General features: G+C 50.3%; 52 protein-coding genes, 1 tRNA gene and 2 pseudogenes. 21 read left to right on the top strand and 34 right to left on the bottom strand.

From position 1 onward, the window contains the following. Nucleotides 1–315 precede the first annotated feature (315 nt). The 16 genes and pseudogenes from IPH59_17585 to IPH59_17510 form a co-directional block, all read right to left on the bottom strand. Complete coding sequence (locus tag IPH59_17585) at nucleotides 316–996, bottom strand: permease (protein MBK7093498.1); 681 nt, start codon at nucleotides 994–996, stop codon at nucleotides 316–318. Beyond that, nucleotides 987–1,250, bottom strand: a complete 264-nt coding sequence (locus IPH59_17580) for a permease (protein ID MBK7093497.1) — start codon at nucleotides 1,248–1,250, stop codon at nucleotides 987–989. Before IPH59_17580 ends, IPH59_17585 begins: the two co-directional genes overlap by 10 nt. 238 nt (nucleotides 1,251–1,488) lie before the next feature. Then, nucleotides 1,489–2,172, bottom strand: coding sequence for an efflux RND transporter permease subunit (locus IPH59_17575; protein MBK7093496.1), 684 nt, complete (start codon nucleotides 2,170–2,172; stop codon nucleotides 1,489–1,491). Nucleotides 2,173–2,378: 206 nt separating this feature from the next. Continuing rightward, a pseudogene (locus IPH59_17570) lies at nucleotides 2,379–2,552 on the bottom strand (efflux RND transporter permease subunit). Beyond that, nucleotides 2,528–3,103, bottom strand: coding sequence for an efflux RND transporter permease subunit (locus tag IPH59_17565; GenBank protein ID MBK7093495.1), 576 nt, complete (start codon nucleotides 3,101–3,103; stop codon nucleotides 2,528–2,530). Before IPH59_17565 ends, IPH59_17570 begins: the two are co-directional and overlap by 25 nt. Nucleotides 3,104–3,137: 34 nt before the next feature. Continuing rightward, nucleotides 3,138–3,944 (bottom strand): efflux RND transporter permease subunit, encoded by an 807-nt coding sequence (locus IPH59_17560; protein ID MBK7093494.1) that lies wholly within the window; start codon nucleotides 3,942–3,944, stop codon nucleotides 3,138–3,140. A 28-nt stretch (nucleotides 3,945–3,972) separates the two neighbouring features. Then, a complete protein-coding gene (locus tag IPH59_17555; GenBank protein ID MBK7093493.1) occupies nucleotides 3,973–4,314 on the bottom strand; it encodes an efflux RND transporter permease subunit in 342 nt (113 codons plus the stop codon). Nucleotides 4,315–4,338: 24 nt separating this feature from the next. Further along, on the bottom strand, nucleotides 4,339–4,671 hold the full coding sequence (locus IPH59_17550) for an efflux RND transporter permease subunit (protein MBK7093492.1): 333 nt from the start codon (nucleotides 4,669–4,671) through the stop codon (nucleotides 4,339–4,341). Nucleotides 4,672–4,747: 76 nt separating this feature from the next. Next, complete coding sequence (locus IPH59_17545) at nucleotides 4,748–5,023, bottom strand: hypothetical protein (protein MBK7093491.1); 276 nt, start codon at nucleotides 5,021–5,023, stop codon at nucleotides 4,748–4,750. Between the two features lie 9 nt (nucleotides 5,024–5,032). Next, a complete protein-coding gene (locus IPH59_17540; protein ID MBK7093490.1) occupies nucleotides 5,033–5,503 on the bottom strand; it encodes an efflux RND transporter periplasmic adaptor subunit in 471 nt (156 codons plus the stop codon). An 8-nt stretch (nucleotides 5,504–5,511) separates the two neighbouring features. Continuing rightward, nucleotides 5,512–6,099 carry a hypothetical protein gene (locus tag IPH59_17535; protein ID MBK7093489.1) on the bottom strand — a complete coding sequence of 196 codons (588 nt, stop codon included), beginning with the start codon at nucleotides 6,097–6,099 and terminating at the stop codon, nucleotides 5,512–5,514. 2 nt (nucleotides 6,100–6,101) lie between these two features. Next, the gene (locus IPH59_17530) at nucleotides 6,102–7,418 is read right to left on the bottom strand and encodes a TolC family protein (protein MBK7093488.1); all 1,317 of its coding nucleotides are present in this window, start codon (nucleotides 7,416–7,418) and stop codon (nucleotides 6,102–6,104) included. An 860-nt stretch (nucleotides 7,419–8,278) separates the two neighbouring features. Next, nucleotides 8,279–8,473, bottom strand: coding sequence for a hypothetical protein (locus tag IPH59_17525; protein MBK7093487.1), 195 nt, complete (start codon nucleotides 8,471–8,473; stop codon nucleotides 8,279–8,281). A 124-nt stretch (nucleotides 8,474–8,597) separates the two neighbouring features. Then, nucleotides 8,598–11,603, bottom strand: a complete 3,006-nt coding sequence (locus tag IPH59_17520) for an N-6 DNA methylase (protein ID MBK7093486.1) — start codon at nucleotides 11,601–11,603, stop codon at nucleotides 8,598–8,600. A 338-nt stretch (nucleotides 11,604–11,941) separates the two neighbouring features. Continuing rightward, nucleotides 11,942–13,018, bottom strand: coding sequence for a site-specific integrase (locus IPH59_17515; protein MBK7093485.1), 1,077 nt, complete (start codon nucleotides 13,016–13,018; stop codon nucleotides 11,942–11,944). Between the two features lie 708 nt (nucleotides 13,019–13,726). After that, nucleotides 13,727–13,942, bottom strand: a complete 216-nt coding sequence (locus IPH59_17510) for a helix-turn-helix transcriptional regulator (GenBank protein ID MBK7093484.1) — start codon at nucleotides 13,940–13,942, stop codon at nucleotides 13,727–13,729. Between the two features lie 144 nt (nucleotides 13,943–14,086). Between IPH59_17510 and IPH59_17505 the strand changes: the two genes are divergently transcribed. The 4 genes and pseudogenes from IPH59_17505 to IPH59_17490 all read left to right on the top strand — a co-directional run bounded on the left by IPH59_17505 (nucleotide 14,087) and on the right by IPH59_17490 (nucleotide 16,487). Then, entirely contained in the window at nucleotides 14,087–14,479 is a 393-nt protein-coding gene (locus IPH59_17505; GenBank protein MBK7093483.1) for a helix-turn-helix domain-containing protein, read from the top strand. Between the two features lie 2 nt (nucleotides 14,480–14,481). After that, nucleotides 14,482–15,435: a hypothetical protein gene (locus IPH59_17500; protein ID MBK7093482.1), complete on the top strand. Its 954-nt coding sequence runs from the start codon at nucleotides 14,482–14,484 to the stop codon at nucleotides 15,433–15,435. A 9-nt stretch (nucleotides 15,436–15,444) separates the two neighbouring features. Next, nucleotides 15,445–16,323: a recombinase family protein gene (locus tag IPH59_17495; protein MBK7093481.1), complete on the top strand. Its 879-nt coding sequence runs from the start codon at nucleotides 15,445–15,447 to the stop codon at nucleotides 16,321–16,323. Beyond that, nucleotides 16,320–16,487 (top strand): annotated as a pseudogene (locus tag IPH59_17490) (recombinase zinc beta ribbon domain-containing protein). The gene IPH59_17495 and the pseudogene IPH59_17490 overlap by 4 nt, the downstream one beginning before the upstream one ends. A gap of 500 nt (nucleotides 16,488–16,987) precedes the next feature. Here the strand turns inward: IPH59_17490 and IPH59_17485 are convergent. Further along, nucleotides 16,988–17,060: transfer RNA gene (locus IPH59_17485), tRNA-Asn, on the bottom strand. Between the two features lie 190 nt (nucleotides 17,061–17,250). Here IPH59_17485 and IPH59_17480 point away from each other — a divergent pair. Then, entirely contained in the window at nucleotides 17,251–18,129 is an 879-nt protein-coding gene (locus tag IPH59_17480) for a DMT family transporter (protein MBK7093480.1), read from the top strand. 26 nt (nucleotides 18,130–18,155) lie between these two features. Here IPH59_17480 and IPH59_17475 read toward each other — a convergent pair whose 3' ends face one another. Beyond that, entirely contained in the window at nucleotides 18,156–18,773 is a 618-nt protein-coding gene (locus IPH59_17475; GenBank protein ID MBK7093479.1) for a DUF4139 domain-containing protein, read from the bottom strand. Continuing rightward, nucleotides 18,712–19,881, bottom strand: coding sequence for a mucoidy inhibitor MuiA family protein (locus IPH59_17470; GenBank protein ID MBK7093478.1), 1,170 nt, complete (start codon nucleotides 19,879–19,881; stop codon nucleotides 18,712–18,714). Before IPH59_17470 ends, IPH59_17475 begins: the two co-directional genes overlap by 62 nt. Nucleotides 19,882–20,142: 261 nt before the next feature. Here IPH59_17470 and IPH59_17465 point away from each other — a divergent pair, with 261 nt between their 5' ends. Together IPH59_17465 and rsmI are read left to right on the top strand one after the other, a co-directional pair. Then, entirely contained in the window at nucleotides 20,143–22,077 is a 1,935-nt protein-coding gene (locus IPH59_17465; protein ID MBK7093477.1) for a hypothetical protein, read from the top strand. A gap of 95 nt (nucleotides 22,078–22,172) precedes the next feature. Then, entirely contained in the window at nucleotides 22,173–22,892 is a 720-nt protein-coding gene (rsmI, locus tag IPH59_17460; protein ID MBK7093476.1) for a 16S rRNA (cytidine(1402)-2'-O)-methyltransferase, read from the top strand. Nucleotides 22,893–22,921: 29 nt separating this feature from the next. On the opposite strand, the gene IPH59_17455 is transcribed toward rsmI, so the two are convergent. Next, nucleotides 22,922–25,540 carry a BamA/TamA family outer membrane protein gene (locus IPH59_17455; GenBank protein MBK7093475.1) on the bottom strand — a complete coding sequence of 873 codons (2,619 nt, stop codon included), beginning with the start codon at nucleotides 25,538–25,540 and terminating at the stop codon, nucleotides 22,922–22,924. Nucleotides 25,541–25,634: 94 nt separating this feature from the next. Between IPH59_17455 and IPH59_17450 the strand changes: the two genes are divergently transcribed. Genes IPH59_17450 through IPH59_17430 form a run of 5 tightly spaced genes read left to right on the top strand, consistent with a single transcriptional unit; the run spans nucleotide 25,635 to nucleotide 32,793 of the window. Beyond that, a complete protein-coding gene (locus tag IPH59_17450; protein ID MBK7093474.1) occupies nucleotides 25,635–26,426 on the top strand; it encodes an RNA methyltransferase in 792 nt (263 codons plus the stop codon). 35 nt (nucleotides 26,427–26,461) lie between these two features. Then, nucleotides 26,462–27,538 carry a DUF4097 family beta strand repeat protein gene (locus IPH59_17445; GenBank protein ID MBK7093473.1) on the top strand — a complete coding sequence of 359 codons (1,077 nt, stop codon included), beginning with the start codon at nucleotides 26,462–26,464 and terminating at the stop codon, nucleotides 27,536–27,538. A gap of 33 nt (nucleotides 27,539–27,571) precedes the next feature. Continuing rightward, complete coding sequence (sppA, locus tag IPH59_17440; protein ID MBK7093472.1) at nucleotides 27,572–30,001, top strand: signal peptide peptidase SppA; 2,430 nt, start codon at nucleotides 27,572–27,574, stop codon at nucleotides 29,999–30,001. Between the two features lie 59 nt (nucleotides 30,002–30,060). Beyond that, nucleotides 30,061–31,395 carry an insulinase family protein gene (locus IPH59_17435; GenBank protein ID MBK7093471.1) on the top strand — a complete coding sequence of 445 codons (1,335 nt, stop codon included), beginning with the start codon at nucleotides 30,061–30,063 and terminating at the stop codon, nucleotides 31,393–31,395. Nucleotides 31,396–31,407: 12 nt separating this feature from the next. Then, nucleotides 31,408–32,793: an insulinase family protein gene (locus tag IPH59_17430; GenBank protein ID MBK7093470.1), complete on the top strand. Its 1,386-nt coding sequence runs from the start codon at nucleotides 31,408–31,410 to the stop codon at nucleotides 32,791–32,793. A gap of 77 nt (nucleotides 32,794–32,870) precedes the next feature. Here the strand turns inward: IPH59_17430 and IPH59_17425 are convergent, their stop codons facing one another. From IPH59_17425 to IPH59_17380, 10 genes are all read right to left on the bottom strand, one after another. After that, nucleotides 32,871–33,371 carry a hypothetical protein gene (locus tag IPH59_17425; protein MBK7093469.1) on the bottom strand — a complete coding sequence of 167 codons (501 nt, stop codon included), beginning with the start codon at nucleotides 33,369–33,371 and terminating at the stop codon, nucleotides 32,871–32,873. Continuing rightward, a complete protein-coding gene (ybgF, locus tag IPH59_17420; GenBank protein MBK7093468.1) occupies nucleotides 33,362–34,117 on the bottom strand; it encodes a tol-pal system protein YbgF in 756 nt (251 codons plus the stop codon). The genes IPH59_17425 and ybgF overlap by 10 nt, the downstream gene beginning before the upstream one ends. 54 nt (nucleotides 34,118–34,171) lie before the next feature. Then, nucleotides 34,172–34,681 carry a peptidoglycan-associated lipoprotein Pal gene (gene pal, locus IPH59_17415; protein MBK7093467.1) on the bottom strand — a complete coding sequence of 170 codons (510 nt, stop codon included), beginning with the start codon at nucleotides 34,679–34,681 and terminating at the stop codon, nucleotides 34,172–34,174. A 158-nt stretch (nucleotides 34,682–34,839) separates the two neighbouring features. Then, entirely contained in the window at nucleotides 34,840–36,165 is a 1,326-nt protein-coding gene (gene tolB / locus IPH59_17410; protein MBK7093466.1) for a Tol-Pal system beta propeller repeat protein TolB, read from the bottom strand. 18 nt (nucleotides 36,166–36,183) lie between these two features. Continuing rightward, nucleotides 36,184–36,927: a TonB C-terminal domain-containing protein gene (locus tag IPH59_17405; protein MBK7093465.1), complete on the bottom strand. Its 744-nt coding sequence runs from the start codon at nucleotides 36,925–36,927 to the stop codon at nucleotides 36,184–36,186. 23 nt (nucleotides 36,928–36,950) lie between these two features. Then, nucleotides 36,951–37,388 carry a biopolymer transporter ExbD gene (locus tag IPH59_17400; GenBank protein MBK7093464.1) on the bottom strand — a complete coding sequence of 146 codons (438 nt, stop codon included), beginning with the start codon at nucleotides 37,386–37,388 and terminating at the stop codon, nucleotides 36,951–36,953. Further along, on the bottom strand, nucleotides 37,388–38,101 hold the full coding sequence (locus IPH59_17395) for a MotA/TolQ/ExbB proton channel family protein (GenBank protein ID MBK7093463.1): 714 nt from the start codon (nucleotides 38,099–38,101) through the stop codon (nucleotides 37,388–37,390). Before IPH59_17395 ends, IPH59_17400 begins: the two co-directional genes overlap by 1 nt. 182 nt (nucleotides 38,102–38,283) lie before the next feature. Continuing rightward, on the bottom strand, nucleotides 38,284–39,666 hold the full coding sequence (locus IPH59_17390; protein ID MBK7093462.1) for an ATP-binding cassette domain-containing protein: 1,383 nt from the start codon (nucleotides 39,664–39,666) through the stop codon (nucleotides 38,284–38,286). Nucleotides 39,667–39,730: 64 nt separating this feature from the next. Next, complete coding sequence (locus IPH59_17385; protein MBK7093461.1) at nucleotides 39,731–40,102, bottom strand: ankyrin repeat domain-containing protein; 372 nt, start codon at nucleotides 40,100–40,102, stop codon at nucleotides 39,731–39,733. Nucleotides 40,103–40,479: 377 nt separating this feature from the next. Then, nucleotides 40,480–40,869, bottom strand: a complete 390-nt coding sequence (locus IPH59_17380; GenBank protein ID MBK7093460.1) for a response regulator — start codon at nucleotides 40,867–40,869, stop codon at nucleotides 40,480–40,482. Nucleotides 40,870–41,223: 354 nt separating this feature from the next. Between IPH59_17380 and IPH59_17375 the strand changes: the two genes are divergently transcribed. From IPH59_17375 to pepF, 8 genes are all read left to right on the top strand, one after another. Then, on the top strand, nucleotides 41,224–41,658 hold the full coding sequence (locus tag IPH59_17375; GenBank protein MBK7093459.1) for an Rrf2 family transcriptional regulator: 435 nt from the start codon (nucleotides 41,224–41,226) through the stop codon (nucleotides 41,656–41,658). A 194-nt stretch (nucleotides 41,659–41,852) separates the two neighbouring features. Next, nucleotides 41,853–43,145: an NAD(P)/FAD-dependent oxidoreductase gene (locus IPH59_17370; protein MBK7093458.1), complete on the top strand. Its 1,293-nt coding sequence runs from the start codon at nucleotides 41,853–41,855 to the stop codon at nucleotides 43,143–43,145. After that, on the top strand, nucleotides 43,138–43,896 hold the full coding sequence (locus tag IPH59_17365; GenBank protein ID MBK7093457.1) for an inositol-phosphate phosphatase: 759 nt from the start codon (nucleotides 43,138–43,140) through the stop codon (nucleotides 43,894–43,896). Before IPH59_17370 ends, IPH59_17365 begins: the two co-directional genes overlap by 8 nt. A gap of 39 nt (nucleotides 43,897–43,935) precedes the next feature. Further along, nucleotides 43,936–45,072: a sorbosone dehydrogenase family protein gene (locus IPH59_17360; protein ID MBK7093456.1), complete on the top strand. Its 1,137-nt coding sequence runs from the start codon at nucleotides 43,936–43,938 to the stop codon at nucleotides 45,070–45,072. 5 nt (nucleotides 45,073–45,077) lie between these two features. Next, entirely contained in the window at nucleotides 45,078–45,581 is a 504-nt protein-coding gene (locus tag IPH59_17355; GenBank protein MBK7093455.1) for a peptide deformylase, read from the top strand. Between the two features lie 177 nt (nucleotides 45,582–45,758). Next, on the top strand, nucleotides 45,759–47,399 hold the full coding sequence (secD, locus tag IPH59_17350) for a protein translocase subunit SecD (protein MBK7093454.1): 1,641 nt from the start codon (nucleotides 45,759–45,761) through the stop codon (nucleotides 47,397–47,399). Between the two features lie 15 nt (nucleotides 47,400–47,414). Further along, nucleotides 47,415–48,338 carry a protein translocase subunit SecF gene (secF, locus tag IPH59_17345; GenBank protein ID MBK7093453.1) on the top strand — a complete coding sequence of 308 codons (924 nt, stop codon included), beginning with the start codon at nucleotides 47,415–47,417 and terminating at the stop codon, nucleotides 48,336–48,338. Nucleotides 48,339–48,480: 142 nt separating this feature from the next. Then, on the top strand, nucleotides 48,481–50,361 hold the full coding sequence (pepF, locus tag IPH59_17340) for an oligoendopeptidase F (protein MBK7093452.1): 1,881 nt from the start codon (nucleotides 48,481–48,483) through the stop codon (nucleotides 50,359–50,361). A gap of 36 nt (nucleotides 50,362–50,397) precedes the next feature. Here the strand turns inward: pepF and IPH59_17335 are convergent, their stop codons facing one another. From IPH59_17335 to IPH59_17325, 3 genes are all read right to left on the bottom strand, one after another. After that, nucleotides 50,398–50,823: a hypothetical protein gene (locus tag IPH59_17335; GenBank protein ID MBK7093451.1), complete on the bottom strand. Its 426-nt coding sequence runs from the start codon at nucleotides 50,821–50,823 to the stop codon at nucleotides 50,398–50,400. A gap of 65 nt (nucleotides 50,824–50,888) precedes the next feature. Then, a complete protein-coding gene (locus IPH59_17330) occupies nucleotides 50,889–52,577 on the bottom strand; it encodes a glutamine--tRNA ligase/YqeY domain fusion protein (protein MBK7093450.1) in 1,689 nt (562 codons plus the stop codon). 197 nt (nucleotides 52,578–52,774) lie between these two features. After that, nucleotides 52,775–54,967 carry a CotH kinase family protein gene (locus IPH59_17325; protein ID MBK7093449.1) on the bottom strand — a complete coding sequence of 731 codons (2,193 nt, stop codon included), beginning with the start codon at nucleotides 54,965–54,967 and terminating at the stop codon, nucleotides 52,775–52,777. A gap of 246 nt (nucleotides 54,968–55,213) precedes the next feature. On the opposite strand from IPH59_17325, the gene IPH59_17320 reads away from it, so the two are divergent. After that, on the top strand, nucleotides 55,214–56,881 hold the full coding sequence (locus IPH59_17320) for a T9SS type A sorting domain-containing protein (GenBank protein MBK7093448.1): 1,668 nt from the start codon (nucleotides 55,214–55,216) through the stop codon (nucleotides 56,879–56,881). A 91-nt stretch (nucleotides 56,882–56,972) separates the two neighbouring features. On the opposite strand, the gene IPH59_17315 is transcribed toward IPH59_17320, so the two are convergent. Beyond that, a partial coding sequence (locus IPH59_17315; protein MBK7093447.1) for a phage Gp37/Gp68 family protein occupies nucleotides 56,973–57,671 on the bottom strand: 699 nt, incomplete at its 5' end.

Raw genomic sequence — 57,671 nt, 5'->3', positions numbered from 1 at the left:
GAAGGGAAAAGTCTGTTCAAGATGTTTGCAGATTGTCACAGTTTCCAGCGACCTAACCTGTTGACTAACAAGCTAAGTCGCTGGCTTCTATTTGCTCCCCGCATAGGGCGGAACTCAGAACTTTCGTGCTGACATTTGGCTTATAGATTGAAGCTGACGATCTGATAGCCATGATATTTAGGTTCAATTTCCTCCTGGGTTAGGTTCACCCGTGATGTAGTGCTCCCGACATTTAATCAACAAACTGAGTCAAGAATTCGGAGAGCTGATCCTTCGAGTTGGAATTGGCAGTCTGATTTCATTCGAACTTGTTGCCTATTGAGGCACCGTGTTTATTAGATAAGCAACCGCAATCGACATGGTTGTACTTACCAGTAAATAAGCGATGGCGGAGCGCCGTCCGAATTTTCCCCAAACGACAGTAATCTCGGTGAGGTCTGTAGTCACTCCTACCATGAGCATGACAAAGACAACGCCGAGACTTGCTCCCATTGTGTAGAGTTGACCCGCAAATACGCTGAAACCTTCCGAACACAGTTCAATCACGGCACTTACAGGCACGGCGAGTAAGATTGACCATGGCGATTCGGTTGTTCCGAGGTACTGCTGCACTACGTTAGTCGGCACGAAACCGAGCGCTGCTGCGAGCAATAGGCCAACAACAAGATACTTGCCAAGGTCCCGGAAGTTGTCCCAAGCATTCCGCAGCACTCCTGTAAATCGCCCCTGCCAACCAACGTGTTGATGTTCTGTTCGAACATCACAGCCATCAGAGCAAGCGTCGACACAAGTTTCGTTCGCATGGTCGACACCCGACTTTGGTGCTTCTATGAGGCGATGCTTTTCGAGATACGATAATACGAGGCCTGAAAGAAATGCGGCGATCACGGCACAAGACATTAGAAGTGCCGTATTAGGTACTCCAAGAAAGTTGCTCAATACAAGGAACTGCGGCACGCCGGACCAAGGCGTTGCTAATAGAAACGTTAAAGCCACGGCGGTGCTTGCTCCCTTTCGCGCAAAGATACCGCCATTGGGATTGCTCCGCATGAACAAGTCGATGCAACCAACCCAGATATGGCCGCCTTGAAGATGGATAAAGGGTCATTGCGACCGAAATGGCGGGCGATGAATGTGCGAGGAACGAATTCTGCAACTACTCCTGCGGCAAGAAATCCGACCAAGAACCAAACCCAGAGGTCGCCGATGAGCGTGCCCAGTGCCAAGAAGTATTGTTGTATGTAAGTCATCAATTTTAAGTCAGACTCATGTTCGTGACGCAGTCAATCAACTGTTTGCCCAATTCGGTGCGTCTGCTCAATCTCACTTAGGGCCTTGTCCGAAAATGGACCATACCGCCGCCATACATGTCCGCGTCGATGTTCATCAGCATGCCGCTTAGCCCCATATTGCCGTGTTGCTGCAGCGACTTCTTTAGTTCGCGTAAAGTACTCTCCATGTTAGAGAATACTCTACGCGGATTTGGGCTTACGTGCCTGTGGCTTCTGGAGCAGGAGTTGGCCCATGAAATATACGATACAGCGCAGGCAAAACGACGAGCGTTAGAAAGGTCGACGACAATATGCCCCCGATTACAACAGTCGCAAGTGGCCGTTGCACTTCCGCACCTGATCCGGTAGCAATCGCCATCGGTACAAAGCCGAGGGAGGCTACAAGAGCGGTCATAAGTACTGGACGCAACCGCGTAAGGGCACCGCGACTGATCGCATCTTCAAGTGGTAGGCCTTCGTCGCGCAACTTGTTAATGAATGACACCATGACGAGACCGTTCAGCACAGCAATTCCCGAAAGTGCAATGAATCCGACTCCGGCTGAAATGGAGAGTGGAATCCCTCGAAACCAGAGTGTTAAGATGCCGCCAGTGAGTGCAAGTGGAATGCCCGTGAATACAAGTATCGAGTCTTTTATCGAATTGAATGTAGCGAAAAGCAGCGCAAAGATGAGTAGCAAGGCGACCGGCACTACAAACAACAGACGCTCCTTTGCGGCAAGGAGATTTTCGAACTGACCACCCCAGGTCTTCCAATACCCTGCCGGTAGCTTTACCTCCACGTTTATTCGGCGCTGTGCGTCCTCGACAAATGAGCCGATGTCGCGTCCGCGAACGTTGGCCTGCACTACGACACGACGTTTTCCATTTTCACGGCTAATTTGGTTCGGTCCTTGGCGATACTAATGTTAGCGATAGCGCCGAGAGTCACATAGCCGGGATCGACTCGAGGAAAACGCAAAGCTCGTAAGTTTTGCACCGGAACCACTCTCCCATGGCGATCCGGCAAAGGAATTGGCAGGAACTCCGAGCCTCAACGTCTCGGCGAACCTCCTCCGGCAACCGAACGACGAGCTCAAATCGGCGATCACCTTCGATAGACTTCTCCAACCGAAGTGCCACCGACAGCGACCTCTACGACCTCTTGCACATCGGCGATATTGAGCCCATAACGGGCGACTGAATTGCGATCGATGTCGATTGTCAGAATCGGTAGTCCAGAGACTTGGTCTACTTTTACGTCTGCTGCCCTGGGATGTCTTGAAGGATACTCGCAATTTGTTGACCGCTTTTGAGCATCACGTCCAGATCATCGCCGAAGATCTTTACTGCGACGTCGCTTCGAATGCCGGAGATAAGCTCGTTGAAGCGCATCTGAATGGGCTGAGTGAATTCGTAATTATTGCCCGGCAAATCAGCGATAACGCCTTCGACCTCTTTGACAAGAGTTGTCTTCAGTTTGTCCGGGTCGGACCATGCAGAACGGGGTTTCATAATTATAAAGACGTCTGATACAGATGGAGGCATCGGATCAGTAGCTACCTCCTGTGTACCAGTCTGCGCATAAACTCGTTCGACCTCGGGCACAGTCAGGATTGCCTTTTCAAGGTGATTCTGCATTTCAACCGCTTGTGACAGGCTGGTCGATGGTATACGCATTGCTTGAACTGCCATGTCGCCTTCGTCAAGCTGGGGGATAAACTCACTTCCCATACGAGTCGAAACCAGCAAGCAAAACGCAACGAATGCGGTCGCAACCGTGACAACAGCCCACCGATTGTGAATTGCCCCGTGGAGGAGCGGCTCGTACACTCGTTTTGCACCTCGGACGATGATACTTTCCTTTTCAGATTCGGCCAGACAGGAAAATGAGCAATCCCCGCCGGAATGAAAGTAAGGTGAAGATGAGCGCTCCGCCCAAAGCGAGTAGCACGGTTTCTGCCATAGGCAAAAACATCTTTCCTTCGACTCCCTCTAAAGTGAGAATCGGCAAGTATACGATCATGATAATACCAACACCGAAGAGCGTTGGCCTGGCGACCTCGCGTGCGCTCTCGAATGCTTCTTCCAATCGTTCACCACGCGAAAGCACCCTTCCCAAGTGCTGTTGCCGTTCAGCAAATCGCCTTATGATATTTTCTACCATCACAACAGCGCCATCGACAATAATGCCGAAGTCGATTGCTCCGAGACTCATCAAATTGCCGCTAATCTTTGACTGTACCATCCCTGTTACAGCAAAAAGCATTGAGAGTGGAATTGTCAGAGATACCAAGAGTGCGGCTCGGAAGTTTCCCACCAACACAAACAGCACGACGACTACCAGGACTGCGCCTTCGAAGAGGTTGTTACGGACGGTACGTAAAGTGGCATCAACTAACTGAGTCCGGTCCCGCACCGTCCGCGCAATTACGCCTTCGGGTAGACTCTTATTAACTTCCTCCATCTTATCGCCAACACGCTTCGCAACTGTTCGACTGTTTTCACCCAGCAGCATAAAGACTGAACCTAAGACAACTTCTTCACCGTTTTCAGTGGCAGCGCCTGTGCGTAGTTGCTTTCCGAGATTTACGTTCGCAACGTCGCGGATAAAGATGGGGGTTCCGTCATCCTCGCCTACAATGATATTCTGAATATCGCTGATATCACTCACCAACCCAGGCACGCGGATAAGGTACTGCTCACCCTATGCTCGATGTAACCTGCCCGGCGCTTGTGTTGTTCCGTGAAAGTCCCTCCATGACATCGTGAAAGCTTAGCCCGCAAGAGACGAGCTTAGTCGGATCGGGAGTCACGTGGAACTGTTTCTCATAGCCTCCAATAGTATTGACTTCGGTAACACCCGGAACGGTTCGCAATTGAGGTTTGACGACCCAATCTTGAATTTCACGAAGGTCAGTCGAAGTGTAAGGCAAGCCATCCAGCTTGGTCGCTCCCGGCTCCGCTTCAATCGTCCAACTGTAGATTTCGCCCAGGCCAGTGGAGATCGGCCCCATGGTAGGTTCTCCGGCTGTTGGAGGCAGATTTCCTTTAGCCTCCTGTAAGCGTTAGTTGAAGTTGGCGTGCAAAATGATGTTCGTGCCGTCGATAAACACCACGGTAACCTGCGAGAGTCCGTAACGCGATAGCGATCGCGTGTACTGAACACCGGGGATGCCGCCCATGGCTGTTTCAATTGTAAATGTGATTTGTTTTTCGACTTCCAATGGTGACATGGCAGGAGCTTCGGTATTGATCTGCACCTGCACATTGGTAATGTCGGGTACGGCATCGATTGGCAGTTTGTTGAAATTGAAAATGCCGAGCACCGCAATACCCGCCGCTGCAATCATGATCAGCCATCGGTGTTGAATCGAGAAGTTGAGAATCTTGTCAAGCATGAGTCATACTCCTATACCGCGTCCGAACCGGTTTGACCAGTCCGAATTCGCGTGACTACGGCCACTTCGCAGAGACTTATGATACCGTCGCCTGGGTTGCCGGTGTGTGCCTTTGAAGCGATAACGTCGACGATCTCGGAACATTGTTCGTCACTACAGACAATGATAGACACTCTCTGTCATGATACTGAAGTTCGTCTTCTGTCTGTACGAAGCTGCCGCCTTGTCCACGACCACGACCCAATCCACGGCATTTTGTGACGGTCATGCCTGGAAAGTGTGAAAGTTCTTCGAGCCCTTCGCGGACACGCGAGAGCATATGCGGCTGTATTATTGCTCTAATCTCTTTCATGTTGCTCTCCTAATGTTCGTGTGCTGCTTCAGATTTGCCTCGTTCCGCCTTCAGTAAGAAACTGTTGGAGGCGGCGTACTCGCCCAATGCGAGTCCGTGTAATATTTCCACGGTCTGGCCATCGGAGCGGCCAAGCTCGACTGAACGAACAGTAAATCCGCCAGCAGCGCGTACAAAGACGCTCGGTTTTCCCTCGACGGTCTGTATCGCTTCATCAGGTACTGCAAGGGGCACAGAAAATTGGTCGATCGTGATCCGGGCCGTCACGAAAACACCCGGTTGCCACATTCGATTCCTGTTCTGAAGCACTACCCGTGCGCTACCGTGCGAGTCTTCTCTCCCCACAATTGGGCCGACATAGTCTATGCTCCCTTCGGCAACGTCGCCAATTCCGGTAGCGGTTAGTCGTACTTTTAGTCCCTTCTTGACCTGCTGCATATATTTCGCATAAACACTGATCTTCGCCCAGACGGTTGACAGGTCTGCAACTACGTAGACATCAGTATCGTCTCGGACAAATTCCCAAGTGTCAAGTGCTTTTCAATAATGGTTCCACTGACAAGTGATTTCACTTCGTATGGAGCAACGCTTTGATTACTCTGAATGACAGCTAAGGCTTCGCCCTCTTGAACCTCGTCACCCAAGTCCTTGTAAACTTTTTGTGCGATACCTGGGAATCGAGGAACAATATGCGCCACTTTGTCGGCGTTGAGTACAATCTCACCCGGCATTTCGATCTCAAATCGAATCACGCCAGGTCCAGCTTTGGCAAACGTCACATCATTTTCAATAAGGTGCTCATCGCTCAGGCTAATCACCTCATCGGCGTGTTCCCCTTCGGATTCCTCGCCGCCCTCGTGGTCGTGTCCCTCGTGACTCTCTTCGGCGTGTTCGTCTTCGCTGTGTCCGTCAACTTTGCCCTCCTCTTCGTGAGCGGGTTGGTCGCCGGATCCTTCTGCATGCGCTGCGTGATCGTGTTCGTCAGTAGCTGCCGGTGGCTCGCTTCGAAGCACGAGAAATCCGGCGACAGCCAATACTGCGACCGCTACAATGGTTATGAGTACAGATGTCTTCATGGCTATCTCCTCACCGGACTTAATCGGTGACCAATTAGTTGTTCTATTTCGGCAGTCGACCGAGCTCCAGCAACGAGTGCATCAATCACGCTCTGAAGTTCAGACAACGTTCGCTGGGCGTCGAGTACGTTTATGTAAGGTTGCGAGCCAAGCCGATAAGCGAAGTCGATTTCCTCCATCGCCTCTTGGGCGGGCGGGATCACCTGTTCCCTGAGAACACTGACTTGTTTCCGCTGAACCTTCGCAAGCACCAGTAGTTGACTAATCTCGCCCACGATCCTTTGGCGGGTCGCTGCCAGCTCCGCTTCCGACTGGCTCAACCGTGCAACGGCTTCGGCAACACCACCCTGGTTTCGATTGAAGAAAGGCAATGGGATTGCAGCCCAAACCAAAAATGCATTGCTGCCCTCGTCGTGAAGTCGTCGGTAGCCTGCTCCTAAACTTACATCGGGTTTGCCGGTAGCCTTTGCCAAACGGATCTCCGCGTTTCTGGCACGCACTTGTTCGCGAAGGCTTGCCAATTCCGGATTGTCTTCAATTTGGAATTCTCGGGTACTTGTCGATTCGGAAATCAACCAATCGTCAAGTGAGCCTTCAACACGGAATCCGCTCTCTGCCGAGCCCCACAATGACGCGAGCGCCAGGCGGTGCTGTGCGGCAATAGCCTCGGCGGTTGAAAGTTCGATTTCCGCCAGCTTGGTTGTTGATTGTGCTCGGAGTAGTTCTGCCTTGGGCACAGCGCCATCAGCAACTTTGGTTCCAACAGCTTCTTCGATCTTGCGTGAGAGGTCGAGTCTTTGGCGGGTTAGAGAAAAACTTGCGCCAGCTCCAAGTGCCGAGACAAATGTTATTGTAACCGACTGATACAGATCAAGGAGAGGCTGCTGCGCCAAATACCTTTCCGCCGAAAGTTCCGCTTCGGCTACCGCCTGTCTCGCGCCGCGCTTACCGAACAATTCAAATGGCTGCTCGACGCCAATGGTCGTTTGAGCTGGAGAGGACTTTTCACCCCTCCCAAAGTCCTCTACTTCTGCGGAGAACTCCGGATTTGGTCGATAACCGCTTTGCTGAAGTCGCCCTTGGGCTGCAGTGATTCTGGCTCGTGCAATGCCGACAAGCGGATTGCGGGAAATCGCGAGCCCCAAGGCATCAGAGATTGAGATTACGGTGTCTGCTGTGACATTCACACCAAGAGAGACACCCGACTCACCAAAGATACCAGGTAGCTCGAGCGTGTCCGTTAGTTGGGTTTCGGCAGTAGCCAAGGTAGAGCAAGCAAGTACTTCGAAAATCAAAAAGGCAAGTGTCAGTTTCTTCATCAATTATCCTCCAAGCATTGTAACAAGCTATCCCCAAGGGAGAGCAATGAGCCCGCGTAATCGCAGGGCGTGATATCAAGTCAGGAATGCTTAGAGAATCAGCAGCGGATTACGCCGCTAAGGAGGAGCGCAATTGCAGGAGTTGCATGGGCCGAGTCGAAGAAACAATATCGAATAAGGTCGTCGGTTTCAGCTAATGGAGCGGTGGAGCTGCATAGTGAACCAAGTGGTATGCCAACTGGAATCTGTAATAACGAAGCATTTGTGTTTGGAGCGGTCCGAAGTGCAGAATCAATTCGATATGCCACATCGACGCAAGAACCACAATCATTATCGATGCCGCAGAGTTCACTGTTGTATTGGTCGTTTGGCTTTGCGTCTGCGGTGCAACACGCTGACCAGGCCGACTCGAGCTCCATGTGCCCTGATTCGCCTACGCACAGAACATTCAGTCCGCGAATGGGAGCATTGCAAATCAGCAGAAGTATTACCCAGACGTATAGTGGTTTCATGAGACTGTCCAAAAACATAACATTAAGATATCCAGTTCAACCACAAGATCAAAGACTAAAATTATCTATACTCCAACGAATTACATTTCGGATAGAGATCGCGCAATTTGAGTTTCGCCCTCGGTTTAACAATCAAAGCTTGGAGATGTTCCCAGGGTCAAGCCAGCTAAACAGTCGCAATATCTTGTCGCCATTGCCTATAGTTTAATTGATTACCTGGATCATTATAGTAGTGTTTCGCCGTTAAGTCGGAGTTTCTGTAATCCCAATCGACCCGTAAATCCCTGCCGCAATTGCCCTTGTCAGTATAACTCTGCAATGACTGAGAGTCGCTATCTCGCCTCAAGACTACAGTATCTCATTCAACTTCGCTTCCCACTCATCTTCTGAAAGGACTTCGAAGCGCAAGTCCTTGTCCTTCATTTCAAGACCAAGCTCGGTCCAAGTCTTGGACTTGGCCTGTTTGGTGCAGATATCGAAGATCTTTCTAATGTAGTCGGTCTTGAGATTACCGGCAAGGTGAAGCCCCTTTGTTTCGACCACGTACACGCGATCATAGTCGCTGGATTTCGATTTGTCGTTCGCAGTGAAGATGAAGTCGTGGTAAATTCGGTGCTTTCGCCATCACCAATCAACGTTGGGCAATGCTCGAACATGCGGTGGCGAGTCATCGACCGAGAATCTTCTCGACTATGACGTCGATCTCATCCATAGTGCCCTTCAAATGGTTGCGCATAGCGGCCCTTTGACGAGCGAGGGACTTTTGAAGCGTTGCCGTGACGACAAAGGCAGCAGCAGACCGGTGAGCTTCTTTTGAAAGTTCAGCGAGTCGTACATGAAGCTTATCAATCGATTTGTAAAGTGGGATGGGAAGTTCGAGAACCTTCTTGTGTACGTGACGTTCCCCTTGAAGACCCATCGATTGGAATGGCTTTATCAATTCGTTTACTGGATTGGAGTTCAGTATTCCGGTCAGGAAGTCCGCCTCCTCTTCGGATTGAAAGTCAGCCCGATAGAGCGTATGGTCGTTAACAAACTGGGTCGTCATTGTAGAAGTGTCAACCCGAGTAGCGCAGACATCAGTTCCGGCAGCATTATATAACACGATGTAGAGGGCGTTTGGGATTTGAGAAGTCAACCCCCGATTGTAATCGAGTCTCTCATAGATGCTCTGATTCCCGGCTTTGTCACCACGCTTTGTTGCCCAGATTTCTTCGGCTTTCCCCATCCACTTTGCGAATTCGCGAAACCCCTGTTTGCGCATTGTCTCGACGCTTACCAACAGTGGTTTGCCATGAGTGACCGACAACGGGAGTACGACAGGCGCCGGATTCAGCATCACGAACGGTAGGACATGTTTAGAAATCGAGGTCAAAAAAATGAATCGCCCCTCGACTTGACCTTTGAGAACTACATCATCGTACGGCTTCTTTGCCAGCTTCGCCTGTTCCGGGTCAGTTTCCGCCGAATAGAGCTTGTCTGGGTCAATTCGACTCGTCAAACCTTGAATTCGAACAAAATAGAAACTACGCGGGACAATGGTGGCACCCTGATTAAAGCGACTAAGATACTCGCTGGGCAAGCTCGGCTCGGTTGAACCAGATGACGTAGATAGGGCATTGCGTTTCCCGATGTAAATCAGGGACGCATTAGTTTCGCGCTTTTTCAAGTCAGTTTTCGCCTGTGCCCAACCAACATCGCGATGTTGCAAATGACCTGACCATTCTGTCGCTGGAATAGTGTAGCTCATAGTCCCAGCAGGCTGTTCCTTTGTCTTCGTTGCAAAGAGAACACAGGTCGGAACGCTGAACACAGGTGCTACCTCTTTGAGATCCCAATACCCATCAATCAAGAAGGGAGCACGATATTTGCGTCCTCGCAGCGTCTCGTGCTGATCTGCAGAAAGAACACTACGGGGCATAACGAACCCGAGACGCGCACCAAGCTCGCCAAAGGTTGTTAGGGAGTGAGCGAGAAAGACCGTGGCCAATTCCATTTGCGTGAACAGTTTTTGAGACGTGGGTGCGATAGCATACTGATCGACTGCCCGAAATTTGATTTCGGCTTGATAATTTGGGTCGGCAATGTAGCGGTAGGACAGCCACGGCGGATTTCCAACAATATACTTGAATTTCTCCCGCAGCATTGCTGGTCGATAGCCATTGCGTACTATAAATGCCCAAATCGAGTTTTGCTTTTTTGTGATTAGTCGACTAAGTGTCTCCGTAAAATCCCAAAGGGCGGTGATTGCTTCCTCGGAGTCATTTAGCTCCACTAATCCGGGAACTGCCTTTTCCAAGTATCGCGCAAGACTTTTGCGACTCTCCTTTTCGCTTTTTGCATGGTCCAAGGCAACCTTCGCACACGCATTGATTGCGGGGTCAAACAACTCTGCATTGGTAATGAGTTCACTTGGGATAATCACTGATTGCCCGCCAAACTTGACTTCAAACCCAGGCTTGCGGCCCAACTCGTACTGTTTGACATCCCCTGGTAAGAATAGCGAGTCTGCCAAATACACAGGTACTTGTACCGGTCGCTTTGCAGACTTCAAGAGCGGCAGAATTGCAAGTAAGTAAGTTGTCTTGGCAATAGTGACAGCAAGCGGGTGGATGTCGATCCCTACCACGTTGTTGAGTATCGCCTTCAAGCTCTCCGGATTACTACTCGCCGGATTTGATTCGAGTTGATGTGTAATGGCTGCATGAAGAAAACTACCGGAGCCGCACGATGGATCTAAGACACTCGCGAACCCTTTGCTTGGAAGAAGCTCTGCTATGATTCGGTCGCAAAGCCAATCGGGCGTGTAATATTCTCCCAGATCATGTCGATCTTTGGGATCAACCAGCTCCTGGTAAATACCCTTGAGAACGTCCTGTCCAATTCTACTCAAGTCATAAGTACGCATTTGTGCAATTATTCTCTCCCAAATGGGTCCCATAATATCCTGGGATTTGTGATGTCTCACCCATTGGAAGAAGTCATCTTCGACCAGGTTCTCAATTCCCTTTGTGCGAAAGTACTCTCCAGAGAGAATCTCGTTGGCGATGTCACCAAATTTGCCGCTCGACTTGCCAGACGACAATGCAGCCCAAACGAGAAAACGAGCAACACTGGCCAGATAAGTATGCTTCAAGAAGAGAGTCGTAAGTTCCTCCGACTCATTCCCGACGCTACCATAGGTGACTGCCAGATAATTGCGCCAAGTCTCAAAAGCCAATTTTGGCTCCGGCGATTTGCCAATTTCTGTCCAAGCCCGGCGCAACGATTCCAACGCGTCTATGTACGCGGGGCTCATCGCTCCGAAATCAATGCTGAATCGTTCCGCAGTCGGGTTTGTGGCTTCGGTTCTGAACAAGAGGCTGGTCAACCATATCCAAAATTCTCGGAGTTTGTCTGGAGTAAGAGTCACCTCGTAAAATGGCTCAAGTACTATTTCGTCTGGTCTGGGAGCTCGCTTTTGATCCTGCTTATGCCGAGGTAGGAAGGCCTTCCACTCGATACCATCGGTAGCGACACAAAGTAACGCTCGAAAGGGCTGTCCCTCTTTTGACCAGACGCCTGATGCGTATTCTCGTAGCTGCTCTTTGGCGATGGCTTCAGTCGACTTTAGCGAATTCTCGAACTCGATAATGACATTGCCGTAATAAGCATCAATCCTACCCTTTTTCACGCGATCCTGAAGGTTGATCCTTACGATCTTCTCAATACCTCGCGCCACGTCGATTGACGCAGATGTTCCTGTAAAGAGGTCACTGATGAGTCCCATGAAACGATGAGTCTTTGCAGACTCATTGGAGAGTCTCGGGATTTCTCTTAGGTAGGTAGAGAGAATGCCCTCAGTCCTTTTGTCTAAGCCTTCCAGACTCGTTCCCTTCTGTTACTGGCGCAAGTGGATTTTTGCTCAAGTTGATCCAGCTTTACCTCCGACAGTCGATCTGTCAATTTGACTCAAAAAGTAATGCGATTCAGGGAGAGTTTGCAATCTCTTTCTGATTAGTTGCAGGTGCATCATTCATCATTCAGACTTTGAAGGTAGGCTATCATCGAGGCAATCTGCGCCTTATCGACTTTTCCCTTTGGAACCGCACCAAAATCCATCTTTCCTACGATTTCGATGACTTGGTGGGTATCAAGCATACCGTAAGTCATAAGCGTTGTGCCAATGTTATCGTGGCCGAAGTTCTGGCTCAAGGCTCTTATCTGCTCGGCGTTTTTCGCAAAGGGGGTGGCAAGGCGGATTGCAGCACGGCGGAACAAATGCGGTTTGAAATACGGCAAATTCGCTTCTCGTGAGCGATCAAGTATAATCTTCCGAATGGGCGAAGCTGTTTGCCAAAATTCCGGCTTCACCCCACGTGATTCAAAGGAGTACCCGCCTACAGATTGCCGAATGTCGGTTTGGGGAAAAAGGGGATCTGTTGGTTTGAATTGCTTTTCATTCACAAGGTAATCGTACCAATTGAGAACAACTCTTACGAGAGATTCATCGAATTGGAGAAGTTGCGAGTAAATGGTCTTTCTTCGTTTGGTTTTGACGCCCTTTGCAGGGTCCTGCTTGATCAATAGCGTGGTCCGGTCAAAACAAACGATAGGGAATGACGCCACTGCTAAGTCTCGCATTCCGGTCAGCAAGAGGTACGCGATGAGCGCAGCATCGCGCTTTCCGATTTCGCCTGATTGATCGATGGATGCCACAAGCTGCTTCGTATGTTCGAGTGACGGGGATTCGGCATATTTAGGAGCGGTCGCTTCCCGGATCTGATTTTGATCGAGGTTCAGATAGTCAATCGAATCTCTCAAGTTTTGTATCTTGAATCCCGGTTCGCCGGTAAGCCATTTGACGAAGCCTCGGACGTGCCTCAAGGTGTGATAGTTGCTCGTCAGGGAAATTGGTCTGCCTCTGACCTGTTGCTCTGAAAGCCACTTCTTGAACGCCACTGCTTTCGCAGGCGACATCAGCCCATAATCTTCAGAATTGGAATATTGGTCATATTTGAGAAGCGCTCCCGAGATCGAATTGATAGAGTCGTCCGAAAAGCCGCCAGGCTCTTTCAACCGATCAAGTACATTTCTTGATTCTCTCATTTTCCGAGTTGATCATCATAACATTATCCTGCTTTCAAGTCAGTGAATACGAAGACCAATTTCCCACACTCTAATCCTCGCTGCTGCTGCACCGGATTCATTTGTTCTCTTTGTCGTTCCAGGTATTTGTCAGTCGAAATCAAGTTCAGATGGCAGCCGCAGGTCTGACATGATGCACGGATCATGACTTGTAGCGCCGTCTTGCCAACACGTTTGTTTGTAACTTCAAAAGTAACGGAATCAGGTCTTGGTCTTCTGGGTTCGTGACATCTTGGACAGTAGAATTCGCCGGGTCTTAGTTTGTGACGCCCCCGATCTCGACGCTTGGTGTGGAATGCCTTGATGATATCACCCCGAAACAAGAGAGGTCGATTGTTGGAATTGTTTGGTGTGAGGCCCGCCTTATGCCAGGCTTGGACGGTTCGTACGTGGACTTCAAAGTTCAGCAAGCTCTGCCATGGTATAGGACCTCGCAGATTTGATCTTCCTAATCCGGTTGTAAAGTGACCGCTTCAGGGCGTTCCCTCTTTCGGTGGAGAGCCAGCAGCTTCCTGCTGGATGGCGTCGGAGTCGTCTCTTGGCGAATCAACTTGCCCTGTCCACTGATTGGCGGGGAAGTCGATTGAGTTGACTCTTGGGCTATCACTTTGCGGGCAATGATCCTCGCGAGCAATTCCAATCCTCCCTGAATGCCCTCGTTATTGATCGTCACTTCATGATCTCGAACAGATCGTCAAACGTGGTCTCGGGAAAGTGCTCGAGAATTCGGGCACGCAGACTTGGCGATGGAGTTCTCTGTCCGGTCAGTAGTTGCGACATGTAGCCGCTGGATATGTTAAGTCTCTTTGCCAGCCAATTCTGCGAAAGGTTCTTTCGTGTCAGGAGATCAACAATCGTGTCGAGTCGGAGCTTTGTACGGTTCATGATATCTTGCATAGCCTCGTTAACATTTGCTTACAATAGAAAGACTTTGCTAACTTGACAACAAGTCCTAAATCTAAAATTGTAAAAACTGCTTGCATATGTTAGCAGATTCTGTTAGTTTAGATGTACCTAACAGGAGGGTTGGTGAGCAAAATTGGAGCCTATTTGAAGGCGAGGAGAGAGGAGCGTGGAATGACGCTCCGCCAGGTCGAGGAGCTGTCAGGCGTCTCTAATGCCTATCTTTGCTTGATCGAAAGCGGAAAACGGAAAGACCCACATCCACGGATACTTAAGAGCCTTGCAGCGGCATACGGAGAGGATCTGGAAGAGTTGATGAAGATCGCTGGATATCTTGACGCAACCGTGCAGGAGCAAGACAGATTCGATGTCGAAGAGTTATTTCAGCAAGCGATGAAGGACCAGACTGTAAATGTTGGTCACAGATTCAGAGGTGATCTAAGTTTTGAAGCCAAGAGAGTAATAGCGAATCTTTACCGCGAGCTGAAGCAGAAGGGGAAGGGGAAGAGCGGGGGTTAGAAATGCTGGAGCAGGTTCAAGTAGCTGTTGACAAATCGTTGATGAACTTCTGCGATCACTTCTGGAGAACTTCAGGTCGGCGTCGAATCAAGGACCCAGAGTATCTCGCGATGGCGTGCAGGCGTTTCTATGGAATCAAAGGGCATCTTACACTCAAGGGCTTCAAAAGGCTGCTCTTGGGAACTATGGGAGTGACCGCAATAGTGCCCTATCCGCAGACGCTGGACCCGGAGGCATGTTCAACAAAGAAGGTGACGAAATCTTCATCTTTGTTCGCCCTGACGACTGAAGAGGTCCAGCTGTTTACCCTCGCCCATGAATTGCGCGAGATTCTGGGAGCATGCTTCAAAGACATTCACCCAAAGCTGGTCGATGCACGCGAAGAAGACCTTGAAGCTCAGGCTGATGCATTCGCAGCCACAATCATTTATGGAGATGACGCCTTTGGACTGAACGTGTTCGAACACGGTCTCGATCCGATTAGACTTGGGAAAATGTACAATAGGTCATACCGTACGGCCTTAACGCGCATCATCCGCAACTTAGCCAAGTTACCACGTCGCTTCACGTTCTGGGGAGCCATCTACGAGATAAGAAAGGATGTGCCGGAAGGTTTCCTTCGTTCAGGCGGTGCGTTTCGAAATCCTAAATTTGACCATAAGTCGCGAGGCATGATGCCCAACGCCCTCTTTGCTAAGCGGGGACAATTGGTGCCAATCAAGAACCATTTGAAGCGTTGTCTGACGCAGAATCGCTCGCTGTACATTGAGACCTTGACAGGCCTCGACTATTGGGAGAAGTATCCACTTTCTGTTGTGATCCGTCCCCATCTGAGTGCAAAGGGGATCGATAGACTGATCGTGATTGCGATCTTGAAGGAGGATAATTCAGCATTACGACAACAGATTCTCCGTTGTCGGCCAATGACCATCGAAAAATGGGACCAGACCATTTAGGGACAAATCATGAAAGCAGTACTCTACGCACGTGTCTCTTCAGAAAAACAAGCAGAGAAAGATCTTTCGATTCCAGCGCAATTGAAGGCGCTGAGAAAGCACGCTGAGTCGAAGGGATATGATGTGGTTAGGGACTACGTCGACGAAGCTGAGAGCGCTCGTACAGCCCATAGACCGGCATTTCAGGAGATGATCGCAGCCTCGAAGAATAGAGTAAAGCAATTCGATGTGATTTTGGTCTGGAAGCTCTCGCGGTTTGCCCGCAATCGCGAAGATTCTATCATGTACAAATCACTTCTGCGAAAGCATGGAGTCCAACTTGTCTCCATCAACGAGCAAATCGATGATACTCCAACCGGTAAGCTCTTCGAAGGCATGATCGAAGTCATGGACGAATTCTATTCTGCCAATCTTGCACAAGACACAAAACGCGGTATGAGGGAAAGCGCAAGCAGGGGCTATTTCAGCGGAGGGACTCCACCGATTGGATACTTGATTGACCGATCCGAGAAGGGGGCAAACGGCAAGGGTCGATTCGTTCTTGATGAGAATTACTCGGGTGTCATTCGGAGAATCTTTGACATGGCTCTTTCAGGCAAGGGAGCGAAGGAAATCACGAAGAGTCTGAACTCGGAAGGTCTAAAGAACAATCGAGGTAAGGCTTGGAATAAGAATGGTGTCCTGTACATTCTTGGCAATGAGCTGTACACGGGTACGCTGATTTGGGGTCGAAAAGACAAATCTCAACAGCCAATTAGGAGAGAAGACAACCATCCAGCAATAATTTCGATGGACCAGTTCGCAGCCGTTCGCAGACTTGTGGGTAGCAAGAGCCCTCTCCGTGCAGGCCAAGATCGCTTACGTCGGATTACCTACTATCGGCGCTGATTTACTGTGGCAAATGCGGATACTCCCTGCAAGGTATGCCAGCCAAGTCCGGGCGATACCACTACTACGGCTGCCTCAATTCGATTCGGAAGGGCAAGACTGAATGTAGCGCTTGCATGATCAATCGTGACAAGATTGAGTCTCTGGTTATCGAGCAGTTGAAGCTTCGTGTTTTAACTGAAGACAATCTGCGGGATCTCTTGAGGCTTACCAATGAGGCACTCGTCGAAATGCAGACATCAGACTCCGACCAAGTTTCGGAGTTAGAGCGCCACATGGAAAGGGAAAAGCGAAAGCTCGACAATCTCTATAAAGCTGTTGAATCAGGCAAGGTCGACTTGGAAGACCTGGCACCTCGAATCAGGGAATTGAGATTGAGTGTCGATGGGTCAGCACGGAAGCTTGCGGAGCTTGAGTCGTCAAGTCACCAACCGCTGAATATTTTGACCAAGCGGGAATTGCACGAATACGTAAGCGACCTTCGGCAGCTCTTGTCTGAGGGGTCGATCTTTGAGAGAAAGGGGTTCATCAGGTCGTTTGTGAAGCGAATAACTGTCACCGGCAAAGAGGTATCAATAACCTATACTTATCCGGAACCTGAAGTGACAAAAGGCAATGGGAATAATGGCAGCGGAGGAGCAGTTCTGTGTTCTGCAATAAAAAGCTCCCCGGGCCGGGCTCGAACCAGCGACCCGCTGATTAACAGTCAGCTGCTCTACCGACTGAGCTACCGGGGAGTGTATTTGCTTCTAATATCGGGCGCCAATATAAACAATTAACCATCGCTGTCAAGGAATTTGCCCTCAGAATTGGTCGGACTAAATTTACGAAGATTCCGGCAAATATGAGCATGGTCCGGCGAAGCAAACTCGTTGTAGCGTATTGCAGTTCTTGCCAAATCCAGTTTGCTTTGCGATACATTAAGACATGACCCACTTGGCTCCGCGCCGTCACCGTATACTCGCCGAAATAGGCCTTCTTTATGCAGCCGCAATTTGGGGTGCGACTTTCTTCATCGTCAAGGATGTCATTTCTTTCATCGACCCGGTCGTATTGGTCGGGTATCGCTTTGCCTTGGCCGGTGTCCTATTGGCTGGTTATCTCGCGATCAAGCGAGTGCCAATGCTCGTGGGACTCAAAGATGGTCTGATTCTCGGCGTTATTCTCTGGGCTTTGTACATTCCGCAAACCATCGGATTGGGATTCACTTCCGCCGCAAACTCCGGATTCATAACCGGGCTGTTTGTGGTGATTGTGCCAATTCTCGCGTATGCCTTGTTTCACAAGAAGCCTTCACGCTGGGAAGCCGTAGCACTCGTTCTTTCGCTTGCCGGTCTGTGGTTCCTCACAGGAGGCATAAGCGGAATGAACTTCGGCGATCTCATCACGTTGATTGCCGCATTCTTCTATGCGCTGCACCTGCTTTACTGCGACAAGTACATGAAAGCTGGTCGCGACCCGATTGTTATCAGTGCCCAGCAGTTCTTGCTGGTTGGAGCACTGAGTTTTGTTACCGCATGGTTGTTTGATCTGCCGTTTTCGATCGGTAACCGTACCTCGATTCTAACAGTCATCTTCCTTACTTTGCTTCCGACACTGAGCGCCTTTCTGATTCAGCTGTACGCCCAGAAGTTGACCTCGCCGTTTCGTGTGAGTCTGATCTTCGCGCTCGAGCCGGTGTTTGCAGCGATTTTTGCGTGGACTCTCGGTGGCGAGGAGTTCGTCATACGCAGCGCTGCCGGCGGGCTGTTGATCTTCGTCGCGATGATCGTAGCCGAACTACCGGCAGCGGGTGTGAAGAAGTAGAAATCAACGGTTGGTTTTCTCACCGACTATAGCCCCGACAACTGAATCGAATGAGGATACTCGATCTTGTAGCTGATCGAGACAGTCTCTTTGCCGCTTGGCGCCAGTTTGACCTGCCACTTCGCTTTGTTCTCACGGTCTGTTTCAATTGGCTTCGGGACGATCGACTTAAAATCAATCTTAACCCGACTATCGTTGCTTGTAAATAATGCCTCTTCAAGTTCGACAGTTCTCTCGAAACCGGACTTATTGACCAATGTGATAGTCACCGTCTCGGAATGACCGCGTTTGTCGCCGTCTACGGAATTGAGCCGGTCATTGATTTCGCGTTTGATCTCGATCCCATCATCGACTCCAAATGGCATCCCGAATTCTTCGTCGGGAAGCACCAGGTATGGCGAATTGAATCGGCCGATGTAGTCGTTCTGCGCGAACAGGTTAATTGTCCCCGGCAACAGCGGCACGCCCGTTGCGTTTTTCATTTTCATGAATCGAAAGACATTTTGAAAGTTCTGCGGACGAGCAATCAAAGTCTCGTCTCCATCCAGAACCCACTGGGCAATCGTGGTCCTTGTGCTTTGTTCACCGGAGGGAATTGTCTCCGGCTTCAAGACGATGAAACTGGTTGAGAGTGATGTGGACACCGAGTTGACAGCGACTAGACCCCGCCCGGCAGTCGACAACTCCTGTTCGGAGTCTAAGCAACTCGCTGACAGTTGCTACTGGCATGTTCTTGATGTCTTCGGCTCTAATCTGGCTGAGATCAGAGACCCGAAGGAGGTCTCGTTCTGCGATGACTATTTCATATTCACCTTTCTGTATTATACCAGACTCGCTGTTACCATATTCAATGTCAAATCCTTCTCGAGTCGCCAATGTCTTGGCACTCAGCTCACCGGGAAACATGATTCGATTCGGCGATGTCGTCGACAGAGTCAGCTTCACGTCTTCCCAATCCTCACCGGTATTCTGAGTTACCTGCCCGAAGTAGCTTAACTCGACGCTATCGCTGTCGATCAACCGCGCATTGTAGATCGGCGACCAACTTGCTTGTGTTACAAGATAAGCAATCGACAGATGCGATCGACCCGCAGATTCAACCTCGACGTCAATGGTGACATGCCTGGTCTGTTGCATTGCATCACTTTTCAGTCGGTTAAGTTCAGCTTCCAATTTGGAGCAACGATTGCTGATTCCCGCAGACTCAAGACCGATGGCACGAAGGGAATCGACCACAAAACTCAGGTTTCGCGAAATGAATGTGTACGCTTGCTCCCAATTCTTGGCGTCAAAAGCTACCTTTGTCATGTCATCGCTGAGCGTCTTACCCGCATTCGCGATGAGTTGATCGAGCATCGACTTCTGCATTTCCAGTACCGACTTGCGGTCATTGAGTGCAGCCAGTTGGTGATTGTAGAGAGTATCAAGAATATGGTTTAGCGCCTCTATTCGCGCACTATCGAAGGGCATGGAAACAATTGCGTGCTTCAATCCTTGAATCACCATGTTCTCTCCGGTAGCCGACGCTCGAATCGACTGCTCGTCAGCGATCAGAGGAATGTCCGGTATCGTGATAGAATGACTGCCAACCGCTAAATCGACTTCAACGGTTCGGTTGACAAGCGCACGATCATTGAAAACTGTCACGGAAGTTATCTTTGAGTCGAGTTTCGTGTCTACAGCCAAAGCCGTGGCACCAATCGACAGCATCGCTACGGCGAGCAACCAAGAAGTTAACGATTTGTACAACATGGGTTCCTCCCTTATGAGTAGATGGTTGTTTCGAACGTCTGCGAATCGGTGGTTGCTGAATACGAAGTCACCGGTTTTCGCCTTCGCATTAGCCTCCACCAATCAGAATACAGGCGGAAATTGGGAATATTCCCGTTGTTGCACTCATTATTCACCTTGCTTATTTCGAGCCATGCAGTTGATTGTATCTGTACTGTCGAATCCACTATCCGATCGAATACTCGTCACTTGGTTGCTGTCGCAACCCCAGGAGAAATTGTTATGCTCCGTATGGTCTTAGCGCTTACCATCGCTATCTCGGCAATTTGGGCGGCACTGCTGATTGCCCAGACCCCGCCAAATGTTCGGGTCAATTCAGTGACCACCAATCTGCAGAATGAAGAACAAATCTGGATCAGCCCTCTCAATGCAAACATAGTCGTCGCCAATTGGCGCGACTGGCGTCTCGGATTCCGTCGTGTTGGCGTGGGATATTCGTCAGATGGCGGTGCAACCTGGAACGACGATCTCTTCGTCGATACACCGTTCGACCGCCAATCGGATCCGTGCATGGTTGGAGATCGATTCGGAAACTTCTATGCGAATCATTTGAATTATGACAATGTCGATCAATACAATAATAGCCTGATAGTAGTGATGAAATCCACCGACAATGGCGTCAGTTGGTCGACGCCCGTTCCAACACATCCAGCGAACAGCAATACCTTTGAAGACAAGCAGTTTACGGCAGTTGATAGGACCGGCGGCGCCCATGACGGCAACTACTATGTGTCGTGGACGCGTTTCCCGAATCCAACGCGCATCATATTCGTTAGATCGACCGATGGGATTACCACTTTTGACGATAGCGTTAAGCTTAGTAAACCAAACTTCGAGCCGCTCTGCAACGACGATATCGACGCCGGGCAGTTTTCGATACCGATAGTTGATGCCGATGGTGATGTGCACGTGTTCTGGCAGGGTTACAAAGTATCTCCCGGATGTCTATTCGAGTATTGTATCCGCCACGTCATGTCAACTGACGGCGGCGCCACATTTTCACCGGATACCATCGCGTTTGTGACGAACTACGGATACTACAATGTTGACGGCGGTGTTAACACATACGGCATGCCGAACGGAGATTGCGATATTTCCGGTGGACCCTATGACAACACCATCTACATCTCGCAATCGCAATGGGCAGATGGTTACAATGATCGAACCAACATTATCGTCCGCAAATCAACCGACAAAGGTCAGACTTGGAGCACGCCGGCCGTCGTCAACGATGACGACCCTGAATCGTTGATCGATCAGTTTCATCCGTGGCTCTATGTAAACGAAGACGGTGTTGTGCTGCTGCTATTCTATGACCAGCGCGATGATCCCGTTGGTCACACACTGTTCAATGCATACTTCTCCGCGTCCTTTGACGGCGGCGAGACTTACATCACGAACAAGCGTATCTCTGATGTTTCAATAAATCCGGCGTTTGCTTCGCCCGACAAAGTAAATGTGCCTGATGATATTCGCGAAGAAGATGGCACGATGCTGCTCCAGCGCCAGCCAGCTCGCAGTCCGATGGCGGGGCTGTTTGCCGAATACATCGGGATTCACTCCAAGCGTGACACGATTTCAACGATTTGGACGGATACCCGAAACGGCAATCAAGATGCCTATTCAGCGCGCTTTATCATGCCGTTTCAAAAACCACGGCTCTATCTTCCCGCCGACGGCGATACGAATATTTACCCGTCGCCATCGTTTCGCTGGTCAACCAGTTGGCACGAGTGGAATGACACCTACCGTCTTGAAGTCAGCAAACAGGCAAATTTTGCGACACTTGAGTACTCGATCGACAGTCTGACCAACAACGATTTTACTTTCTTTGGTACTCTTGACAGTACGATCCACTACTGGCGGGTCAAAGCGTTTCGTAATGTCGGGGCGGATTCGACGGAGTATTCGGACACATACACATTCGGAAGAACATTGCCTCCGACCTACCTCTGCGGTGATGCCGATGGGAGCAGCGCAATATCGGTTTCGGATGTCGTGTATTTGATCAGCTATATCTTTTCTGGTGGTCCAGCGCCGATGCCTTTGTTATCGGGCGATGCCGATTGCAGCGGCGGTGTGAACATCTCCGACGCTGTATATCTGATCGGTTACATTTTCTCGGGTGGCCCCGCGCCTTGCGCTTTGTGTAAGTAATCGATGTTTCGGGAGCCCTTCTTTCATAAGGTCGGGCTCCCGACTCGAGTTCTTTCCCCCTTGCGTTTACTCTAATTCCCGCCGTTATTCTTAGCATGTCAACAAGCGGTACACTTTACATTGTGGCGACACCAATTGGCAATCTCGGCGACATGACCTATCGTGCTGTCGAGACCTTGCGGCAGGTCGATCTCATTGCGTGCGAAGATACACGCACTTCGCAGACGCTTCTGCATCACTTCGACATCCACAAACCGCTCGTGTCCTACCATAATTTCAACGAGCGCAAAGTCACCGAGAAGTTGATCAGTCGACTCCAACTTGGAGAAAACATCGCTCTCATTTCCGATGCAGGAACTCCGAGCATCTCCGATCCGGGATTCATCATTGTGCGCAGCGCCATTGCCGCGGGAGTTCCGATTGTTCCCATTCCCGGTGCTTCGGCGGCAATCTCTGCTTTGGCAATAAGCGGACTTCCGACCGATGCGTTTATCTTCCACGGTTTCTTGCCACAGACTCAAGGTAAGCGCCGGACAGTAATCGATTCATTGGCCGATCGGCGAGAAACGATTGTCCTTTATGAGTCGCCGTTCAAGATTCACAAATTGATAGAGTTGCTCTATGAATTGCTCGGAAATCGACAAGTAGTTCTTTGCCGGGAATTGACAAAGAAATTTGAAGAGACGATTCGCTGTGATCTGGAGTCGTTGCGGACGGCGATTGCTGGAAGAGTTCTCAAAGGCGAGATTACATTGGTAGTCGAAGGTCGCACCAGAAAGTCGGAGCGCAATGATGAACAGGAAGATGACGACTAATTAGCTGCCGAGTTGATCCCACTACTCCGTTAGAAATCAAATCCTAAATTCAAGTAGAGATTGTCTGTCCTCTGTTCGGCCCTGCCATAACCAAAGGAGATCGGGCCAAGCGGAGTATCGAGCGCCAGTATTATTCCAAAAGCATGACGCAAATTCTCAAATCTGATATCCTCCAATGTCCCAAATACATCCCCGACATCATAGCGGCCACTCAGATAGAAGCTATAGATGGGACCAATTCGCAGTTCCAAACTGCCCAACAAATACTTGTCGCCGACAAGTTGATCGGTTCTGTAACCGAAGAAAGTACGGCTGCCCCCGAGATAGAAGCGATCGTAAATCGGCAAGTCCGTCTGAGATAATCCAATCGCGGCGCGCGGGTGCACGTTTACTTTCCTTCCCACCTGTTGGAACGATTCAATCGTACCTTCGAATTTTCGTATGACTTCATCGCTGCCAAGAATGTCCGAAGAAGCCTCTGCCGTCAGTTCTAAAGTTCCACCGCGAGTCGGGAAAGTGTAACGGTCTTTTGTATCATATTGTAGCGAGCCAATCAGAGACGCAACGCGCCGTTCAGACAACGGTCCATTGGGAGGATTCGTAAACCGGATTTGTTCGTAACGCGCGGTAACTTCCAGTAGTCCAAGTTTGAACAGCTGTTGGCCAATACCAAGTTTTGCGCCCCACCGTTTGACTGTCCGATGTCCGAATGTCTCATCGCCATCGAAGAGTCCGATCTTGTCATTCGAGTAGTATGCCTGGAATTTATAAGTAACAAACGTGCGGAAAATTCGGTCGGCACGAAGCTGTAGTTGGTAAAGCTTTCTTCGCTCCGAAAATCGTGTATATCCCGATAGCTCATGACCGGTACCAAAGAGATTGGAGTAACCGACACGCAGAAATGCCTCGGGATGATACTCCTCGTGGTACCGCGCACCAAGCCGGGCAAAGGTGAATTTGTTCTCCTTCACAATTATCGTCATGTGGACGCCACCGGAGCGTTCCTCCAATCGCAAATTGACGTTGTCGTATAGACCGGAGTTGTAGATTTCCTGAACTCCGCGAATCGCGCGATTCTTGTTGTAGAAATCACCGATATGCAGCGGCATATAGCTGGTAACGACCCACCATCGCGTCTTGGAGTTTCCTTCGACAGACATGCTGACAATCTGGCTTTCGTCAACGACAATCGTGAGATTCGAGTGAGTCGAGTCTGTCCAAGCGCCCTTGATCTGTGCAAGATCGTAGCCCTCTTCCCGGTAGAAATCCAGGATGTTCTTGTATAGACTTCGTAAGTCGTGAATCGTCTTTACTGGACTCTTGCGAACATTGGCAACCTCCTGCAAAACCGAGTCTTGATAAACACGATTGCCTTCAAAGGTCACATCCGTAATTGTCGGGAAGGGCAGTAGCCTCAATTCTAGACTTGTCGTGTCTACACCATCAAGATGGTACTGAACACTCTGGTACTTGCCTGTACGGAACAAGTCGAGCAAATGCCCCTTTAGCTGATTGGAGGTCAGTGGTTCCCGACTCATTTCGGTCAAAATACGATTGTCAGAAGCGGATAACTCGCGAGAGCGCGCGTCTGCAAAATCAACTTGCCCGATTATCATTGCAGAGTCTTGGGCCGACTTTTGCGCAATCAGCTTCAATAACCCGGTTAGCATTTTCTGCGTGCTCGCGTAGCCGCGTCGAATCGCCTCTTGGCTCAATTGGAAATCGGTTGACTTGATTCCACTCAAGTCGGGAGCGATGACAAAATCCGCATCGTCGAGCAATTCCTCACGAATCTTGGAAGAGAGAATTGTTGTCGTCTGATTGGCGATATCGATCGGATCCGTAATCTCGCTCCGGGGCAATAAGTCCGACGACGTGTTAATCGCAATCACGAAGTCGGCACCGATGCTCCTTGCGGTCGCAGTTGGCACCGGTTCGAGCAATCCGCCGTCCATAAGCAACTGGCCATCCCGCTCGAGAGGCGTGAAAGCAAGTGGTACACCCATGGTAGCCCGCAAGGCTTCCGCCAAAGAACCGCTGGTGAAGACGACCTTATTGCCTGAGACGAGGTCAGTAGAAACTATGGCAAGGCGCCGTTCTAAATTCGCGAAATTGCCGCCCGAGAAATAACCAGAGCTTTGAGTCAGCTCGCTGAGAACATCCACCAACTTCTGCCCGGTACTTAGAGCCGTCGGTATCTGAGGGTCCACGCCATCGAATCGGATTGACACCAACCCGCCTTCAGTCTCAGTACGTCTGGTGAATAGCATCGTTGTGCGCTGTGGCTTGTCCGAGAAGAAGGTACTCCAGTCAATTGCAAGCGCCTCTCGCTCGATCTGATCTAGGGTCATCCCTGTTGCATAGAGACCGCCGATTATTCCCCCCATCGATGTACCGGCAACTACGTCGACTTCGACTCCGGCCTCCTCGAGTGCTCGCAAGACACCGATGTGTCCAAATCCTCGTGCACCTCCCCCGGATAGGGCAATACCGATTCGGAATCCTCGAACATTGTGATTCAAGCTCCGATCAAGGGATTGGGGTGACAAGTCGTTTAGCGGTAACGAAAAGTCGCCTGCCGATTGGGCGTAGAGCGTTGTAAGCAGAAGCCCTGAAATTACTGCTGCTTGAAGAATGGTCCGGAGCATTTGTAGTCCCACAACGACAAGTAATCGCTACTTGACCCGAACATCAAGCGCAAAACTGTTTGACTATCACAAAGATGCGGTCTATGATGAAGATATGTACCAACTATCCCAGGCATTGGAGAAGGAAATCCGGTCAATGACTTCGCGTCACGGGCGCAAGAAGTCCGACAAGGTGCTAATTGAAGGTATACGCTCGATTTCTGCAATGATCGAAAGAGATGTAACTCCCGAGTGTATTGTCGTTTCACCACGAGATTTATCCGAACCGGGCAACCAGTTCCTCAAGACATTGGCTTCAAAGCGAATTTCGTTGTTTGAATGTGATGCGAAACGTTTTACGCATCTTTCCGATACCGAGCATTCGCAGGGCATCATCGCTTTGGTCAATCGAGATTCTCTGCAAGCGCCGGAGGCCGCGTGGCGGCGAATTCGTCTTGCCGTCTATCTCGATAAGGTCGCTGATCCCGGCAATGTCGGGACCATTATTCGCACCAGTGCTGCGCTTGGCGTTAGCCTTATCGCCTTGTCTCCCGGGTGCGCTGATATCGCCAATCCCAAAGTGTTGCGCTCAACCGCTGGGGCTGTTTTTGCAATGCCTATTGCGACTGAGATTTCGGCCGAAACCCTGGCAGTTTATTTGAAGTCTAATCAAGTAGAGCTAATCGGGGCAGACGGTGACGGATCAGTCGAAATCGATAGCTTTGAGCCCAAGTCCAAGCTGTGTATAGCATTAGGAGCAGAGGCGGAGGGGTTAAGTTGGGAAATCCAAAGTATCTGCAACCCGGTGGTAAAAATCCCTATCGCGAGGGAAGTCGAATCATTAAATGTAGCATCCGCGGCGGCAATTCTAATCTATCAAATGAGCCAGAAGATGAAGTTGTTGTGAAACCAGCGGGGAATATGTATCGTAACAATAAGAGAATGAATAATCTACGAATTTTGACGCTGGTTGGGTTGATTGGACTCTTCCTTGGCACTTCGTTACAGGCACAGCGCCTAATCCGTGTCAGGCCCGACCGGTATGAATCGGCGGCAATCACCAAGACGATTTCCCTTGATCGTATCGAAAACCTCTCGTTTACGTCGTCTTCGTATCTGGGAGGGCGACTCAGCATTCGTGCTGTCGACATACCGACTGCGCGGATTACCTACAAATTCCAATACAAGGTAGAATCTGAGGAGCAGGCTGAAGAATACTCCGGCTTCGTTTCGGTTGCATTTGAAGACTTGGAAAACGAATTCGCAATCTCCGCCGAAACAAGGCCGTCACCGCCGTGGCGGGGAACTGATTATTCAGCGGGCGTGGAATTCGAGATTGAGGTTCCGCTCAAGAACAGCATGAAGATCTTCGCGCGCACATCGCTTTTCGAGATCGACATTGAAGGCCCGTTTGCCGCAGCCGACATCTCCAGCAATTTCGGCGACATCACACTGCGTAAAATCACCAACAAAGTGAACGTCTCATCCGATAACGGCGCAGTCAATATCGAAAATTGTTCCGGCCCGACGAAAGTGACGACTTCCAATCGCCCGATAAATCTGGTGAACGTTGACGGCCAGCTCGGCTCGATACGTTTGCGCAATCAAAATGGCAGGATTTCACTTGATTCTGTGCGGGGCGAGGTAGACGCACGAACTGAATTCGCTCAGATCAGCGCTACCCGCATGCGATTTGAGTCGGGGCGGTCCACACTATCAACTGAAAACTCGAATATCAAGCTTGATGCAAGTGTCATAGCCGGCGACCTCGCCGTTCGCAGTGAAAACGGAAAGATCGAGATGACGGTTCCTGAGTCCGTCTCGGCAGCAGTGATGCTTCAGGTCGATCAAGGAGGTCGTATCTATACTCGCCAGCTGCCAATTCGTGTTGACAGAATCTCGCGAACCTTGCTTCAAGGTCAAATAGGTGACGGGCAGTACAAAATCGAGGTTGACATGACAGGCGTCGGCACGATAAATTTGGAAGGCACTCGCACGGCGTCGTTATCCAACCGCTGATGTTGATGCCGACCTCGTAGCGAAAGGCTGACCTTGTCATTGCGCATCATTCCCATTGTCATCATCTGTTTACTATTCTCGTCGATTCTCCATTCCGACAACCTGCCCCTGCAACTGTCGCTGAGATTTCCCGATGTGCCGCGAGCCGCTATCGCAGGCAGCGACGCGCTCGTACTCAATCCGGCCGCATTGTATCTCAATCAGCCGCTTTCCGTCGCGGGATATCACAGCTTTGGCAAAGATGATTTCTCCGGTGACAACGGCTACTTAATTTCCGCGGCCGGACTCGGATTTGGATATCAGAGACTATCGCTCGGCCTTGGCGACCCGGTGAAGCGTCTCGATTTTGCAGCTTCGAGCAGGTTGTTTCGCAATCTTTACACTGGAATCTCATACACATATTACAAGTCAAACTGGAAAGACATCGATAAGGCTCACTCCTGGAACTATTCGTTCCTCTACCATTTTGGCCGAAAGGCAGCAATCTCGCTACAAGCTGAAAACATCAATAAGCACCGATTCTACAGTGAGAAGTCGGCAGTCGGTTACATTTTCAGCGGAGCCTACCGCCCGATAGGTGAGTTGATCACGATTGGCGGCAACGCCAGCATGTACAGCGGACAGAAGATCAGCGATATCGATTGGCGCTTATCCACAAGAGCAAACGTCAGAAAAGGTCTCGCAGTCTTCGCGGCACTTGGAAATGACGGCTCTTTTGGGGTCGGCTTGGAGCTTCAGTTTGGGCGTGTCCAAGCTGGCGGGGAGAGTTTCTGCGACAATGATGCGAAGTATACCGGTTCGACACTGTATGGAAGTTTGTCCGCTGCCAGCCGCGAACAACTGATTAGCCACTATCGTTCGATTCTTCATGTCGATTTGGCCGGTGAGATTCCAGAAGAGTCAATCAAGCCGTTCTTCTGGAAGAAAGCGCCGCCTACAGTCTATCAGAAACTATCCAAAATTGAAGCTGCCAGAACCGATCCGCAAGTCAGCGGCTTGTTTTTGACCATCCGTAATCCGCAGATCGGTTGGGGGCGTCTCGCTGACTTCCGCGAAGCTGTCAAGGACTTTCGCGCTTCCGGCAAACCGGTCGTTGCGTATCTGGGGCCCTCGTCTGGTAACGGCGCATATTATTTGGCTTCTGCATCTGACAAAGTATACATGCTCCCGGTGGATGCCCTTTACTTAACCGGTCTGCGCGCCGAAGTCACATTCTACAAGGGTGCAATGGACAAGCTCGGCATTGAAGCCGAAATGGAGAGATCCGGCAAGTACAAAAGCTATCCGGAAGTACTCACCGACACAACCATGAGCCCGGCGTTTCGCGAAGCCATTGAGGTATTGCTCGACGATCTTTATGGTCAGATGCTTGCCGAATCTGGAGCCGACCGCAATATCGAGGTCGCCAAACTAAGCGCGCTTATCGACAGCGGACCGTTTACATCGGTACAAGCAGAATCACTGCGACTTGTTGATGGTCGATTCTATTCTCATGAACTTGAAGCCAAGATCCCGGAGATGTACGGCGAATATTATGGAATTCTCTCCGAATCAGAATACATGCACACACCGAGATTCCGGGAACGCTTTGGCGAGCCGCCGCAAATAGCCATCATTGCCATCGACGGAGGAATCGTTAAAGGAGCTTCAGGATTCGACTATCTGGATGGCTCAACTGCCGGCTCGGCGACTGTTGTTTCTGCTATCAGGTCTGCCCGCCAAGACAGCGATGTGCGCGCTATAGTCGTTAGGCTCAATACTCCCGGCGGCGATGCCATTGCTTCCGATTTGATCTGGGCGGAACTAAGTGAAGCCCGCAAATCCAAACCAGTGATAGTATCAATGTCCGACGTCTGTGCTTCCGGCGGATACTACATCGCGTCTGCCTCAGACAAGGTCTTTCTTCAGCCTACGACAGTTACCGGCTCAATCGGCGTTTTTTCCGGCAAAGCCAATATTGCCGGACTCTATTCCAAACTTGGACTGCATACCGAGACCGTAGTCCGCGGCAAACACGCAAACATGTTTTCGCTGACTCAACCACTTACAGATGAAGAGCGTGCTATCGTACGCCGGCACGTCATGGATATGAACTCGCGATTCATTTCAGTTGTCGCTGAAGGTCGTATGCTTTCGATAGACTCAGTCGCGGCAGTAGCGCAGGGCAGGACATGGAGCGGCGAACGCGCGCTTGCACTTGGTTTGGCGGATACAACCGGAAGTATACTTGATGCCGTCGAATTGGCGCGGCAGAAGTCGAACATTCCCGACAATGATTTTGTGGTTGTCGAAATGCCGCAGCGACGACTGATTCCAAGATTGACCAGTTTGGCGATGGCTGCCTTCACAAAGACACTGGGTATTGAAAACAGCAATCCGTTGGCAGCGTTGAGAACAGGCTTCCTTTCTGTGGATCGTACCGATCTTCAGATGCGGATGCCGTATAATCTCTCGATTGAATGATACTTGTCTACTAACTATCCTATAATGTTAAGGAAGATTTTTTCCACAGTGGAGGAACAATGAAGAAACTCTTGTTATCACTGGCAATACTGATGCTGCTGACAGCGTCGGCATTTGCCGTGCAAGAATGGCCCGTCCAGAAGTACACGCTGAAGAACGGACTGACTCTATTGACGCTTGAAGATGCGTCGACGCCCGCCGTTAGTTTCCAGGTCGGGTATAACGTCGGATCAAAAAATGAACGCCCGGGTATCACCGGTATCTCTCACCTCTTTGAGCATATGATGTTCAAAGGAAGTAAAAACTTCGCCGACAAAGAACACGATCGCCTTGTCCAAAGCAGCGGCGGTATGATCAATGCCTACACTTCCAATGATATGACGGTTTATCATCAGGAGTTCGGCAAGGATCAACTCGAACTTGTTGCCAGACTCGAAGCTGACCGGATGCAGTATCTCACAATCACCGACAAGCAACTCGCTTCCGAACGCCAGGTCGTGCTCGAAGAACGCAATATGCGCATCGACAATTCGCCTTTTGGCGATGTCCTTGAGCAGTTGATGGCCAACGTCTACCTTGCTCATTCCTATGGTTGGTTGACTATCGGTTGGCGCAAAGACGTCGAGAATATTTCACTGGAAGACTGTCTCAATTACTATGGCACCTACTACAATCCGGCGAATGCCGTGGTCGTTGTCGTTGGAGATGTCAAGAGTGCTGAAGTTCAAAAGGTCGTTGAAAAGTACTTTGGCAAGATTCCTGCCAATCCGAAAATTCCTCGCCCGATCTATAATGAGCCGGAACAGAAAGGCGAGCGTCGCGTCTCGTACCACAAAGTCTCGCAACTACCGTTGTTCATCGCCGGCTATCAGTGCCCGGCGGCTGGTCACGCAGACAGTTACGCGCTAGACGTCCTTTCGGCGATTCTTTCCGGTGGAGAGTCTTCGCGCGCATATCAACGCATGGTTTACAAGGACCAGATTGCTATAGCTGCAGGAGGCCAATATCAGTCGATGGAGCAGGGTGGAGTGTTTTTTGCTTTCAGCATGATGCAGCCAGGCAAGACGACAGCCGATGGCGAGAAGGCGTTGTACGAGGAAATCGAAAAACTCAAGACCGAGCCCGTTACCGCTGAAGAGCTGCAGAAAGCCAAGAATCAAATCGAAGCGCAGTTCTACATGGGCAACCAGTCCAATGATCAAAAGGGAAGCCAGCTCGGTTACTTCCAGACGATCATGGGCGACTACAAGCTCATCTTCCAACAGGCAGATAAATACAACGCCGTTACTGCCGAAGACATCATGCGTGTCGCCAACACCTATTTGGGTGAGCGCAGCAGAACCGTAGTAAACGTAATTCAGGAAAACAAGGGCGCTGCCCCGATGGGTATGTAAGGAGAAATTGAAGTGAAACGGAATTATATACTTCTACTATTTGCGGCTGCGCTTCTGCTGACGAGTGTTCAGCCGATTCTCGCCGCCATTACTTTGCCGACGATGACTGAGAAGACGCTCGACAACGGGCTCAAGATCATCGTCGTGGAAAATCGCGAACAACCGGTAGCTTCAATGCGCTTGCTCATCAAGTCTGGTACTGCCGCAGACGGCAAGGGCAAGGCTGGACTTGCAGACCTGACTGCCGGGCTACTTCGCAAAGGCACCGCGACCCGCGATGCGACCAAGATTTCTGAAGAGATCGACTTTGTCGGCGGCAATCTCGGCGCTGGAGCTGGACTCGATGCGACCAACGTTACATCCGAAGTGCTCACCAAGCATTTTGATGTTGGTTTGACCCTGCTTGCCGATATCGTGCTCAATCCGACGTTTGCAGAGGCCGAAATCGAGCGTCTGCGCAAGCAGACCATGGCGGGTCTTATGTCGCAGAAAGATGATGGCGAGACCATTGCCAACATTCAGTACGCTCAATATCTGTTCGGCGAGCACCCATATGGCCAGCCCGGCAGCGGCACAATCGAGTCAGTCTCCGGCATTACGCGCGATGACATCGTTGGATTCTGGAAAGCAACCTACGTCCCGGAAAATTCGATTTTGTTTGTGGCCGGCGACGTCGTTGCCGCTGATGTCATTCCCAAGATTGAAGCCCAGTTTGGGGGGTGGTTGAAAGGCAACCTTGCCAAGATTGATGTCCCACCTGCACCAAAAGTCAACGGTACGAGGGTTGTGCTGATTAACAAAGCTGATGCTACCCAGTCCAACGTAAAGATCGGACATCTGGGCATCGACCGTTACAATCCTGATATCTATGCCGTGCGTGTGCTCAACTACATCCTCGGCGGCGGCGGATTCCGCTCTCGCCTTATGGACGATATTCGCGACAAGCGCGGGCTCACCTATGGTATCAGCTCGCAGTTTTCTTTTGACCGTTATCCGGGTGAGTTCACTGTGTCGGTAGCGACCAGAACCGACTCGACCGTGCAAGCGATTGGTGCAACGATTGAGCACCTCAAAAAAATCCGCGAAGCCGACGTTACCGCACAAGAGTTAAGCGAGACGATCTCCTTCTATTCCGGTTACTTCCCGCGCCAGTTCGAGACGCCGGAACAAGTAGCCAATCAACTTTCAATTGTTGAGCTGTACGGCTTGCAGAAGGACTATCTCGCCAAGTACATTGACAACATCGCAGGAGTCACTGCCCCGGCGGTTCGGTCCGCAGCGCAGAAGTACATTGATCCGGAAAACCTTCTGATTGTCGTTGTCGGCAAAGCCGACGAGTTACGCGACAAGCTGAAAATCTTCGGTACTGTCACCGAGATCGATTTGTTCGAACTGTAATTCTGAGTCGACAAAACAACAGCCCCTGTCCTTGCGGATAGGGGCTGTTTTCATTTAGACGAAGTGATATGATGAGACTATATCGCTTTGACTGCCCGACGCCAATCGCCTTCCTTCTGGAAGTTCAAGTCATCGACGATCTCAGTCAACCAGAATCCGATCATCTCATCTTTGTCATTCAGTTCAAATATCAAGGACGTTGCCGGCGAAACGAATTTGGCGACCCGCTCACGCGAAAACTTGACATTGAGAATAGTCCGCTCTGAATTTGTTAGTAGGTCGATAGTTTCTAATTCTGCATCAGCAGTTGAGTCAAAGATCACATTTGCTGTGGTAAACTCCTCGGGCGGGTGAATCGCCTTTTCTATCTTCCACGCTTTGCGCGCTTTCCAGATATCAATGTTCAGCAGCTTGCCGTCACGGGTCAGATCAAACGAACAAAACTCGCCGTCGATACTGCTCTTGAACTTGCCCTTTTGCTTGATCCCCACAGACAACGTGTCACCGATCGTGTCATAAAACGCTCGACATGGAAACAGACGCGTCGACGCGACCGTCTTCACCACGATCAGGGACACTGCAAATCCTTCAATTTGTCTCCGGCTTGACGGGCTTCGAACGAATCCGCAAAATCGACGGTGATTCGCTTAAACACCGCGCAGGCCTTGACTTTGTTGCCGGTCTCTTCAAAAGAGCGCGCTAATTTGAACAGCGATGGTCCGAGCTTGTCGCTTTGCTTGTAGCTCTTCTCGACTTTCTCAAACTCGATGATGGCCCGCGCATAGTCGCGCTTGCCGTAATGACATTCTGCCAACCAGTATTGAGCGTCATCCGTGCGAGGTGTGTCCGGGAACTGCCGGATAAATTCTTCAAATTGAAGAATCGCCAAGTCGTAGTTGCCTGACTTGAGATCAGTGAAAGCATTGTCGAACATCTTGTTCTGATCGATGGTCGGAAGTCCCGTTTGCGGTGAAGCGGTACCAGTGGTTTCGGGAGCGAGCGGTCTGGTTGATGTTGAACCGGTTTGGCGTCGATCTTGAATATCTCTTAACTGCCGTTCGATATCGGTCAGACGACCGTCTATTACACCCATCCGATCAATCATCTCTGCCAACTGCGACTTGAGATCAGCCTGATAACGGACATTAGCTTCAATAGTGAGCTTATATAACGAATCAAGCCGGCTGATGTTTTCCTGTGTTTGGGAGGAGGATTTGTACAGGTAATCCAATTGACTTTGCATCGTCTCGATCTCGCTGCGTGAAGCGCAACTGACCAATAACAACGCCAGCCCCAAAATGCCCAGTATCCGTACTGCTTTCATTGACCTTCCTGTTGCAAAGCAAAAAGGGCGGTCGAAACCGCCCTTGATTGCTGGTTACTTTGTTACAAACTCGGCTCTTCGATTCTTCGCCCAAGCGTCTTCGTTTGAACCAAACGCCGCCGGACGTTCCTTGCCGTAGCTGATGATCGAAATGCGATCTCTCGAAATTCCGAGGCTGACCAGATAGTCCATCGCGGAACGTGCGCGCTTTTCGCCCAGTGCAAGATTGTATTCAACCGTGCCGCGTTCATCGCAGTGGCCTTCGATCTGGATGCGAGCGTCGTTTCTCTCTTTCATAACTTCGTAGTTGTTCTTCAATCCCGATCTGGCGTCATCACGAAGATTGTACTCGTCGAAATCGAAATATATCGTTACGAAGTCAAGTGGGGTTTCGGGATTCACCTCTTCACCGCGATCGGTGTTTCCCGGATTCCCGGTGTCCGTGCTTCCTGTGGATCCGGTACCGTCGTTACCCATCTCTGATTCCACTGCAGGCTTCTTGCCGCAGCCGGAAACCAGAATCGCAAACGTAAGCAAAGTCAAGACAACGAGATATTTTTTCATCACGTCTCCTCCATGTTTAGATTATAAAAAGTCCACAATATTTACACTAACCCACGAATGCGCGTTCCCGCAATCGTTCAAGCAGAAAATCTCCGTTTGATTATATACACACTTTTATCCCTGTGTCAACTTAAACAGGAATCTGAAATCGCGTTTGCCTATGGAATATACGGCTGCCAGGCCGGATTCGATGACTGACCATCACTTGTGATCTTCTTAATCTTTTGGCTGAACCTGTCCATAATGTAAAGGTCACTTTTTTTGCCTTGATATTTGCAGTAGACCAAATGCCAGCCGTCCGGTGACCAATGAGGGTTTTCATTAGAGCCAGTTTGGTCGAGCTTCTGGAAGTTCTGTCCTGTCACGTCTATCGTGCAGACCCGGAATCTGCCGTCATCCCCGCGCGAGACGAACACCATAACATCGCCCTTAGGCGAGAATCTTGGAGAGTCGTTGTACTTGCCATCGTAGGTAAGTCTCGTTACCCCAAATCCTTCAGAATCCATGACAAATATCTGCGGTTGACCGGCCCGGTCCGAGGAAAATGCGATTTCCCGTCCAGTTGGCGACCAGGTGCCGGATACCTCGATAGACGGCAATTGGGTTAGGCGACGCTTAACTTTGCCCTTGCGATCCACCACATAAAGCTCGGAGTTGCCATCCTTTGACAGCGTAATGACGATTTCCTTATTATCCGGCGAAACCTCGGCTGCGTTATTCGACCCCGGATAGGTCGAGATCGGTTGTGACTTGCCGGTGCGAATATCACGTTCCCAGACTTCCATACGTCCGGTTCGGTAGGTCGTAAATAGCAGTTTCTCTTCTTTGCGATCCCAGGCGGGTGAAAGGTTGAGTGTTTTATCGGCTGTTATCTGAATCGGGTTGGCGCCGTCATAGTCGCAGAGATACAGTTCTTTGTGTCCGGTTTCGGCGGATACATAGGCTATCCTTGTCGTGAAAAATCCTTTTTCGGCGGCAATGTGCTCAACCGCCGCGTCAGAAACCATATGCGCTAATCGACGATGGTTCGCAACCGTTGTTGATAACTTCTCCGACGTTAACTCTTGGATTCGCGGACTGAGTTCATGGATGCGATACAATACCTTGACGTCACCGCCAACCAACTCCACGTCACCCTCGATCAAGAAATCGGCGCCCATTCTCTGCCAAACATCCGGAGTGATATCCTTTATCTCCCAAACATCAAGATAGAATTGGCTCTTGGGGATTGTGTCGAAGAAGATGTGGAAGTCCAAATCGTCTGTGACAATTCTCTGCATCGCCTTCGCGAGCGAATCGGTTGCCAATGAGAGTTGTCCGACGACTTTGAAATCGCCAATTGCGACTTTGTATGGTTTCCAAGTACCGGTGCGGATTTTCTGTGCCAGATCGAGAGTCTGTGCGTTCGCAAACCCAACGACTGCCAATAGAATTACGGTTGTAGTGAAATAGGCGAAACTGCGCGTCCATGTGCGATTACTCAATTGAATTCTCACTTTCAATTACATTCCCGGTACGTACTCAAAATCAAGATGCAGTCCGATGTACTGATAGTCGAAACTCGCTGGAAATGCCGGGAATTGCCCAGCGCGTTTTATTGCCAAGACACAGCCTTGATCAAATGCTGTCATCCCTGATGATTTTTCGATAATTGGCTCGCCAACGACATATCCATATCGGTCAATCTGAAAATACACTGTGCATGTAATCGGGTTGACATCGGTTACGACATTGCGCCAATTGCGCTCAATGACCTTCAATACCATTCCGATATTGTAGGGCAGATTCCCGCTGCCAGCACCTGTCCCGGTTCCGGCTCCGGTGCCGCCGACCTTCTCATTTACTTCAATACCACCGTCACTGTTGACCTTAGGAGTGTTGTCCTTGCTTTCGGTCTTCGATTCTGACTCTTCTTCCTCAGTCCGCTTTTGGATATCTTCCTTCTTCTTCTTCTCAGGATCTTTCTTCTTCTCTTTTGATTTTTCGACCGGCGCAGCTTTCTTCTCCGGTGGCTTTATCTTTGGCGTGTCGTCGACTTCATCCGGTGTCTTGCCGGATTTAGGCGGCGCAATATTTGCCGGTTCCGGGTCGGCACGCTTGGCTCCACCGCCCATTTCCTCATAGGTCTTGACTATGATGATCTCCACCTTTGGACGAAACATCGCAGAAATCGGATTGATGACGGCAATCGCAGCTATCAGCACCAAATGTGCGACTAGCGATATGATCAGATCCTTCTTCAGCATGAAACCCTGCTATTACTCCCGACTTACTTCTTAGCTGGTTTTGGTTTGAGGTCGCCTTCTGGCAATTTCGTGACCAGTCCAACCTCAGCGATTCCTGCCGCTTTGATGAAACCCATCACCAAAATGACATTACCATGTGTGATCGACTTGTCGGCGCGCAGAAAGACTGCCTTTTCTTCGGCGCTCGCGTACGCTTCCTTGATCCGTTCTTCAAACTGCGCCGGTTCGACAACACGATCATCTATGTAGTATACGCCGCGTTCATCGATCGTAACAACTACGCCTTCAGAGAGGGTAGCGTCAGCAACCTTTGTCTGCGGCAAGTCGACATTAATCCCCGACTGCATCAAAGGCGCGCTGATCATAAAGACGATCAAGATCACCAGCACGACGTCCACAAGATTTGCAACGTTGATGTCGTGCATCTTGGTGTAAGAGCGCTCCCGGCGTTTGTGAGCCACTAAATCTGCTCCTTGGTCAATGCAGCAAGGAATTCCAGCGAGAAGTTGTTCAAGTCGTCAGCAAAGAATTTCAACTTCGTACTCGCCCAGTTGTAGGCCATAACTGCTGGAATTGCGACTGCCAAACCGACAATCGTCGCGATCAACGCTTCAGCGATACCGGGCGCGACTACTACCAATGATGCCGACCCTTGTTGGCCGATATTCATAAAGGAGTTCATGATTCCGTAGCATGTCCCAAGCAGACCGATAAATGGCGCCGAATTCGCTGCCGTTGCAAGGAATGCGACGTTCTTCTCGAGTATCTTGATTTGCTCGTTGGACTCCTTTTCGAGGATTCGGTCGATAGCTTCCATTTCATCCGGCTCAAGCTTGACCACTTCTCCGGGCTTGCGCTCGCTGCCGTTCTTGGCAGCAATCAACGACTCCCATTCGCGGTAGCCTTCTTCAAAAACACGCGTCATCGGCGACGACTTGTATAGAAGACACTTGGCGTGCGCTTCCTTGACGCTGGTTCTGCGCCGGAAAGTATGATGAAACCGCGCGCCGTCGGCGTGTGCTGCTTTGTAAACTTTCCACTTGTTGAGAATGATCCCCCAGGTCATCAAACTCATTACCAGCAATACGCCCAATATCAACCAGCCAAAAAATGACATATGAGAAAGCAGTTCCCATAGTCCGCCTTGTATCAGAAGAACTTTCGTGATTGGCAATTCCCACTCCGTTAACAAAGTTAATGCACCCCGCCTGATGGCTACGTAGTATACAGACCAACAGGTCGGTTATTTCCCTCAACAATGTAGAAACTTGTCAGTTTACGGCAACCCTTTTATGGCGTTGTGCGCCAACACGATACGCTTTAGTTGAGTCCTGCGGTCGAAATCTTATCAGCCCCTCATTCGCTGCCGTTCGCGATGATGACGAATGTACTCGAAATCTTCTCCGCGAATTCCTTGTCATGTGTAATCACAATAATGCTTTTGCCCGCTTCAAGCAGTCGCATGATCAACTCTTGCACTCGCACCCTGCCGTACCAATCCAGACCGGCAGTGGATTCATCAAAGATGAGAATTTGTCGGTCGAGAACCACAATCGATGCAATCGCGACTAATCGCTGCTCCCCGGCGGACAGTGTAAACGGGTTGCGGTCGAGGAACTCATCTGGACCAAGTCCGACCAATTCCAACGCAACTCTGACCTTGTCTCGAATGGTGTCTTCTGCAAGACCTTGATTCCGGAGTCCGAAAGCGATTTCTTCAAATACCGTCTCGGCGAAAAACGCAAATTCAGGGATCTGGAAAATCATTCCGACTCGCATCAGACGCTCTTGTGCAGAGCAGGGGACTCCATCAAGTAGAATCTCGCCGCCTTGAGGTTCGAGCAGGCCAGCGATCAGCAGACCAATTGTAGTTTTGCCGCAACCCGATGACCCCATAATGACTGTTATTGTTCGCGCATGAACAGACAAATTGCGATTTTGCGTCACCTTATTAGAATTTGGATACTTGAAACTAACATTGCACAATTCAACGGCAGGAGCGCTCTTGTTGTGAGAGTGCTGTCTCGGGCTGCTTGAAGATTCAATTCGTGAGATATCGGCAAAGGTCGTTGTGGAGCGGAACTCACTCACTGTACCGTCGAAAATGACTTCGCCGCCTTCAACGAATACAACGCGGTCGTACAGTTCCACTTCGGCAAAATTCTGAGTTGCTGACATAATGCTCCAATCTCTTGAGCCGAAAACTGCCTCATTGACAAGTTTCTGACCGTCGCTATCGAGATAGCTTGTTGGTTCGTCGAGAATCAGTACTGACGGAGTCGAAATCAGCGTCGCAGCCAACACCAGTCTTTGCTTTTCACCCGCTGATAGCTGGGTTGGGTGACGAGTCAGAAGATTATCTAAATGGAAACGCTTGGCAAATTCTTTAATTCTTCTCGCGATCTCGTCTCGATCTACATTGAGATTTTCGAGAGTAAACGCCAGTTCCGATTGAACTGAAGCGGTCAAGATTTGGTCATCGGGATTCTGAAAAATGAAACCGATTTGCCCCCTGAGATTGCGAAACTGCTTGTTGTCCTTAGTGGACACACCAGCAATTTTGACGTCGCCTGTATGCGGCGTCACTATTCCGGCAGCAAGTTTGAGTATCGTTGATTTGCCCGAGCCGTTGCGGCCAAGCAGGCACACTCGTTCGCCGGTTGAGATAGTGAGGTTGATATCACGGAGCGCAAAAGCACTGGCTCCGTATCCGAAACTAACATCTTTAAATTGAATCATACTTAACAGCACCCGCAGGTGACAGCAAGTATCGACTATTCAGATTTGCCGGTCAAGCCCTCATCTACGGATTTCCCAGTGATTCCAGATATGCAAGGACTTGTGCTGCTTCTGCTCCGCCTTTCTTGGCGTGGTGAATCAGACCTAACCCGTGCGCTCCGCCGCTGTTTATCATGTATGGATAGCTGGTGAGGAATCCTTTAACGATGTCAATGTGCCCAAGCATCGCTGCCGTAAACAAATTCGCTCGAGCCCCTTGCTCCATGAGGAAAAGTGCAATATCTCGATCTCCTACATGCGAAGCAGCTTCAATTCCGGCCTCAAAGTCTCCACCGCCCCAATCCCAACTTACGTGCAGAAGTTGCGGCGTCTCCTTGAGCATTCGCTGAACCGCGTCAAAGTCGGAGTGTGATACACGCACAAACTCCTTGACCAAACTGGCCTCGACTTGTGGTCCCTTGTCTTTGCCTGGTTTCTTCGTTACCACAGCGGCTGTATCTTGATTCATCGTTTGCCCGAATACAAGTTTCGGCGCCAGTACTGCCGCAAAACCTGTAGCTGCCGTTCCCAAGAACACTCGTCGATTGGTTGCGCTGTCTAACCATTTGGAAAAGTGGTTCACAAACTGCTCCTTCGTTGCATTGTCACTCGCAAGCCTTGGGGGTACCAAGGAGGTAGATTAGTTACGACTTACGGAAATTGGAGCTGTTTGGTCGACAAAATCTTGATATTGTCAAGAATTGTCAAACTCGGATACATTTTGATTTGCGCGAAAGCTCCCCCTTTGTGATGCTCATACGAGCATTCAGCGTGCTAAACTGCCATTAACTTCCCAGCTTGCGACGTCATCTGATATACGGCAACAGTGCCGACATTGCGATCCTGCGCGCTGTGTCCCGAGAGCATGATGACTTCGCACTTATCGTCCAACCACTCGAGTAACTCGAATCCATCACCATCCGGAAGCGAAGAATCGACCAAAACAACCTGGTACTCCGTGTGTTTCGTGCAGTCGTATGCTTGTCTCAGCGACAGGGCAGTGTCAATACAGGTGAATCCTTGCCCTACCATCGCAATTCTGGCATGTGTCAAATCGCAGGGATTGGCCTCGACAACGAGAACTCGTCCCTTTTCAGAGGCACCCAATTGTTCGGACACAATCGAGACCAACTCGCCTTTACGGTTTCTGCTTGCAGCTAACATCGACTTCTCCTTTGGCTTCTTACGGCCATTTCGTGATTAAGAGTTTCCGATTCAATTATCGTCAATATATAGGACTAACTTTATCCTGTCAACGATAAAAAACGAATGAATTTCATCTTATTTGCTAATGCGCTGCCTCTATAACGGAATTGTTGGTGATAAACCAATGGTAAATAACAGATTAGTCTGTTGCAGTGGTCAAGAGGGAATCAATAGAAAGTAGAGCCATAAAATCCCAGTTAAGAGTTGACAGCATTGTCAATACGATTAGATTGCGACTAGTGAGTCACAAATACAATTGGAGATATGTGGTGCGTGTTCGAATTCGCTCATAGCTAAAGCAAGAGGATTACCGTGCTATATCAACAGTCAACGGCATATGCCATCGAAGCGCTTGGCTACTTGGCAACGCTTGCGCCGAGTGAATCAATCAAAGCCAGAACGCTGGCGCAAACCTTGGATATTCCTGAGCCATTCTTGGCAAAGGTTCTGAGCCAGTTAGTCCGAAAGCGTTTTGTTTCTTCCACCAAGGGCCCCAATGGCGGCTTTGCATTGGCAGTTGATCCGGGTTCTGTCACTCTCTACCGAATCATGGCAGCTACTGATAGTCTTGCTGCCCTTGAGGACGAATGTGTCATGGGACTGCACTCTTGTACTTCCGCAGCGCCTTGTGCTTTTCACGAAAGCTGGATGAAGTTCAAAGAGCGGGTCGTGGAGCAGGCTCAAAGTCTGACGATTCTCGATATCTCCAAAATCGTTACGGCAAAACTGCAGCTCAGCAACAAGTAGACTCGTTCACCTTACTACGATTCCGTAGAGTACGTAACGTCCTTCTTAATTCTTTTTTGCAATTAGTTCCCTCTTCGAGATATAATGCGTGTACGCAACAAGTACCGCGATCTTCGCCTTGGTGCCACTGCATCAAATAGGGCAATCGCGATATTGCCAATAACTCCGGGAGCAACCAAGTAGTGAGTGATGAATTGAAAGACTCTTTCCCCAATATTGCCATCATTGGTGCAGGCGCCGCCGGCTATTTCGCGGCGATTACAGCCGCGGAAAGTTTTCGCCGTGCTCGTGTCGTCTTGATAGAATCGAGTCGTCAACCGCTTTACAAAGTTGGAATATCCGGAGGCGGTCGCTGCAATGTTACCAATAACAACTTCGAGATCGAACAGCTTCTCAAGGGCTATCCGCGCGGCAACAAAGAACTAATCGGGCCGTTTCACAAGTTCGCTACTCGTGACACCGTCAATTGGTTCGCCAATCGAGGTGTCAAATTGAAGGCCGAGCCGGATGGCCGGATGTTTCCGGTGACAGACAGCTCAGCCACTATAATCGAATGCCTTCAGAATGCTGCCACCGAGGTAGGTGTTAATCTGTGGTTGCATGCCCGGGTCGATTCGGTGAGTCCGCGTGGTGATTCCGGATTCTTGGTCGCAATCAAAGATGGCGAGACGCACGAATTCGAACGTGTGCTGATCGCTACTGGTTCAAGTCCGTCCGGTTACAAAATCGCTCAGTCGCTTGGACACACCATCATTTCGCCGGTTCCATCGTTGTTTACGTTCAATATTAAAGATGATCGCCTGCGCGAATTTGGCGGGTTGAGTTTCGAAAACGCACATCTTGAACTTTCATTTCCAGAGAACAAGAAACTCAAATGGAGCGGCCCGCTTTTGATTACCCATTGGGGTCTGAGTGGGCCGGCGGTTCTCAAACTTTCAGCGTGGGGAGCAAGACTGCTCTTTTCCAGCCGTTACCAGGCAGAGCTAACCGTCAACTTTCTCGGTAGCATCAATACCGAGGAAGTCCTTCAACGGATGCGGGATTACCGTACTGAATTTCCCAAGCGCACGGTCATCGGCCATAACTTCCTGCCGATAGTCAAGCGCTACTGGGAGCGCACAGCGCGGCGAGCCGGTATTGATGACGACGCGAGCTGGTCGCATATCACCCGCGAGCAAATGCAGCAGATAGCTGACGAGCTGACGCGCGCCGTCTTCAAAGTTACAGGCAAGGGCGAGTTCAAAGAGGAGTTTGTTACGGCAGGTGGTGTGAAATTGAAGGAAGTTGATTTTCGGACCATGGAAAGCCGACTTTGCCCCGGGCTCTATTTCGCCGGCGAAGTGCTCGATATTGACGGAATCACCGGTGGCTACAATTTTCAATCAGCTTGGAGCACCGGTTGGTTAGCAGGGAAGAGCATAGGGATAATGCAGGAATACACAAAGAACGATGGTGCAAGCTGCGGAACGGAGAACGAAGATGAGTGAATTTCTCAAGACTGCACTCCTTGCTGCTAGCTGTGCAGACGAGATTTCAATGAAGTACTTCCGCAACGATGTCGCCGTTGAAATCAAGCCTGATCAATCACCGGTCACTGTTGCCGACCGTGAAACCGAACGGGTGATTATCGCGACAATCAAAGCCGACTTTCCCGATCATGGGTTTCTTGGCGAAGAAACTGGCAAGTCGTCGAATTCAAGCGACTATGTCTGGATAATCGACCCAATTGACGGTACCAAGAACTTCATCCGAAACATCCCGCTGTTCGGGACTCAGATCGCCCTGATGCACAAGGACAAGTTGATTGTCGGCGTTTCAAGTATGCCGGCAATAGGCGAGTTGCTTTATGCTGCGAATGGAGAGGCATTCTTAAACGGCAAGTCTGTTCGAGTGAGTGATATCTCAGAGCTGGCTCAATCGGCCATTTCCTTTGCGGGCCTCAATCGCTGGCCGGAGTACATTCCACAGGCAAACTTGTTCAATCTCTTTAGTTCAATCGATCGCGTCCGTGCCTTTGGTGATTGCTATCCGTTCCATTTGGTTGCCACCGGCCGGCTTGAAGCAGTTGTGCAATCCATGATCCACATTTGGGACATAGCCGCCCTGGTTGCGATAATTGAAGCGGCAGGTGGCAAATGCACCGACTTCTCAGGAGACCAAATCGGAATTGACAGCACCAATCTCCTTGCAAGCAATGGAGAGATTCACTATCAAATACTCGACTACCTCAAACCTTGATCGCGACAAATCGAGTTCGTGAAACGTATAATGAAAGGTATGACAATATCTACTCATGAGTTTCGCAGGAGCTTAGTCGCTCTTATCTTAGTTTCTTTGCTCACAACTTCACTGGCTTGTTCACAAAACACGAACAGCCCGACAGGCGACCTCGCAAGTATTAAGCTCCCGCCCGGATTCAAGATTAGCATCTATGCCGATGGAGTGGAAGGTGCGCGTTCGTTTGCACAGGGAAGCGAAGGAATTCTCTTTGTCTCGACACGAGAAGACAAAGTCTATGCTCTCCGCGATACCAACCGCGACTTTCGCGCCGACGAAAAATTCACAATTGCCTCAGGGCTGTTTATGCCAAACGGAGTGGCGTTTCGCAATGGCTCGCTCTATGTCGCAGAGGTTAACCGTGTCTTGCGCTTTGATAATATTGAATCGAATCTCGCCAATCCTCCAGAGCCGGTAGTTGTCACAAGCGCATTTCCTTCCGATACCTGGCACGGTTGGAAATTCATTCGCTTCGGTCCGGACGGAAAACTCTACATCCCGGTCGGTGCTCCTTGCAACGTGTGCGAACGCGAGGACCAGCGCTACGCTACCATTATGCGCATGAACATCGATGGCAGCGGCCTTGAGGTATTCGCGCGCGGCATCCGCAACACCGTTGGTTTCGATTGGCATCCGCTGACCAAGGAACTCTGGTTCACGGACAATGGCCGGGATATGCTCGGCGACGACATTCCACCAGATGAGCTAAATCATGCCCCGCAACAAGGAATGCACTTTGGCTTCCCGTACTGCCACGCCGGCACGATTCTGGATCCCGAAGAGGGAGAGGGCAAGAACTGCTTGATGTATATCCCGCCTGTCCAGCGATTGGGACCTCATGTTGCGTCTTTGGGAATGCGCTTCTACACAGGGTCAATGTTTCCCTCCGAATACAAGAATCGAATTTTCATTGCCGAACACGGTTCATGGAATCGCAGCAAGCCGATCGGTTACCGAGTCATGACAGTTCGGCTTGAAGGCAACAAATCGGTCGGCTACGAAGTCTTTGCCGAAGGGTGGCTGACGTCTTCCGGTCCAACCGGTCGCCCGGTGGATATCGAACAACTTGCCGATGGTTCGTTGTTGATATCCGATGATCACGGCGATAAGATTTACCGGATCACCTATTCCAAGTAATCCAAATGGCTGTCCGCGAAATACTCTTGCTTGGCAATCCGCTTTTGCTCCAATCGTGTGATGAGGTTCACCGCGACGAACTCGAATCGTTGGGTCCGGCCATCCAGGATCTTCACGACACGTTGTTTGATTTTCGCCGTCGCTATAATGCCGGTCGCGCCATAGCTGCGCCGCAAATCGGAGTCATGAAACGACTCGTATATATGCACATCTCCGAACCAAGAGTATTTTTCAATCCAGTTCTTGATCAACTGAGTTCGGAGACTTTCGAGCTTTGGGACGATTGTATGTCGTTTCCTGATCTGTTTGTGAGAGTTCGTCGCCACCGTAGCTGTCGAGTGACATACCGCGACCGCAATTGGACAGAGCGGCAAGAAGACATCAATGATGACCTTTCCGAGCTCTTACAGCACGAAATAGACCATCTTAATGGCATACTTGCCGTCTCTCGGGCAATCGATGGCGCTTCATTCGCTCTGCGCGGTCAACTCCAGAAACGCCTCCAATAACTCTCCAAAAGCAAACAACTTGCGCGATGTCGATCGGTTCGAAGGCTGTGCAGATTCCACTCAGCCGATAGGGCAAATACCTGTTGACTCTCAACTCCTTGTTCGTATATTACGCGACTAATTGTCTAAGACCTCGTTTGGGTTCATCTGTATTAACGACGGAGGATATTCCTTAATATGAAAGGCGATACCTGGAAGGTAGTATTGACGATTCTTCTAATCGCAGCTGCTATCTTTTATCTCTGGCCCACCTACCAGTATTTCACGATGAGTGATTCTGCGCGGGAAACAATGAGAACGAGCGATCCGGATGGATTTGCCGCACTCCAAAAGAAAGCGCTGAAACTGGGACTCGACCTTCAAGGCGGCATGCGTGTCGTGCTGGAAGTTGATAAATCACAACTAGACGAAAATGCCGGCAAAGATGCTCGCGAACGCGCTCTTGAGATCATTCGCAACCGCGTCGACGAGTTTGGCGTTGCTGAACCGGTTATTCAGGCCCAAGGCGACAATCGTATCGTGGTTGAGCTGCCGGCTCTTCAAGATCCGGAACGCGCCCGTAACCTGATCGGAAAGACGGCTTTACTCGAGTTTAAGATCGTTGAAAGCCCTGAAAACAGCGAAATGCTGGTGAAGCGTCTCGATCCAATAGCGGCAAAGATCGAAGGCGGAGAATCCTCCACAACACCTGCCGATACATCAGCCAATCCATTCGTAGATCCCTTCGGTGATACCACCAAAACGGCCGACTCCGCGAATGCTTTTGCCGATATTGACGACTCCGACGCCACTGGTTTGTCGCAATACATCAGTTATGCAGGACCGTTCTACGCCGTCGCTGAAAGCGATTTCAACACGGTTGACCGAATTCTCGAAAATCCGTCTATTAAGGCGGTGATTCCTCCCGATGTCGAATTTGCCTGGAGTACTCGCAGCGAACTGGTCAATGGCCAAAGAATTCGCCCGCTTTATCTCCTGAAGAAGAAGGTCGAAATGAGCGGTACTCATTTGACCGACGCCAATCCCAACTATGATCAATTCCACAAACCGGTCGTCGACTTCGTGTTTGATCGTGAAGGCGGCGAAATGTTTGGTCGCGTAACCGGTCCAAATATCGGCAAGCCGCTGGCAATCTTGCTCGACGGCAAGGTCGAATCGGCTCCGAATATTCGTTCCAAGATTCGCGACAAAGGTCAAATCACGCTCGGCGGTACGGCGACATTCTTTGATGCAAAGGACCTTGCCACGATTCTTCGCGCTGGTGCACTTCCGGCGCCGGTTAAAATCGTAGAGAACAATGTCATTGGTCCGACGCTTGGAAAAGACTCCATTGAAGCCGGCAAGCTCGGCCTCAGTGTCGCCTTGGTGCTGATTGTTGTGTTTATGCTTATCTACTATCGGACCTCCGGCATCATTGCTAATCTGGTCTTGATTACTAACGTGTTCTTCCTGATGGCTGTGATGGCCGGTCTGGGAGCGACTTTGACGCTTCCCGGCATCGCTGGAATCATCTTGACGATGGGTTTGGCCGTAGATTCTTCCGTGCTGATTTTCGAGCGTATCCGCGACGAAGTTCGTGCCGGAAAAACGGTCAAAGCTGCTATCGATGCGGGTTACTCGCGGGCTTCAGTTCCGATTATTGACAGCAATATCACGAACCTGATCGCTGCCGGCGTACTCTATTACTTCGGTAGTGGAACGGTCAAAGGATTTGCGGTCACATTGGGTGTCGGTATTATGGTATCACTCTATACCGCTCTCGTCATCGGTAAACTCGCATTCAACCTGCGCAAGGGCGCAGCTAAACTAAGCATATAGTTGGAGATTTGAGAAATGCAGTTAATTGGTCAGACTAAGATAGATTTCATCGGAAAACGCAAGTACGCCTACGTGCTTTCCGGTATTCTGGTGATTCTCGGAATTGTCTCTTTGGCAATCATTTTCTTAGGGCAAGCCGATCTGTCGATCGACTTCTCCGGTGGAACGATGATTCGCGGCAACTTCGACCAACCCGTCTCGGTCGGTGACGTGCGTTCCGCACTCGCAAAGGACGGTTATCAGGACGCCAGCATTCAGCAGGTCTTTGGCTCAGTTCAGAATATGTTCCTGGTGCGCGTCGGCATCGCGACAAGCGGTAGTGGCGAAGAAACTGAAGCACACAAGATCATCTCAGTTTTTGAGCGTGAATTTCCGACAAACCGTTTCACACTCGACTCGGTTCAAGAAGTCGGGCCGACGATTGGCAAAGAGCTTCAGCGCCAAGCCGGTGTTGCAATGATCATAGCCCTGATCGGCATCTTGATCTACATCATGATTCGCTTCGACTTCCGCTTTTCGGTGGCGGCAATCATATCGACGTTCCATGACGTGTTGGCGGTCCTTGGGATAATGTTCATCTTACAGCGCGAAATCTCACTGCTGGTTCTTTCGGCACTTCTTACGCTGATTGGTTACTCCTTGCAGGACAAGGTCGTGGTCTTTGACCGAATTCGCGAGAACCTTAAGATGTTTCGCAAGAAGGGCGACTTCGTCGATGCAATCAACCTGTCGATTAATCAGGTGCTTTCACGCACCTTGGTGACGCAGTTGAACGCCATCATCTGTATTTTGGTGATTCTCTTCGTCTGTGGGCCGGTTGTTCGCGACTTTGCCCTCGCGCTGGCATTTGGATTGTTGATTGGTACTTACTCATCGATTTTCGTCGCTTCGACACTTGTAGCTGAGTGGGAACTTCGCTCACCAAAGCGATTCAAATAACCAGTCGGCTATACTTTTTGATTCGATAAGGGTGTCCTCTTCAGGACGCCCTTTTTGTTGCGATCAGGAAACACTTGGCACAGCGCCGCTGTTTTCCTAAATTGGGACCAGTTAGATTGTTTTGGTCAGGAAAGGAAACGCGATGCATCATCTGAAGTCGGACATCAATGATATTTTCAGAGCTGGGTTAGCGCTCGCTATGGAAGTTGCCGCACCAGCAAAGTCCGGTGGCGTTCGTCAGCGAGGCGAAATTGCTGAGAAATACAAGTGGCAGCTGGAGCATATCTATACGTCAGCCGATGAGTGGCGCGGCGATCTGGTTAAGGTCAAGGATATGTTGCCCAAAGTCGCCACATTTCAGAATCGGCTCGCTTCGTCTGGTCAGGTTCTGTTTGAGTGCTTCGACCATCGCGATACCGCATCAATCTTGTTCTATAAGCTCTACATTTATGCACATCTGAAACTCGATGAAGACAATCGCAATAGTCAGTATCAAGCAATGACTGACGAGATAGCGGCGCTTTCAACAGTCTTCGCCGAGGCCGGTTCGTTCATTACGCCCGAGATCATGGCAATAGATGACGACAGGTTGGAGCAGATGAAATCTGAGTGCCCTCAACTACGCCTTTATGATCACCATCTCGATGAAATGCGCCGGATGAAGGACCATATACTTTCGCCGGAAGAAGAGCGTATTCTGGCGCTGGTTGGAAATGTCAGCCGCGGGCCGTCGCAAATTTTCCGGATGATTGATGATGCCGACATCAAGTTTGGCGATGTCACCGACGAAAAAGGCGAGAAGGTCGCCATGACAAAACAGCGTTACTACGACCTCCTTGAGTCCAAGGATCGCCGCGTTCGCAAAGAATCGATGGAAGTCTTTGTCAGTGCATACAAGGGCTTCGTCAACACGCTTGGAGCAACACTCTCCACGTCGGTTTACAAGGATCTCTTCTACGCCAAGACGCGCCAGTACAATACTTGCCTCGAATCAGCTCTTGATGCAGACAATATTCCCGAAGAGACTTACCGCAATCTGGTAACAACCGTCGACGCGCATGTCGGTGTATTGCACCGTTATGCGGCGTTGCGCAAGAAAGTACTCGGGGTTGACGAACTCAGACCCTATGACATGTATGTCCCGCTGGTTCCCGATGCAAAGATCAAGATTTCCTACGACGATGCGGTTCGACGAATCCTCGAGGGACTTTGGCCCCTGGGCAAGGACTATCTCGCGGACCTCAAGACCGCCTTCGAATCCGGTTGGGTTGACGTATACGAATCGGAAGGCAAAGGCAGCGGCGCCTATTCTTGGAGCACCTACGCGACGCATCCGTATGTGTTGATGAACTACAACGATACGCTCGACAACATGTTTACTCTCGCACATGAGATGGGACATGCGATGCACTCGCATTATTCGAAGAAGTTCCAGCCGTATATTTATTCCGGCCACTCGATATTTACCGCTGAAGTAGCTTCCACGACCAACGAAGAACTACTGATGCACTACATGCTCGACCGCGTCGAGACAAAAGAGCAGAAGGCGTACTTGTTAAGCTACTACATACAGCAAATTGTCGGGACATTCTTCACGCAAGTGATGTACTCGCAATTTGAGTATGAGATTCACAAGGATGTCGAAGAAGGCAAACCGCTTTCCGCGGATGTACTTCGTCAAACTTTCCGGAAGATATACCAGAAATTCTGGGGACCGGAAATGATTCTCGAAGAGTACTCCGATATAAGTTGTCTGCGCATTCCGCATTTCTACCGTGCATTCTATGTCTACCAATATGCGACAAGTTACTCGGCAGCGACAATGATCGCTGAACGCCTGCTCAAGGGCGACGAACAGCAGCGTGTCGCATATCTGAAATTCTTACAGTCCGGCGAATCCAAGTATCCGATTGAGACCTTGCAGGAGGCCGGTGTCGACTTGACAAAGTCCGACGCCATCGAGGCAACAGCGCGGTTATTCGGACGTTTGGTTGATGAACTGGAAGCTTTGCTGGTCAAGTAGCACGAATCGGGCAGGGGAGTCTTGCCCGGTCTAGATCTAGCGGTTACTTCGTTTCTGATTAAGGGTAATCATCCGATATAATCTCGTGCGATTGTATCTTTGTAGCAGAGTCAGGTACAAATTCAACAAACCGAAAAACGTCATAAACACGCCTCCGCTGCTTTGACCACGTCGCACGAAAACAACAGTCATCGCAACGCAAAATATCAAGAACAGCAGATGGACGATCTCGTTGAATCGCGACCAGCGCTCGGTTCTTTTGATTGATTCGATCAAGCGAGGATTTGCGACAAAGTAAGTGTAGAGTTCCTTGCGTGGTCTTAACGCAAGTACAAAGCGGCCGGCGGTAGCGCGGATTACTTGTCCGAAAACACCAACCCCCAACGCGCGGTAGAGCACGCCGCTAACTTCAAATTTCTTCGGGAGAAAATACCAGTCAAAGATGCTTGCTTGAGAAGTCATAGCTGCAAACGTCCATTATTATTGGACGTTGTGCAAGCTCCGATGTTTTCGAAAGAGCCTCGCGGCTATCCTTCCTTTTGTTCAATCTTTGCCCAGGTATCGCGAAGACCGACCGTCCGATTGAAAACCAATCGTTTGGAAGCGCTATCCTTGTCAGTGCAGAAATAACCCGTGCGCATAAATTGATAACGTGTTCCCGGTTCACTGCCAGCCAACGCCGGTTCAACCAAAGCATTATTCAGCACCTGAAGCGATTCAGGATTCAGATTCGATTTCCAATCCTGACCTTCCGGTACATTGTCGGGATTCTCGCTGCGGAACAACCGGTCATACAAACGCACTTCGGCGGGAATCGCATGTTGTGCCGACACCCAATGAAGTGTACCCTTCACCTTGCGGCTTTCTCCGGCAGAACCACTCTTAGTCTCCGGATCATAGCTGCAATGCAACTCGATAACATTGCCGGTTGAATCTTTGATGACCTCGTCGCACTTTATGATATAGGCATTCTTCAGCCGTACTTCAGCGCCCGGTGAAAGACGGAAATACTTCTTCGGCGGATCTTCGCGGAAATCATCCTGTTCGATATAGATCTCACGTGAAAATGGAATCAGCCTTGTCCCGGCCGATTCATCCTCAGGGTTGTTGATTGCCTCAAGCTGTTCGACTTGCCCTTCAGGATAATTGGTGATTACGACCTTGAGTGGGCGCAATACCGCCATGACTCGATGAGTGATTCTGTTTAAGTGCTCGCGCACGCAGTGTTCGAGCAACGCAATGTCCACCGTGCTCGCGGCTTTGGCGACACCGATTCGATCGCAGAATTCTCGAATCGCTTCGGGCGTGTACCCAAGGCGGCGCATGCCGCAGATCGTAGGCATTCGCGGGTCGTCCCAGCCTCCGACCAAACCTTCCTTGACCAACTGCAGCAATTTGCGTTTGCTCATTACTGTAAAAGTGAGATTCAGCCGGGCAAATTCGATTTGCTGCGGATGATAAATCTCCAGTTCGTCGAGGAACCAATTGTACAGCGGACGATGGTCTTCGAACTCAAGGGTACAGATCGAGTGCGTGATCTGCTCCATCGAATCCGACTGTCCATGCGCGTAATCGTACATTGGGTAGATGCACCACTTGTCGCCAGTGCGGTGATGTGTACTGCGAAGAATTCTGTAAAGGACAGGGTCGCGCATATTTATATTACCGGATGTCATGTCAATTTTAGCGCGTAGCGTTTTGCTGCCGTCGGGAAATTCCCCTTTGCGCATCCGCTCGAACAAATCCAAGTTCTCTTCAACCGAGCGGTTCCTAAATGGACTTTCCTTGCCCGGCGAAGTTAACGTGCCGCGATACTCGCGTATCTGGTCGCCGGTCAAATCGCAAACAAACGCTTTGCCCTTCTTGATTAGCTTAATCGCCCAATCGAAGAGTTGCTCATAGTAGTCTGAAGCATAGAACAGACGATCCTGCCAATCGAAGCCGAGCCATTTGATATCATCAATGATGGCCTTGACATACTCGTCTTCTTCTTTTTCAGGATTGGTATCATCCATTCTCAGATTCGTTTTGCCGCCATATTCTGCTGCCAAACCGAAATTCAGGCAAATTGACTTCGCATGCCCGATGTGCAGGTATCCGTTAGGTTCCGGGGGGAAACGGGTATGCACCCGACCTTCGAATTTGCCGGTCCTAAGATCTTCATCAACAATCTGCTTGATGAAATTTGACGGGCGAGTAGTCTCTTCGTTCGCCATGTATGTTCAACCTCTCATAGACTAACGTTGCTCCTCAATCGAGGAGATTTTTCAATAAGAGCAACCAACTTGCTTTATCAAAGCGTGGTAGTTGCATTCGATGTTATCGGCAAGAATACAAAAAAACAGCCTTTAAGCTAAGCGATTTCTCTGCTTGAATGTGAAGAAGTCGTCTTGGAATGGACAGTATATACTGCCTATTGACACTCAGAGCAGGGAGGGTTGCCGCCGCCAAATACGAAGTTGACCAGAAAAACCACATCTGAGATGTTGGCACTGCCGCTGCAATCAACGTCCGCTACTGCCAACGGTTCCGGCTCCGGACCGTTGGAGAACATATAGTTGATGAAGAATACTACGTCAACAATCGTAATTGCGCCGCTGCCATCCAGATCACCGCACTCTGCAGTCGGGCAATTGTTACCCGTACCCGCCGTCGGTGTCATGAACGTCCAGCTTTCGCTGCCGCCAGGGCAGCGGCCCATGCTAACATCCGTAGTCTGCGCACCAAATGTGACAGAGTCAATCATAACGAACTCGGGTGAGGTCAATACCACGGCTTCACCTCCGGCGGACAGCTTGAAACTTGCATGCAGTCCCGGCTGGCCCCCGTCTTCATCGGCCCACACGATGATGTAGCCCTGCGGCGAAATTGAGGTATCAGGAAAAGCCCATTTTCCCGGATTGGCAATGTTATCAGAGAGATGATGCCCGGTGAGCGAGATCGCCGACGATGTTGGATTGTACAGCTCGATCCAGTCTTCGTACTCACCAGCCGGATCGAGGATCCCGGTCGAGTTGCTTGCCAAGAATTCGTTTATCACAATGTCGGAAGAGCTGCTCGAGATTACGGTGATGACAGAATCTTCATACTCTGCCCGCTGCGGTTCGAATTTGGCAGCGTTGACATTTTCAGCATATATGTAGTAATGAATGTCCGTCGATCCAGCCAACAGCGTTGCCCCATAAACGCCGTCATTTGCCGCGCCGTCGCTATGCAAACCATCGTCAACCATCGAGATTCTTGTGAATGGCTCGATTCGATTGTCCCGATAAGCGAGCCTTACAACTGTCGCATTTGTAACACTTGCGACAATCGTCAGATTCTGATTCGCTTCCACAACCTGTGGAGAGTGCGTAATTGTTGAGATGATTGGTGCAGGGCGATCAATCGGTGACAAATCGCTCAGGTAGGCGGCGCGCGCCGACATCAATTGCACAATGCCCGGTATCATACCGACAGTGCCATTGATATTGCTCAAAAACGCTCCATAGCTGGTATAGGGGTTGGGATCTGCCGCTACATCTGCATCGATGATCTCCTGAAGTTCCAAAGCTCGCGTCTGATACCACCCGTTAAGGAAATTCTCCTCCAGCATTGTTTTCATGTGCGCGATGTACATTTTCTTGTAAGTCGGATTCGTGAATATCTTGCTGATAATCGGATAATTCGGATTTGTCTCGTTGAAAAATGGCGACAGTTCCTGCATTTGCGTCAGGTTCAATCCCGAGGTTCCATAGACCTTTCGATAGCTGCCGAAGCACATATTCAAATCCCAAATGATAGGATTGAAGCGGTGCGAATCATCCTGATAAAGATAGAAATTGTGCCCGAAGTTGATCGGCGAATCAAGATTCACCAACAGATTGTCAAACGCCAGCATCCACAAGTGCCGGTCGATGTCGAGTACTGCTTCCACATCATCCGGGAAATTGTTCAGCGTGTCGAGGAAATCGATGAGGTTCTTCCATCCGGCGTCCGAGTCTAGCTCATATTGAATCTGATATGCCGCCGAATCCTGTCCAAGGTAACCCCAAACGACATAAACCTGCGACGGACCGCTGATTTCTCCCTTGAAACGGGCATTGCCGTCGCTGTGAAAATGTGTCCGCATGAATAGCTTGTCAACGTCCTGGACGTTGACATACAGCCCCAGCAATGTTCCGTTGACATATACATTGGCATAATTCGAAAGCGAAGCCGGCATGTACTTGCGAGCAATCTCATATCCGAGGACTTCGCGAACAAAACTCGGATCAAACCAGGCATTGGACAATTTGAGCGTGCCATACCCGTCTATTTCTTGATTGTCCCTGATGTGGTCGAGCTTGATGTTGAATGGGCTTTTGACGCGATTAGTGCTGTAAGTGCTTTGCCCCTTATATCTGATTCCAACGCTGTCGAAAACCACGCCATCAATGATCGCCGTTCCAATCAATCGCTCTTCGTCGCCCGCTTCATAGAGGCTATCAAGGATTTCGTCCCAGTTTGATTGCGGGAAAATGAGTTCGATAGTGCGAACACTGTTTACGTCATAGAATCCTTGGCCAAATGCCGGAATAGAGGCAAATGCCCACAGAAATAGGACAATGACGTGTTTCAAGTTCACAATTTCCTCGCGGTTATACTGGTGGAAGACCCAACGCCGATACCTCGAGACTACGGTATCAGACAACAAATTGTACGCCATTTTCGCCAATGTCGCAACGAAATTCTCGCCTCAGCTCGCCGCTCAAAGTCGGACGAATTGTGACTTGGGTGCCAATCGAGGTCGGGACCCGCAAGAGCGATTAGCAGTTTCCGCTTGCCAATTTCCACCGCTGCAGTATCTTAGTTCAACAACAGGAGTAAATGCATGAAATTAGTCAATGTTTGGCGGCTGCTTCTTCTCGGAGTGCTGCTGACCTCAACTGCCGCCTATTCGCAAACTTGGAATTGGGCTGCACAAATCGCGACATTCTCAACTGGTGGCTTTGGAACGAACAAGGTTCGCGGAGTCACTGTAGATCAGAATGAAAACATCTATGTAATCGGCGACTACGGCGACAGCGCCTTGATCGGCGGTACCAAGGTCAAAGGCTTTGGCAGTGGCGCAGAAATGTATGTCGCAAAATTCAACAGCGCCGGAACAGCGGCATGGGTGAGAAGTTTCGGCTCGTCGGGTTTTCTCGACCAGTCAATTGACATAACGAATGATCCAGCCGGAAATGTCTACGTCTGCGGGAGTTTCTTTGGCAATTGGGATTTCGGTACACAGCAGTTTCCTTTCGGGAGTGCTACCGTCGGTCTCGCCAAGTACAATAGCGATGGCGATGTCCAATGGGCGAAGGTCGTTCCGGGTGTGTTCGCTGGTCCCGGCGGAATTGCTTATGGTTTCGACCACATCTACGTCGCGATCGGAAGGTCGTTCACCAAGTTTGAAATGGACGGCGATACAGTTTGGACAAGGACGATCCCGACCAGTGTCAGTTACAGCGTCGACTATCGCGATGTCACTGTCGACATCTGGGGCTGCATTTACCTTACCGGTCAGTTCAAGGGCACCATTACTTATGGCACAGATGTCCTCACATCTTCGAGCACTAACGATCCCGACATATTCATCGTCAAGTATGACCCGACCGGAACTGTGATGTGGGCACGCAAGGCTGGTGCTGTCTCAACACCGGGGCAGGAAGATATCGGCCACGGAATAACGACCTCTCCTCACGGCGACGTTTACCTTGTCGGCCAGTACCGCGGCAAAGCCGGGTTCGGTACAGACTCGATCTCCGTCGGAAATGCGATTCTTGGGATGTTCGCCGCAAAATACGATAGTGAGGGTGCCTTGCAGTGGGTAAAGGGCAGTAGCGGCACAAATGGGTCAAGTGCCTTAGCCTATGGTGTAAGGGTGCTTGCAAACGATGATGTTCTGATCTCCGCAAGTTACGGAATCGGCGTGACATTTGCCGATACAACGATCACTATCGCCGGCGGCGGCGATGTGTTATTGATTCGCCTTAGTTCCGACGGAGTTCGGCGCTGGGCGAAACGCAGTGATACTTTTGCCACCAGTTGCGGAGTCATGTGTATGGCGACCAATGCTGCCGGAACATCGGCTTACTCAGGCGGGCAGTTCAGTACAACAATTACATTCGGTCCGACTACAATGACCATCGCCGCCGGTGTAACCGACGGTTGGCTGGGTAAAATGACATTCCCTACAATTACTGCTGTGCGTGAAATCGACGACGTACCTCATCCGTGGTCGTTCCAGTTGTCACAGAATTACCCTAACCCGTTCAATCCGACAACAAACATCGAATTCAGAATCATTGTGGCATCCCGGGTTTCAGTAGACATCTTCAATTCGCTCGGTCAGAAAGTCAAAACATTGGTTGACCAGGAATTGCCTGCTGGAAGTTACGCTACCGAATGGGACGGTGCCGATGACTCGGGCCGCAAGGTCGCCTCGGGAGTCTATTTCTATCGCATGCAGGCTGCCGATTACACCGACACGCGCAAGATGACGTTGCTGAAGTAACGGTCAGTTTCTAGGTCTGAATCACAATTGCTTTAAGGTCGCAATATGCGACCTTAAAGACTGGTCGCGGTGAGCGTAGGAACCTTTTGCTTTACGCCGCTTCCTCGCCCGGCGTCGCCGGCATAGCGTCGTAGGTGCGCCCATCGAGAATTCGTCCAGCCTTCTTCTTGTTTGTGCCGCCCCATTGCTTGAAGAAGAACTTCACACCGGCCGCTTCGCACTGGTCGCGAATTTCAAGTACCCATGATTCTTCCATCGGTCTTGCACCCGGTCCCGACTCGCCGCCGACAATTACCCAATCGATTCCGCTCAAATCAAGATTCGGCAGCGGTCCCAACAGCGGCTCCAGCGATAGAAATTTTACCATTGCACTCGATTGTCGAAGATAATCAATGCGTTGCGTCACCTTGTCGTTTTCGACACTGACGCCCATCCAGATATTCGGAGCCCACTGAAGTTGCGCATCGATCTTCGGCAGTCGTTTGGCGCGCTTGGTGAGAATCTGAAACTTGTGCCAGTGCGCATCGCGCATGGTCTGGAACACCTGTTGAATGAAACTGACCGGCACTTCCCAGTGAAACAAATCGCTCATCGAATTGACAAATATCAACTGCGGCGTCTTCCACTCAAGCGGCTTTTTGAGCACATGCGGATGCATGGTCAGCTTGAAGCCATTGCGGTAGTTGTCGACGCCCATGGCATGTAGCCGCCGCGCCATGCGTTCGGCATAGCAGTGCTTGCATCCGTCAGAGACCTTGGTACACCCAGTCAGCGGGTTCCAGGTCGATTC

It is taken from the genome of bacterium (assembly GCA_016708315.1).
GTDB lineage: Bacteria > Zixibacteria > MSB-5A5 > CAIYYT01 > CAIYYT01 > JADJGC01.
Note: the sequence above shows the minus strand (reverse complement) of the source record. Positions and strands in the feature narration are given on the sequence as shown.

Excerpts from the sequence above, each read along its gene's own strand:
- IPH59_17580 (MBK7093497.1), bottom strand. The coding sequence starts at position 1,250 with ATGACTTACATACAACAATACTTCTTGGCACTGGGCACGCTCATCGGC.
- IPH59_17550 (MBK7093492.1), bottom strand. The coding sequence starts at position 4,671 with ATGCTTGACAAGATTCTCAACTTCTCGATTCAACACCGATGGCTGATC.
- IPH59_17545 (MBK7093491.1), bottom strand. The coding sequence starts at position 5,023 with ATGAAAGAGATTAGAGCAATAATACAGCCGCATATGCTCTCGCGTGTC.
- IPH59_17535 (MBK7093489.1), bottom strand. The coding sequence starts at position 6,099 with ATGAAGACATCTGTACTCATAACCATTGTAGCGGTCGCAGTATTGGCT.
- IPH59_17530 (MBK7093488.1), bottom strand. The coding sequence starts at position 7,418 with ATGAAGAAACTGACACTTGCCTTTTTGATTTTCGAAGTACTTGCTTGC.
- IPH59_17515 (MBK7093485.1), bottom strand. The coding sequence starts at position 13,018 with ATGAGAGAATCAAGAAATGTACTTGATCGGTTGAAAGAGCCTGGCGGC.
- IPH59_17510 (MBK7093484.1), bottom strand. The coding sequence starts at position 13,942 with ATGAACCGTACAAAGCTCCGACTCGACACGATTGTTGATCTCCTGACA.
- IPH59_17500 (MBK7093482.1), top strand. The coding sequence starts at position 14,482 with ATGCTGGAGCAGGTTCAAGTAGCTGTTGACAAATCGTTGATGAACTTC.
- IPH59_17495 (MBK7093481.1), top strand. The coding sequence starts at position 15,445 with ATGAAAGCAGTACTCTACGCACGTGTCTCTTCAGAAAAACAAGCAGAG.
- IPH59_17480 (MBK7093480.1), top strand. The coding sequence starts at position 17,251 with ATGACCCACTTGGCTCCGCGCCGTCACCGTATACTCGCCGAAATAGGC.
- IPH59_17470 (MBK7093478.1), bottom strand. The coding sequence starts at position 19,881 with ATGTTGTACAAATCGTTAACTTCTTGGTTGCTCGCCGTAGCGATGCTG.
- IPH59_17465 (MBK7093477.1), top strand. The coding sequence starts at position 20,143 with ATGCTCCGTATGGTCTTAGCGCTTACCATCGCTATCTCGGCAATTTGG.
- rsmI (MBK7093476.1), top strand. The coding sequence starts at position 22,173 with ATGTCAACAAGCGGTACACTTTACATTGTGGCGACACCAATTGGCAAT.
- IPH59_17455 (MBK7093475.1), bottom strand. The coding sequence starts at position 25,540 with ATGCTCCGGACCATTCTTCAAGCAGCAGTAATTTCAGGGCTTCTGCTT.
- IPH59_17450 (MBK7093474.1), top strand. The coding sequence starts at position 25,635 with ATGTACCAACTATCCCAGGCATTGGAGAAGGAAATCCGGTCAATGACT.
- IPH59_17445 (MBK7093473.1), top strand. The coding sequence starts at position 26,462 with ATGAATAATCTACGAATTTTGACGCTGGTTGGGTTGATTGGACTCTTC.
- IPH59_17435 (MBK7093471.1), top strand. The coding sequence starts at position 30,061 with ATGAAGAAACTCTTGTTATCACTGGCAATACTGATGCTGCTGACAGCG.
- ybgF (MBK7093468.1), bottom strand. The coding sequence starts at position 34,117 with ATGAAAGCAGTACGGATACTGGGCATTTTGGGGCTGGCGTTGTTATTG.
- pal (MBK7093467.1), bottom strand. The coding sequence starts at position 34,681 with ATGAAAAAATATCTCGTTGTCTTGACTTTGCTTACGTTTGCGATTCTG.
- IPH59_17405 (MBK7093465.1), bottom strand. The coding sequence starts at position 36,927 with ATGCTGAAGAAGGATCTGATCATATCGCTAGTCGCACATTTGGTGCTG.
- IPH59_17390 (MBK7093462.1), bottom strand. The coding sequence starts at position 39,666 with ATGATTCAATTTAAAGATGTTAGTTTCGGATACGGAGCCAGTGCTTTT.
- IPH59_17380 (MBK7093460.1), bottom strand. The coding sequence starts at position 40,869 with ATGTTAGCTGCAAGCAGAAACCGTAAAGGCGAGTTGGTCTCGATTGTG.
- IPH59_17365 (MBK7093457.1), top strand. The coding sequence starts at position 43,138 with ATGAGTGAATTTCTCAAGACTGCACTCCTTGCTGCTAGCTGTGCAGAC.
- IPH59_17360 (MBK7093456.1), top strand. The coding sequence starts at position 43,936 with ATGACAATATCTACTCATGAGTTTCGCAGGAGCTTAGTCGCTCTTATC.
- IPH59_17355 (MBK7093455.1), top strand. The coding sequence starts at position 45,078 with ATGGCTGTCCGCGAAATACTCTTGCTTGGCAATCCGCTTTTGCTCCAA.
- secD (MBK7093454.1), top strand. The coding sequence starts at position 45,759 with ATGAAAGGCGATACCTGGAAGGTAGTATTGACGATTCTTCTAATCGCA.
- secF (MBK7093453.1), top strand. The coding sequence starts at position 47,415 with ATGCAGTTAATTGGTCAGACTAAGATAGATTTCATCGGAAAACGCAAG.
- pepF (MBK7093452.1), top strand. The coding sequence starts at position 48,481 with ATGCATCATCTGAAGTCGGACATCAATGATATTTTCAGAGCTGGGTTA.
- IPH59_17335 (MBK7093451.1), bottom strand. The coding sequence starts at position 50,823 with ATGACTTCTCAAGCAAGCATCTTTGACTGGTATTTTCTCCCGAAGAAA.
- IPH59_17330 (MBK7093450.1), bottom strand. The coding sequence starts at position 52,577 with ATGGCGAACGAAGAGACTACTCGCCCGTCAAATTTCATCAAGCAGATT.
- IPH59_17320 (MBK7093448.1), top strand. The coding sequence starts at position 55,214 with ATGAAATTAGTCAATGTTTGGCGGCTGCTTCTTCTCGGAGTGCTGCTG.